Source organism: Citrobacter sp. CK188, assembly GCF_030333525.1.
GTDB lineage: Bacteria > Pseudomonadota > Gammaproteobacteria > Enterobacterales > Enterobacteriaceae > Citrobacter_B > Citrobacter_B koseri.
Map to the genome: position 1 here is coordinate 408,742 of NZ_JAOWFU010000036.1, position 52,824 is coordinate 461,565.

Consider the following 52,824-nt stretch of genomic DNA (forward strand, 5'->3'; position numbering starts at 1 on the left):
AAGCGGGAATAGCTCAGTTGGTAGAGCACGACCTTGCCAAGGTCGGGGTCGCGAGTTCGAGTCTCGTTTCCCGCTCCAAATTCTTATCTCCATAAAATTATCCACAGCGTATTTTCACGTTGGGGGCCTTTTATTTTGCCTCTGAAACACTCTTGTAAACAGACTTATCCACAGGCCCAGGCATTATTCCTGGAATACAAAAAACTTCGCCTGGTGAATAGTAACTTTGTAACTTATTGAAATTGATAGATTAATTATCATTTCGAAATGTTAATGCGATCACTTGACGATTTTTTCCCTCTTGAATCGCAATGTCTTTTTATTTTTATACACAAGCTGTGGATGACTCAGGCGTCGCGCGGCAGTCCCTTTTCAATGACCCTGACCAGGCGTTGTTTCTTCGGTAATTGCACCTCCACCACGCAGGCATTTCGCTTCTCAATTTGCTGCGCAATCGCCCACTCTATGTGTTCATCGAGAAGTGGGTGCTCACCCCGGCGACTTTCCAGGGCGGTAATCACGGCGTTATCCCAGGGCGCATTGCCTAACGCGACGGCAATATTTCGCAGCCAGCGTAAGTGACCAATGCGGCGAATCGCCGATCCTTCCGTAACTTTTAAAAACCAGGCTTCGCTCCAGCCAAACAGTTCAATCAGCTCTGGCGCGTGAAGATGCTTGCGGGGACTGAAATCTTCTTCATCGGTCAGTTGCGAGTAGCGGTTCCACGGGCAGATAAGCTGACAATCGTCGCAGCCGTAAATCCGGTTGCCCATTAATGGCCGAAGCGCTTCTGGTATCGCCCCCTCCAGCTCAATCGTGAGATAGGAGATGCAGCGGCGCGCATCCACCGTGTAGGGCTCGACGATTGCGCCAGTCGGGCAGATGGTCAGACAGGCAACGCATTTCCCGCAGCCTTCTTCAACTGGCGTATCAATGGGGAGAGGCAAATCAATTAACAACTCCCCCAGAAAAAAGAACGAACCGGCTTCGCGGTTAAGGATTAGTGAGTGCTTACCTGTCCAGCCAAGCCCGGCTTTTTCAGCCAGCGGACGTTCCAGAATGGGCGCAGAATCGACAAACGGTCTAAAATTCAGCGAAACGCAGTGCTGCTGAATCCTCTCGCCGAGTTTTTTGAGACGGTTACGTAACAGCTTATGGTAGTCACGGCCCAGCGCATAACGGCTGACGTAGCCCAGAGAGGGATTTTTTAGGGTACTGGCGAAAGCGGCATTGGCAGGCAGATAATTCATGCGCACACTGATGACGCGTAGCGTGCCGGGCAATAATTCGTGAGGGCGGGCGCGCATCATTCCGTGGCGAGCCATCCAGTCCATTTCGCCGTGGTATTGTTTATCCAGCCATGCCTGTAATTTGGGTTCGCTGGCGCTGAGATCGGTATCGGTAATACCGACCTGCTGAAAGCCCAGTTCCAGCCCCCACTGTTTAATATTTTGCGCTAACTGATTGAGATCGAGGGGCTCTGACATGACGGACCATACAATGAAGAAAAACCCCGCAAGTATACCACACTCCATCTGGCCCGCCGATGAGATCAAACGGGCGGAACGCGAGGCGGCGGACAGCTTAGGGCTGACGCTGTATGAGCTGATGCTGCGGGCGGGGGAAGCCGCATTTCAGGTTGCACGCGGCGCGTACCCCGATTCCCGGCGCTGGCTGGTGCTTTGCGGTCACGGTAATAATGGCGGCGACGGCTACGTGGTGGCGAGGCTGGCGAAAGCCGCAGGTATTGAGGTGACGCTACTGGCGCAGGAGAGCGATAAGCCGCTTCCTGAAGAGGCAGCGCAGGCGCGCGAGGCGTGGCTCAATGCCGGGGGCGTCATTCATGCGTCGGATATCATCTGGCCGGATCATATTGATGTGATTATTGACGCCCTGCTGGGGACCGGCCTGACGCAGGCTCCGCGCACCTCCCTCTCTACGCTTATTGAACGAGCGAACAGCCATCCAGCGCCGGTGGTGGCTATTGATATCCCTTCCGGTTTGCTGGCGCAAACGGGCGCCACGCCTGGAGCGGTGATGAATGCCGCGCATACCGTTACCTTCGTTGCGCTGAAACCCGGTTTACTGACGGGCAAGGCGCGGGATGTGGTGGGAGCGCTGCACTTTGACGCGCTGGGGCTGGAAAGCTGGCTGGCAGGACAAGAGGTACGTATCCAGCGCTTTGCGGCTTCGCAACTTTCCCACTGGCTGACACCACGCCGCCCGACGTCGCATAAAGGCGATCATGGTCGGCTGGTCATTATTGGCGGCGACCACGGGACGGCGGGAGCGATACGTATGACCGGCGAAGCGGCGCTGCGTGCCGGAGCGGGATTAGTGCGGGTGCTGACGCGCAGCGAAAATATCGCGCCGTTGCTGACCGCCCGTCCCGAACTGATGGTGCATGAACTGACGCCTCAATCTCTCGATGACAGCCTGCAATGGGCGGACGTGGTGGTGATAGGCCCCGGGCTCGGACAGCAGGAATGGGGTAAAAAAGCGCTACAGAAAGCTGAGAATTTTCGCAAACCGATGCTCTGGGATGCGGATGCGCTGAACCTGCTGGCAATCAATCCCGATAAACGTCACAATCGCGTGATCACGCCGCATCCGGGGGAAGCCGCGCGGCTACTGGGTTGTTCTGTCGCAGAAATTGAAAGTGATCGCTTACTTTCAGCACGTCGTCTGGTAAAACGGTATGGCGGCGTGGCGGTGCTGAAAGGTGCGGGAACGGTCGTCGCCGCCCAATCGCATGCGTTGGGCATTATTGATGCCGGTAACGCCGGGATGGCCAGCGGTGGAATGGGCGATGTGCTTTCCGGCATTATTGGCGCATTGCTTGGACAGAAGTTTTCCCCGTATGATGCAGCGTGTGCGGGATGTGTTGCCCACGGTGCGGCGGCGGATGTTTTAGCTGCGAGTTATGGCACCCGCGGCATGCTGGCAACCGATCTCTTTTCTACGCTACAGCGTATTGTTAACCCTGATGTGATTGACGTAAACCATGATGAATCGAGTAATTCCGCTACCTGACGAGCAGGCGACTTTAGACCTGGGACTACGCGTAGCGAAAGCCTGTGACGGTGCAACCGTCATCTATTTGTACGGCGACCTGGGGGCGGGAAAAACCACCTTCAGCCGGGGATTTCTACAGGCGTTGGGCCACAAAGGTAATGTGAAAAGCCCGACCTACACGCTGGTTGAACCCTATACGCTCGATAACTTAATGGTGTATCACTTCGATTTATACCGACTTGCGGATCCTGAGGAGCTGGAATTTATGGGGATCCGTGATTATTTTGCCAACGATGCCATTTGCCTGGTGGAATGGCCGCAACAAGGTAAAGGTGTACTGCCTGACCCGGATGTCGAAATACACATAGATTACCAGGCGCAAGGTCGTGAGGCGCGCATTAGTGCTGTCTCCTCATCAGGTGATTTGTTGCTGGCGCGTTTGGCCGGTTAACCTTAAGGGTGGCGGGATGATTTATCGCATCAGAAATTGGGTGGTGGCAACTCTGGTCCTGCTGTGCGCGCAGGCGGGGGCCGCCAGCCTCTCCGATATTCAGGTATCTAACGGCGATCGGCAGGCGCGGATTACGTTCAGTTTTATCGGCGATCCTGATTACGCGTTTTCGCAAGAAGGTAAACGTACCGTCGCGCTGGATATCAAACAGACCGGCGTGATTCAGGGACTGCCGTTGCAGTTTAGCGGCAACAACCTGGTAAAAGCGATTCGCTCCGGTACGGCGAAAGACGCGCAGTCGCTGCGGTTGGTTGTCGATCTGACGGAGAACGGTAAAACCGAGGCCGTGAAACGACAGAACGGCGGTAACTATACCGTGGTCTTTACCATCAACGCCGATACGCCGCCACCTCCACCGCCTGTCGTCGCAAAACGCGTTGAGACGCCGGTGGTCGCTCCGCGTCCGACTGAACCTGCGCGAAATCCGTTTAAAACAAACCAGGATCGCGCTACCGCTGTCACCAGCAGCAATACGGTAACGCGCCCGGCAGCGCGGGCGACATCCAGTAACGGCGACAAAGTGGTGATTGCCATTGATGCCGGTCACGGCGGACAAGACCCCGGCGCTATTGGCCCCGGCGGGACGCGGGAGAAAAACGTGACGATTGCTATCGCCCGTAAGCTGCGCACGCTGTTGAATAACGATCCGATGTTCAAAGGCGTATTGACCCGCGACGGGGATTATTTCATCTCCGTGATGGGGCGCTCCGACGTGGCGCGTAAGCAGAACGCCAATTTCCTCGTCTCCATTCATGCGGATGCCGCGCCAAACCGCAACGCGACGGGCGCCTCGGTATGGGTGCTGTCAAACCGGCGCGCCAACAGCGAAATGGCGAACTGGCTGGAAGAACATGAGAAGCAGTCTGAGCTGCTGGGCGGCGCGGGCGATGTGCTGGCGAACAGTCAGGCTGACCCCTACTTAAGCCAGGCGGTGCTGGATTTGCAATTCGGTCATTCCCAGCGCGTAGGGTATGATGTGGCGACAAACATGTTAGGTCAGTTGCAGCGCATTGGTTCGCTGCATAAGCGTCGCCCTGAACACGCCAGCCTCGGCGTGTTGCGTTCCCCGGATATCCCCTCGGTGCTGGTTGAAACGGGCTTTATCAGCAACAGCGGCGAAGAACGTTTGCTGGCAAGCGATGCTTATCAGCAGCAGCTGGCAGAGGCAATTTACCAAGGGTTGCGTAACTACTTCCAGGCGCATCCGGTGCAATCCGGGCCGCAGAGCGCTCCGGCGCAAACGGCCAGCGCGGTATCGCCGGGCGAGTCGTTGATTAACTAAGGATTTTACATGCCGATTCAGGTTCTACCGCCGCAACTGGCGAACCAAATTGCCGCAGGTGAGGTGGTAGAGCGACCTGCGTCGGTAGTGAAAGAGCTGGTGGAAAACAGCCTTGATGCAGGGGCGACGCGGATCGATATTGATATCGAACGCGGCGGCGCAAAGCTTATTCGTATTCGCGATAATGGCTGCGGAATTAAAAAAGACGAGCTGGCGCTGGCGCTGGCCCGCCATGCCACCAGTAAAATCGCCTCGCTTGACGATCTCGAAGCGATTATCAGCCTCGGATTTCGCGGCGAAGCGCTGGCAAGTATCAGCTCGGTTTCGCGTTTAACCCTCACGTCACGTACCGCGGAACAGGCGGAAGCCTGGCAGGCCTATGCCGAAGGGCGTGATATGGACGTGACGGTAAAACCGGCGGCGCATCCGGTCGGCACCACGCTGGAGGTGCTGGACTTGTTCTACAACACGCCGGCACGGCGCAAGTTTATGCGCACCGAGAAAACCGAGTTCAATCACATTGACGAAATTATCCGCCGCATTGCGCTGGCGCGCTTCGACGTCACCCTTAATTTGTCGCACAACGGTAAAATGGTGCGCCAGTACCGTGCGGTTGCGCAGGACGGGCAGAAGGAACGTCGATTAGGCGCGATTTGCGGCGCACCGTTTCTGGAACAGGCGCTGGCGATTGAATGGCAGCACGGCGATCTGACGCTGCGCGGCTGGGTGGCCGACCCTCACCACACCACGGCGGCGCTGGCGGAAATCCAGTACTGCTACGTGAACGGCCGCATGATGCGCGACCGGTTAATCAATCATGCGATTCGTCAGGCCTGTGAAGACAAACTGGGTGGCGATCGGCAACCGGCATTTGTGCTGTATCTGGAGATTGACCCGCATCAGGTGGATGTGAACGTGCATCCGGCGAAACATGAGGTGCGTTTCCACCAGTCGCGGCTGGTGCATGATTTCATCTATCAGGGCGTATTGAGCGTGCTACAGCAGCAGCTTGATGCGCCGCTGCCGCTGGCGGAAGAAGAGCCTGCGCCGCGTCACATCCCGGAAAACCGCGTGGCGGCCGGGCGTAATCATTTCGCTGAACCGGCCTCTGCGCGGGAACCCGCCGCGCCGCGCTATTCCACGTCGTCAGAGGCAATCGGCGGACGTCAGCCTGCTGCCAGTTGGCCGCATGCCCAGCCGGGCTACCAGAAACAGCAGGGCGAAGTGTACCGCCAGCTGTTACAGACGCCCGCTCCGCGACAACCGGCGCTTGCACCGGAAGCAGAAACGGCAGCGCCGTCGCTGGCAGGGCATAGCCAGAGTTTCGGTCGCGTGCTGACCATTGTCGGCGCGGATTGCGCATTGCTTGAGCGTGACGGCAATATTCACCTGCTGGCGCTGCCCGTGGCGGAACGCTGGCTGCGTCAGGCCCAACTGACGCCGGGGCAGACGCCGGTCTGCGCCCAGCCGTTGTTGATTCCGCTGCGCTTAAAAGTGTCGGCGGAGGAGAAATCCGCGCTGGAAAAAGCGCAAACACCACTGACGGATCTGGGGATTGAATTCCAGTCAGATGCGCAGCATGTGACCATTCGTGCAGTGCCTTTACCCTTACGCCAACAAAATTTACAAATCTTGATTCCTGAACTGATAGGCTACCTCGCGCAGCAGTCAGCGTTTGACGCGGGCAATATTGCACAGTGGATTGCGCGGAATTTGATGAGTGAACATCCGCAGTGGACGATGGCGCAGGCCATTACGCTGTTGGCTGATGTAGAGCGGTTATGTCCGCAGCTCGTGAAGGCGCCGCCGGGTGGTCTGTTACAACCTGTTGATTTACATTCGGTGATGAACGCCCTGAAACATGAGTGATGTAAGTAAGGCGAGCCTGCCAAAGGCGATTTTTTTGATGGGGCCGACGGCCTCCGGCAAGACAGCGTTAGCAATTGAATTGCGTAAAGTTTTGCCAGTAGAGTTGATAAGCGTTGATTCCGCCCTTATTTATCGGGGGATGGACATCGGTACGGCGAAGCCGACGGCTTCAGAGTTAAAGGCCGCTCCGCACCGATTGCTGGATATTCTCGATCCGGCGCAAGCGTACTCAGCAGCGGATTTTCGCCGCGATGCGTTAGCGGAGATGGCGGAGATTACTGCGGCGGGGCGTATTCCGCTGTTAGTGGGCGGCACCATGTTGTATTTCAAGGCGTTGCTGGAGGGACTTTCGCCCTTACCGTCGGCGGAACCTGAGATCAGAGCCCGAATTGAGCAACAGGCGGCAGAGCAGGGATGGGATGCGTTGCACCGACAGCTTCAGGATATTGATCCGGTCGCTGCCGCACGGATTCATCCAAATGATCCGCAAAGACTTTCCCGGGCACTGGAAGTTTTTTTCATTTCGGGTAAAACTTTAACGGAACTGACGCAAACGTCAGGAGACGCTCTACCGTATCAGGTGCATCAGTTCGCCATCGCCCCGGCGAGCCGTGAACTGCTCCATCAGCGAATTGAGCAGCGTTTTCATCAGATGTTGGCTTCAGGTTTTGAAGCAGAAGTTCGGGCGCTTTTTGCCCGTGGAGATTTGCATACGGACTTGCCTTCCATTCGTTGTGTGGGATACCGCCAGATGTGGTCATACATTGAAGGCGAAATTTCATATGATGAAATGGTTTATAGAGGTGTTTGCGCCACGAGGCAGTTGGCGAAGCGTCAGGTAACCTGGTTGCGTGGTTGGGAAGGAGTACGCTGGCTTGACAGTGAAAAGCCTGACCAGGCGCGAAACGAAGTATTGCAGGTTGTTGGTGCTATCGCGAACTGAATGTGTACAATTGAGACGTATCGTGCGCAATTTTTCAGAATCGAAAGGTTCAAAGTACAAATAAGCATATAAGGAAAAGAGAGAATGGCTAAGGGGCAATCTTTACAAGATCCGTTCCTGAACGCACTGCGTCGGGAACGTGTTCCAGTTTCTATTTATTTGGTGAATGGTATTAAGCTGCAAGGTCAAATCGAGTCTTTTGATCAATTCGTGATCCTGTTGAAAAACACGGTCAGCCAGATGGTTTACAAGCACGCGATTTCTACTGTTGTCCCGTCTCGCCCGGTTTCTCATCACAGTAACAATGCCGGTGGCGGCACCAGCAGTAACTACCATCACGGTAGCAGCGCGCAGGGTACTTCTGCGCAACAGGACAGCGAAGAAACCGAATAAGGTTTTGGCTGTTTTACACACGGGGAGCCAGGGAACCTGCGTTCCCCGCTGATATATATCGAGGGGTTGACGCTTGTTTGACCGTTATGATGCCGGTGAGCAGGCGGTACTGGTACACATCTATTTTTCGCAAGACAAAGATATGGAAGACCTCCAGGAGTTTGAATCTCTGGTCTCTTCCGCCGGTGTCGAAGCAATGCAGGTGATTACCGGTAGCCGTAAAGCACCGCACCCGAAGTACTTTGTAGGTGAAGGTAAGGCAGTTGAAATTGCGGAAGCCGTGAAAGCGTCTAACGCTGCGGTTGTGCTTTTCGATCATGCTTTGAGCCCGGCCCAGGAGCGTAACCTGGAACGTTTGTGTGAATGTCGCGTGATCGACAGAACCGGTCTTATTTTAGATATTTTTGCTCAGCGTGCACGTACCCACGAAGGTAAGTTGCAGGTTGAACTGGCGCAGTTGCGTCATCTGGCCACGCGTCTGGTTCGTGGCTGGACCCACCTTGAAAGGCAGAAAGGCGGGATTGGTTTGCGCGGTCCGGGTGAAACCCAGCTCGAAACCGACCGTCGTTTGCTGCGTAATCGTATTGTACAAATACAGTCGCGCCTGGAGAAAGTTGAGAAGCAACGTGAGCAGGGGCGGCAGTCGCGTATAAAAGCGGATGTCCCGACGGTCTCGCTGGTGGGATATACCAACGCCGGTAAATCCACCCTTTTCAATCAGATTACTGAAGCCAGGGTGTATGCCGCAGACCAACTGTTTGCGACCCTGGACCCGACGTTGCGCCGTATCGATGTCGCAGATGTGGGGGAAACCGTACTGGCGGATACCGTAGGGTTTATCCGTCATTTACCGCACGATCTGGTGGCGGCGTTTAAAGCGACCTTGCAGGAAACCCGGCAGGCCACGCTCTTGTTACACGTTGTTGATGCCGCTGATGTGCGCGTACAGGAAAACATCGACGCAGTGGATACGGTTCTCGAAGAGATCGACGCTCACGAGATCCCAACCCTGATGGTGATGAATAAGATCGATATGCTGGACGATTTTGAACCGCGTATCGACAGGGATGAAGAGAACAAACCAATCCGTGTCTGGCTTTCTGCGCAAACAGGGGTTGGGATACCACAGCTTTTTCAGGCTTTGACGGAGCGGCTTTCCGGCGAGGTGGCGCAGCATACGTTGCGTTTGCCGCCGCAGGAAGGGCGTCTGAGAAGCCGGTTTTACCAACTTCAGGCAATAGAAAAAGAGTGGATGGAGGAGGACGGCAGCGTAAGTTTGCAGGTTCGCATGCCGATTGTCGACTGGCGTCGCCTCTGTAAACAAGAACCGGCGTTGATCGACTATGTGATCTAATGGCGGCTCGTCTGGAGCATGGAGTAATTTCGCCTTATCCCTCTCGTCGAAAGACAACGGGGATCACCGCATAACAAATATGGAGCACAAACATGGCGTGGAATCAGCCCGGTAATAACGGACAAGACCGCGACCCGTGGGGAAGCAGCAAACCTGGCGGCAACTCTGAGGGAAATGGAAACAAAGGTGGTCGCGATCAGGGGCCACCTGATCTTGATGATATCTTCCGCAAACTGAGTAAAAAGCTCGGTGGTCTGGGTGGCGGTAAAGGTACAGGCTCTGGCGGTGGTAGTTCATCGCAGGGGCCGCGCCCGCATATCGGAGGTCGTGTCGTTACCATCGCAGCGGCAGCGATCGTCATTATCTGGGCTGCCAGCGGTTTCTACACCATCAAAGAAGCGGAACGCGGCGTGGTGACACGCTTCGGTAAATTCAGCCACCTGGTTGAGCCGGGTCTGAACTGGAAGCCGACGTTTATCGATGAAGTTACCCCGGTGAACGTGGAAGCGGTTCGCGAACTGGCGGCGTCCGGTGTGATGCTGACTTCTGATGAAAACGTTGTGCGCGTTGAGATGAACGTGCAGTACCGTGTGACCGATCCGCAGCGTTATCTGTTCAGCGTGACCAGCGCGGATGACAGTCTGCGTCAGGCGACCGACAGCGCCCTGCGTGGGGTTATCGGTAAATACACGATGGACCGCATTCTGACGGAAGGTCGTACCGTTATTCGTAGCGATACCCAGCGTGAACTGGAAGAGACCATTCGTCCGTACAACATGGGTATTACCCTGCTGGACGTCAACTTCCAGGCAGCGCGTCCGCCGGAAGAGGTAAAAGCGGCGTTTGACGATGCTATCGCGGCGCGTGAGAACGAACAGCAATACATCCGTGAAGCGGAAGCGTACACCAACGAAGTTCAGCCGCGTGCGAACGGTCAGGCGCAGCGTATTCTTGAAGAAGCGCGTGCATACAGAACCCAAACCATCCTGGAAGCGCAGGGTGAAGTGGCTCGCTTCGCTAAAATTCTGCCGGAATATAAAGCCGCACCAGAGATTACTCGCGAGCGTCTGTATATCGAGACGATGGAAAAAGTGTTGAGCCATACGCGTAAAGTTCTGGTCAACGACAAAGGCGGCAATCTGATGGTTCTGCCATTGGATCAGATGCTGAAAGGCGCTAACGCGCCTGCGGCAAAAGACAGCACGGCTAACAATCTGCTGCGTCTGCCGCCGGCTTCATCGTCCAGCACGAGCGGAGCAAGCAATACCTCGTCCACCAGTCAGGGCGATATTATGGACCAACGCCGCGCTAACGCGCAGCGTAACGACTACCAGCGTCAGGGGGAATAACGATGCGTAAGTCAGTTATTGCGATTATCATCATCGTGCTGGTAGTGCTGTACATGTCTGTCTTTGTTGTCAAAGAAGGCGAGCGCGGAATTACGCTGCGTTTCGGTAAAGTTCTGCGTGACGATGAAAACAAACCGCTGGTTTATGAGCCGGGCCTGCACTTTAAGATCCCGTTCATTGAGTCGGTGAAAACGCTTGATGCGCGTATCCAGACGATGGACAACCAGGCCGATCGCTTTGTAACCAAAGAGAAAAAAGACCTGATCGTTGACTCCTACATCAAATGGCGCATCAGCGATTTCAGCCGTTACTACCTGGCGACAGGCGGCGGCGATGTTTCTCAGGCCGAAGTGCTGCTGAAACGTAAGTTCTCTGACCGTTTGCGCTCTGAGATTGGTCGTCTGGATGTGAAAGACATCGTGACCGATTCCCGTGGTCGTTTAACGCTGGAAGTGCGTGACGCGCTGAACTCCGGTTCTGCGGGAACGGAAGATGAAGTGGCGACTCCGGCGGCGGATAGCGCGATTGCCGAAGCGGCTGAACGCGTTGCGGCAGAAACCAATGGCAAAGTGCCGGTGATCAACCCGAACAGTATGGCGGCGTTAGGTATCGAAGTGGTGGATGTGCGTATCAAGCAGATCAACCTGCCGACCGAAGTATCCGAGGCGATTTACAACCGTATGCGCGCCGAGCGTGAAGCGGTAGCCCGTCGTCACCGTTCACAGGGTCAGGAAGAAGCGGAGAAACTGCGCGCGACCGCCGACTATGAAGTGACCAGAACGCTGGCGGAAGCCGAGCGTCAGGGCCGCATTTCGCGTGGTGAAGGTGATGCCGAAGCCGCGAAACTGTTTGCCGATGCCTTCAGTCAGGACCCGGACTTCTACGCCTTCATCCGTAGCCTGCGTGCTTACGAGAAGAGCTTCGAAGGCAATCAGGACGTGATGATCATGAGCCCGGACAGCGATTTCTTCCGTTACATGAAGACACCGAATACGGCAACACGTTAAAATCGTATCAACGGTTTTAGATGAACAAAACCACCGGCATCCTCAGGGAGGCGGTGGTTTTCTTTTTATATAAGGACGATGGATGAATTCAACTATCTGGCTGGCGCTTGCCCTCGTTTTGGTACTGGAAGGTTTAGGCCCGATGCTGTATCCCCGCGCCTGGAAGAAAATGATCTCTGCCATGACGCAACTGCCGGAAAATGTTTTACGTCGTTTTGGCGGCGGTCTTGTGGTTGCTGGAGTTGTTGTCTACTACATGTTGAGGAAAACGATTGGCTGATCAAAAAGTAGTCGTATTTGCCGATCTTAGCATGCAAAAAGTGCTGTATATCTGAAAAAGCGATGGTAGAATCCATTTTTAAGCAAACGGTGATTTTGAAAAATGGGTAACAACGTCGTCGTACTGGGCACCCAATGGGGTGACGAAGGTAAAGGAAAGATCGTCGATCTTCTGACTGAACGGGCTAAATATGTTGTACGCTACCAGGGCGGTCACAACGCAGGCCATACTCTCGTAATCAACGGTGAAAAAACCGTCCTCCATCTTATTCCATCAGGTATTCTTCGTGAGAATGTTACCAGCATCATCGGTAACGGCGTTGTGCTGTCTCCGGCTGCGCTGATGAAAGAGATGAAAGGACTGGAAGACCGTGGTATCCCTGTCCGTGAGCGCCTGCTGCTGTCTGAAGCCTGTCCGCTGATCCTTGATTATCACGTTGCGCTGGATAACGCGCGTGAGAAAGCGCGTGGCGCGAAAGCGATCGGCACCACCGGTCGTGGTATCGGCCCGGCTTATGAAGACAAAGTGGCTCGTCGCGGTCTGCGCGTTGGCGATCTGTTCGATAAAGCTACCTTCGCTGTAAAACTGAAAGAAGTGATGGAATATCACAACTTCCAGCTGGTGAACTTCTACAAAGTGGAAGCTGTTGACTACCAGAAAGTGCTGGATGATGTGATGGCAATTGCCGACATCCTGACCTCTATGGTTGTTGATGTTTCCGATCTGCTGGACCAGGCGCGTAAGCGTGGCGATTTCGTCATGTTCGAAGGCGCGCAGGGTACGCTGCTGGATATCGACCACGGTACTTATCCGTACGTTACCTCCTCTAACACCACTGCGGGTGGTGTAGCGACCGGTTCTGGCCTGGGGCCGCGTTATGTGGACTACGTTCTGGGTATCATCAAAGCTTACTCCACTCGCGTGGGTGCGGGTCCGTTCCCGACTGAGCTGTTTGATGACACCGGCGAGTTCCTGTGCAAGCAGGGTAACGAATACGGCGCCACCACCGGTCGTCGTCGTCGTACCGGCTGGCTGGACTCCGTTGCTGTGCGCCGTGCGGTGCAGATCAACTCCCTGTCTGGCTTCTGCCTGACCAAACTGGACGTGCTGGACGGCCTGGAAGAGGTGAAAATCTGCGTGGCTTACCGTATGCCGGATGGCCGTGAAGTAACCACCACACCGCTGGCAGCGGATGACTGGGAAGGCATCGAGCCGATCTACGAAACCATGCCGGGTTGGTCTGAGTCCACCTTTGGCGTGAAGGATCGCAGCGGCCTGCCGCAGGCGGCGCTGAACTACATCAAACGTATCGAAGAACTGACCGGCGTGCCGATTGATATTATTTCTACCGGCCCGGACCGTACTGAAACGATGATTCTGCGTGACCCGTTTGACGCATAATTTGGGGTCATGGCGCAGTGCCTGATGGTGCTGCGCTTATCAGACCTGTTCACACTGTAGGCCGGATAAGGCGCTTTTCACCGCCATCCGGCTTAATACAGCGTAAGATCCTCGCTTTTTTCCTTCCCGAACTGAAATAAATTAGCGACCTGGCTGGTGGCTGGTTTATCATCAATGTAATTAATACAACCTGGTTTATCCCGTTTTCCCCTTTTCCTGAGGTTGATGTGCAGTTAACGAGTTTCACCGATTACGGATTACGTGCGCTAATCTATATGGCGTCGCTACCCGAAGGACGTATGACCAGTATTTCTGAGGTGACAGAAGTCTACGGCGTGTCCCGTAATCATATGGTCAAAATAATCAATCAACTTAGCCGGGCGGGCTTCGTTACTGCTATTCGAGGAAAAAATGGCGGTATCCGCCTGGGTAAACCGGCTAATGTTATTGTTATCGGTGATGTGGTTCGTGAGCTGGAACCTTTATCTCTGGTAAATTGCAGCAGCGAATTTTGCCACATTACTCCTGCCTGCCGACTCAAGCAGGCACTTTCGAAGGCCGTGCAAAGTTTTCTCAAGGAACTGGATAACTACACGCTTGCCGATTTGGTTGAAGAGAATCAACCGCTTTATAAATTATTGCTGGTGGAGTGACGAAAATCTTCATCAGAGCTGACAACGGAGGAACCGCCATGTCACAAGATCCTTTCCTGGAACGTGAAGCTGAAAAATACGCTAACCCTATCCCGAGCCGGGAATTTATCCTCGAACATTTAACAAAACGTGAAAAACCAGCCAACCGTGATGAGTTGGCTGCGGAACTGAACATTGAAGGTGAAGAGCAGCAGGAAGCCCTGCGCCGCCGTCTGCGCGCGATGGAACGCGACGGACAGCTGGTCTTTACCCGCCGCCAGTGCTATGCGCTGCCGGAACGCCTCGACCTGCTGAAAGGTACCGTTATCGGCCACCGTGATGGCTACGGCTTTTTGCGTGTCGAAGGACGTAAAGATGACCTGTATCTCTCCAGTGAGCAGATGAAAACCTGCATTCATGGCGATCAGGTACTGGCGCAGCCGCTGGGGGCCGATCGTAAAGGCCGCCGTGAAGCGCGTATCGTGCGCGTTCTGGTGCCGAAAACCAGCCAGATTGTCGGTCGTTACTTTACCGATGCGGGCGTGGGCTTTGTGGTGCCGGACGATAGCCGTCTGAGCTTCGACATCCTGATCCCGCCTGAAGAGGTGATGGGCGCGCGCATGGGCTTTGTGGTGGTGGTGGAACTCACCCAGCGCCCGACCCGCCGCACTAAAGCGGTTGGTAAAATCGTTGAGGTTCTCGGCGATAACATGGGCACTGGCATGGCTGTCGATATGGCGCTGCGCACCCATGAAATTCCTTATATCTGGCCGCAGGCGGTAGAACAGCAGATTGCCGGCCTGAAAGAAGAAGTGCCGGAAGAGGCGAAAGCAGGCCGTGTGGATCTGCGCGACTTACCCCTGGTGACGATTGATGGCGAAGACGCCCGTGACTTTGACGATGCGGTTTACTGCGAGAAGAAACGCGGTGGCGGCTGGCGCCTGTGGGTGGCTATCGCTGACGTAAGTTATTACGTGCGTCCGCCAACGCCGCTGGATCGCGAAGCGCGCAACCGTGGGACGTCGGTCTATTTCCCGTCGCAGGTTGTGCCGATGCTGCCGGAAGTGCTCTCCAATGGCCTGTGCTCGCTGAACCCGCAGGTTGACCGCCTGTGTATGGTCTGCGAAATGACCGTATCATCAAAAGGGCGTTTAACCGGCTATAAATTCTACGAAGCAGTGATGAGTTCCCATGCGCGCCTGACGTATACCAAAGTCTGGCATATGCTACAGGGCGACCAGGACCTGCGCGAGCAGTATGCGCCGCTGGTCAGGCACATCGAAGAGCTGCATAACCTCTACAAAGTGCTGGATAACGCCCGCGAAGAGCGTGGCGGCATCTCATTTGAAAGCGAAGAAGCGAAGTTTATCTTCAATGCTGAACGTCGCATTGAACGTATCGAGCAGACGCAGCGTAATGACGCGCACAAGCTGATCGAAGAATGCATGATTCTGGCGAATATCTCGGCGGCGCGATTCGTTGAGAAAGCCAAAGAGCCTGCGCTGTTCCGTATCCACGACAAGCCGAGCACCGAGGCGATAACCTCCTTCCGTTCCGTTCTGGCGGAGCTGGGGCTGGAATTGCCGGGCGGCAATAAGCCGGAACCGCGTGATTATGCGGAGCTGCTGGAGTCGATTGCCGACAGGCCTGACGCGGAAATGCTGCAAACCATGCTGCTGCGCTCAATGAAACAGGCAATTTACGATCCAGAAAACCGTGGCCACTTTGGTCTGGCATTGCAGTCTTACGCGCACTTTACCTCACCGATCCGCCGTTATCCTGACCTGTCGCTGCACCGCGCCATTAAGTATCTGCTGGCGCATGAGCAAGGGCATAAGGGCAACACGACGGAAACGGGCGGCTACCACTATTCGATGGAAGAGATGCTGCAACTGGGCCAGCACTGTTCTATGACCGAGCGCCGTGCTGACGAAGCCACGCGCGACGTCTCTGACTGGCTGAAGTGTGACTTCATGCTGGATCAGGTGGGGAACGTCTTTAAAGGGGTGATTTCCAGCGTAACCGGGTTCGGCTTCTTTGTTCGTCTGGATGAGCTGTTTATTGATGGTCTGGTACACGTCTCTTCGCTGGACAACGATTACTACCGTTTCGATCAGGTAGGGCAGCGTCTGATGGGGGAATCCAGCGGCCAGACCTACCGTCTGGGCGACCGCGTGGAAGTCCGCGTCGAAGCGGTCAATATGGATGAGCGTAAAATTGACTTTAGCCTGATCTCCAGCGAACGCGCCCCGCGCAACGTCGGTAAAACCGCGCGTGAGAAAGCGAAAAGAGGCGAAACGGCTAAAAATGCCGGTAAGCGTCGTCAGGTGGGCAAAAAGGTGAATTTCGAACCGGATAGCGCCTTCCGCGGCGAGAAAGCGAAAGGTAAGGCGAAGAAAGAGAAGAAAGCCAAAAATCCATCGGCAAAGACGCAGAAAATCGCTGCCGCGACAAAAGCGAAGCGCGCGGCGAAGAAAAAGTCAGCTGAGTAATTTCCCCCTCTCCCCCTGCGTGGAGAGGGCGTTTGTACTGTAGACCGGGCAGGCATCGCGCCGCCCGGCAAAATTGATCAATGAGAACCATCAATGAGTGAAATGATTTACGGCATCCACGCGGTGCAGGCTCTGCTGGAACGTGCGCCAGAGCGCTTTCAGGACGTCTTTATTCTGAAAGGGCGGGAAGATAAACGCCTGCTGCCGCTGATCCATGCGCTGGAAGCGCAGGGCGTGGTGATCCAACTGGCGAACCGCCAGTATCTTGATGAAAAAAGCGAGGGTGCGGTACATCAGGGGATCATTGCGCGCGTGAAGCCGGGACGCCAGTATCAGGAAAACGATCTTCCTGATCTGATCGCGAAGTTCGACAATCCCTTCCTGCTGATCCTCGACGGCGTGACCGATCCGCATAACCTCGGCGCCTGTCTGCGTAGCGCAGACGCCGCTGGCGTACATGCGGTCATTGTGCCGAAAGATCGTTCTGCACAGCTTAATGCAACGGCGAAAAAGGTGGCCTGCGGCGCAGCCGAAAGCGTGCCGCTGATCCGTGTGACCAACCTGGCGCGTACCATGCGTCTGTTGCAGGAAGAGAATATCTGGATTGTCGGTACGGCGGGCGAAGCTGACCATACGCTGTTCCAGAGCAAAATGACCGGCCGGATGGCGCTGGTGATGGGCGCTGAAGGCGAAGGGATGCGTCGTCTGACCCGCGAGCACTGTGATGAGCTGATCAGCATTCCGATGGCGGGCAGCGTGTCGTCGCTGAACGTCTCCGTCGCGACCGGGATCTGCCTGTTTGAAGCGGTGCGACAGCGCAGCTAAGCGCTTTTGACTGATGAAGCCATCCCTCGGGATGGCTTTTTTGTGACCGTTATCCCAGGCGTGTCCCCCGCAGGCTGACCATACTTAATGCGACTGCCATTGACGGAGGGAAACACAATGCACTGGCAAACGCATACCGTTTTTAACCAACCGGCACCGCTCAACAACAGCAATTTATTCCTGTCTGATGGCGCGCTTTGCGAGGCGGTCGCCCGTGAAGGCGCGGGCTGGGACAGCGATCTTCTTGCCAGCATCGGTCAACAACTGGGCACTGCGGAGTCGCTGGAGCTGGGGCGGCTGGCGAACGCCTTTCCACCTGAACTGCTACGTTACGATCCACAAGGGCAGCGGCTGGACGATGTCCGTTTTCATCCCGCCTGGCATCTGCTGATGCAGGGCCTGTGCGCTAACCGCGTGCATAACCTGGCCTGGGAAGAGAACGCCAGGCAGGGGGCGTTTGTCGCGCGGGCTGCGCGTTTCATGCTGCATGCGCAGGTGGAAGCAGGCACGTTGTGTCCAGTCACGATGACTTTTGCCGCTACGCCGCTGCTGCTACAGATGCTGCCGCCTCCCTTTCACGACTGGTTAACGCCGCTACGCAGCGATCGCTATGATTCACACCTCCTGCCCGGAGGGCAAAAACGCGGCCTGCTGATTGGCATGGGCATGACGGAAAAGCAGGGCGGCTCCGATGTGCTGAGTAACACCACCCGGGCAGAGCGACTGGACGACGGTGCCTGGCGCCTGGTGGGGCATAAATGGTTTTTCTCCGTGCCGCAAAGCGACGCGCACCTGGTGCTGGCGCAGACGAAAGGCGGGTTATCCTGCTTTTTTGTCCCGCGTTTTTTGCCTGACGGGCAGCGAAACGGCGTTCGCCTTGAGCGACTGAAAGACAAACTGGGCAACCGCTCTAATGCCAGTTGTGAGGTTGAGTTTCAGGATGCGGTGGGCTGGCTACTGGGTGAGGAAGGCGAGGGGATTCGTCACATACTGAAGATGGGAGGGATGACCCGCTTTGATTGCGCGCTGGGCAGTCATAGTATGATGCGCCGGGCGTTTTCGGTGGCGATTTACCATGCGCATCAGCGGCAGGTGTTCGGCAAATCTTTGATTGATCAGCCCATGATGCGGCAGGTTTTAAGTCGTATGGCGCTCCAGCTTGAAGGCCAGACGGCGCTGCTGTTTCGTCTGGCTCGCGCGTGGGATCGTCGTGGCGACCCGAAAGAAGCGCTCCGGGCGCGTTTGTTCACGCCAGCCGCGAAGTTTGCTATTTGCAAAAGCGGCATCCCCTTTGTTGCCGAGGCGATGGAAGTGCTCGGTGGCGTTGGCTATTGCGAGGAGAGCGAGCTGCCGCGCCTGTATCGTGAGATGCCGGTCAACAGCATCTGGGAAGGGTCGGGAAACGTCATGTGTCTGGACGTGCTGCGGGTGCTGAGTAAACAGACCGGCGTCTATGAGCTGCTCAACGAGGCTTTTGCGGAGGTCAAAGGGCAGGATCGGCATTATGATCGGGCGGTACGTCAGCTGCAACAGCGCTTGCGCAAACCCGATGAAGCGCAGGGGCGGGAGATAACGCAGCAGCTGTTCCTGCTCGGCTGCGGGGCGCAAATGCTGCGCTATGCTTCTCCGCCGTTGGCACAGGCCTGGTGCCAAATGATGCTGGACACGCGCGGCGTGTTACGCCTGTCTGAACAGGTGCAAAATGATCTGTTGCTGCGGGCAACGGGGGGATTGCGATAACGATTTGCCTGATGGCGGCGCGGGCGCGTCTTATCATGCCTGCGATCGATGCAGGCCAGATAAGTTTACGTCATCAGGCAATCTGTTACGCATAAAGTATGGCTTGTACGCGCCAGTTATCGGGCTGCTGTTCTTCGTACATCTGGATAATCCGATACCACGAAGCGCCCTGCTCATCGGCTTTTAACGCAATGATACGTTCCACATCCTGCTGATTTCCCGAAATATTACTCACGGATATCAGACCAATTTCATTCAGGCCCGTTACGCAGTCCGCGCTGGCAAATTCGGCAGACTGCGCCGTCGTACTCACCAGACCGGCAGAAAGCAGCAGTGAGGATAAGGCAAGAGATCGTTTCATCGTCAGCTCCTTTTACGTGACCCCGCATTCAACAGGGCATTCCATTGCGGTCATCCCATGATTTCATTGTGCACAGGTAAACGCATAGAGGCGCAAAGCAATGTAAAGCTGACTAAATTTCAACCTTCCGCTATTTACGATACAGGATGGCTTGCGAATACCATTGGCCTGTTACGATGGTTTCATCAACCAACAAAATAACGTAATAATCTGCTTTAGCGGCGGCGGCTTTCGCTCTGATCTCTGCCACAGCATCGTCAGGAGAACCCCGAACCATTGAGCTTACCGTTCCCAGGCGCTGCAACCCTTGTATCTGGTCACGGCGAATTTCCTGAGGATGGTCAGCGACTGGCGGTGCTGGTTGCGGCGTCCCTTGCAATACGCTACAGGCGCTTAAAAACAGTACCAGCATCAATGGGGCGAACCGTCGCATAACTCTATCTCGTTTACTGATAGCCATAGTGTAGTGCCTTATTAATTTCCTTTAGGGGGAATGTTCCCAAATTGTTATCTCTCACGCGATTTTCGAATGAAAATAGAGTGAAAGCGTAATCCACTTCTCAACATTATGAATCATTGCCGTACTCATTAACTTGAGTTATGTATTTCTCCGTGGCATATCAGAGAAAGGGGGATATATGATAAAAATAGAAACACGGTACCTGGCAGGACATTCCATACTCCACGCGTTTCCTGACGGTAAACGTGACACGCCCCTTCCATGTATTATTTTTTACCACGGTTTTACCTCTTCCAGCCTGGTCTATAGCTACTTTGCGGTTGCCCTGGCGCAGGCCGGGTTCCGGGTTATCATGCCGGATGCGCCCGAGCATGGCGCGCGGTTTAGCGGTGATGCGCAGGGGCGAATGACCCAATTCTGGCAGATTCTGCGGCAAAACATGCAGGAATTCGCTGCGTTACGTGCGGCAGTTCAACAGGAAAACTGGGTGCTGGAAGAACGTCTGGCCGTGGGGGGCACATCAATGGGCGGTATGACAGCGCTGGGGGTCATGGCCCGCCACCCGGAGGTAAAATGCGTCGCCAGCCTGATGGGGTCGGGTTATTTCACCCGACTGGCGCATACGCTTTTTCCGCCATTAATTCCTGAGACGCCGGAGCAACAGCGAGAATTTGACGACATCATTGCTCCCCTGACTGAGTGGGAGGTGGCGCATCAGTTGCCAAAACTGGCCGACCGGCCGCTGCTGCTATGGCATGGACAGGAAGATGACGTCGTCCCTGCGGTGGAAACGTTCCGCTTACAACAGGCGCTGATTCAGGCGAACAGGGATCAGAACCTGACCTGTCTGTGGGAGGCAGGCGTACGCCACCGTATTACGCCAGAGGCGCTGGCGGCAACGGTGTCGTTTTTCCGCCAGCATCTTTAAACGCGCAGAATGCTAACGCCTTGCGCTTCAAGCTGTTGCAGAATGTCAGGGTTAGCATTTTTGCCCGTAATCAGCGTGTCGATTTGATCGGCGCGGCTGAACAACATGCCTGCGCGCTCGCCGATCTTGCTGCTATCCACCAGCACCACCAGCTTCCCGACCACGCTGAGCATTTTCTGCTCGGCCATAGCGGTGAGCATATCGGTTTTATACAGACCGTCTGCGGTCAGGCCTTTGCCGCTGGTAAACATCCAGTGCCCGGCATACAGGCTGTTTTCGCTGCCCTGGGGGCTAAGCGTGATGGACTGGCTCTTGTTGTACTGACCTCCCATGATGATCACGCTTTCATGTTCCTGATCGATCAGATAGTTCGCCAGCGGGAGATAGTTGGTGATGATCTGCACCGGCTTACCGCATATTTCTCTGCCCAGCAGAAAGGCGGTCGATCCACAGTTGATCACCACGCTTTCCCCGGGATTTACCAGTTGCGCTGCCGCTTTAGCAATGCGCACTTTTTCATCGTGGTTCTGCGCCTGATGCAGATTCATCGGCGTCCAGCGTGGACGTTGCTGAGCGATCGCTTCGGCGCCATTACGCACTTTTTTGAGCTTTCCGCTCTCATCGAGCTTGTTGATATCCCGACGCGCCGTGGCCGGGGAGATCCCCAGACGTTCGATCACATTCTCGACGGTAACAAAGCCCAATTGCGCCAGCATATCCAGCAATATTTGATGTCTTTGTGCTTCAGTCATGAGCTATTCCGATACGAATTGATTTTAAAAGATGATATTTGAAATAGCCTGAAAATACTAAAGTAAATATAGAAAAATGCCGGGAAAACCCGGCATCGGAGAACAATTACAGGAAGGATTTGAACGGTAAATCCGGTTCCATCGTGAAGCAGTCATCAAAACCACGCGGGTAGTGATATTCAAAGTTGTCTTTATCCAGTGGCCAGGTGAACTTACCGCCAACCTGCCAGATAAACGGCTTGAAGCCATACTTCAGGCGATCTTTTTTCATTTCCCACAGAACGCGGATTTCCTGTGGATCGGCCTGGAAGTTCGACCAGATATCATGGTGGAACGGAATCACGACTTTCGTGTTCAGCGCTTCCGCCATACGCAGCATGTCGGCGCTGGTCATCTTGTCGGTGATGCCACGCGGGTTCTCGCCATAGGAGCCGAGCGCCACGTCGATCTGATGCTCATTGCCGTGCTTCGCATAGTAGTTGGAGTAGTGGGAGTCGCCGCTGTGATACAGCGTACCGCCCGGCGTTTTGAACAGGTAGTTCACCGCGCGCGCATCCATGCCGTCCGGCAGTACGCCCGCCGCCTTTTGATCGGCCGGAAGCGTGATGAGCGCAGTACGATCAAACGCATCAAGCGCATGAATTTCGATGTCTTTCACTTTTACAACATCGCCTGGTTTGACCACGATGCAGCGCTCTTTCGGCACGCCCCAGCCAATCCACAGGTCAACGCAGGTTTGCGGCCCGATGAAAGGCACATCGTCAGCGCAGTTTTGCATCACCGCTGCGGCGACGTTGACGTCGATATGATCGTTATGATCGTGAGTGGCCAGCACGGCATCGATCTGGCGAATCGCGAAAGGATCGAGAACAAACGGCGTGGTGCGCAGGTTCGGCTGCAATTTCTTCACCCCTGCCATGCGCTGCATCTGATGGCCCGTTTTCATCAACGGATTGCCGTGGCTTTGTTTGCCGGTGCCGCACCAGAAATCAACGCATACGTTGGTGCCGCCTTCTGATTTCAGCCAGATGCCGGTGCAACCGAGCCACCACATAGCAAATGTGCCGGGCGCGACCTGTTCCTGTTCGATCTCTTCATTCAGCCAGCTTCCCCACTCAGGAAAGGTGCTCAGGATCCATGATTCACGCGTGATACTTTTCACTTTACTCATCGCATTTACCTTCATGTTTGTTCAAATTGAATCAGTGTGTGATTGGTTTTGATTAATCCTGACATTATTTTTTCAAGATGGCAACGGCATATTTTTGCTTGTGAAGGGCGGTCTGGAAGTAAAGGAGAACGTAATGAAGGGCGTATAACTATTGAAATTAAATATATCTATTTGATTAAAATGAGTTTTATTGATGACTGGTTAATGTCGAGTTAATCCTTTTCTGAAGTGTGGGAATTATTTGCGTGGTGCGTCACAATTAATCAAATTCAATCTTGTTGTGATTACTTTTGAAAATTAGAGTGGTGACACAACAACCTGAGCGTACGCAGAGCTCAGCAACTTCGTCTACTGGAGATCGTTATGGAGATCCTCTACAACATCTTTACCGTTTTCTTTAACCAGGTTATGACCAATGCTCCGCTGCTACTGGGTATTGTCACCTGTCTGGGCTATATCCTCCTACGCAAAAGTGTCAGCGTTATTATCAAAGGTACGATAAAAACCATTATTGGTTTCATGTTATTACAGGCAGGGTCCGGCATCCTGACCAGTACCTTTAAGCCCGTCGTGGCGAAGATGTCTGAGGTGTATGGCATCAATGGCGCGATTTCTGATACTTACGCCTCCATGATGGCGACGATCGAACGCATGGGCGACGCCTACAGTTGGGTCGGGTATGCCGTGCTGTTAGCGCTGGCATTGAATATCGGCTACGTGCTGCTGCGCCGGATTACCGGGATTCGCACCATCATGCTTACCGGGCATATCATGTTCCAGCAGGCGGGGCTGATCGCGGTGTTCTTCTACATCTTCGGTTATCCGATGTGGACCACCATTATCTGCACGGCGGTTCTGGTGTCCCTGTATTGGGGGATCACCTCCAATATGATGTATAAGCCGACGCAGGAAGTCACAGACGGCTGTGGTTTCTCCATTGGTCACCAGCAACAGTTTGCCGCATGGCTGGCGTATAAAGTCGCGCCATATCTCGGTAAAAAAGAAGAGAGCGTTGAAGATCTCAAACTGCCCGGCTGGCTGAATATCTTCCACGACAATATCGTCTCCACGGCAATTGTCATGACCATCTTCTTCGGCGCGATCCTGCTCTCTTTTGGCCTGGATGTGGTTCAGGCGATGGCGGGTAAAACGCACTGGTCTATCTATATCCTGCAAACCGGCTTCCAGTTCGCCGTCGCTATTTTCATCATCACGCAGGGCGTGCGCATGTTTGTCGCCGAACTGTCCGAAGCATTTAACGGTATCTCTCAGCGTCTGATCCCCGGTGCTGTGCTGGCGATTGACTGTGCGGCGATTTATAGCTTCGCGCCGAACGCGGTGGTCTGGGGCTTTATGTGGGGCACGATTGGTCAGCTGATCGCCGTTGGTATCCTGGTAGGTTGCGGTTCCTCCATTCTGATCATCCCTGGCTTTATCCCAATGTTCTTCTCTAACGCCACGATTGGCGTGTTCGCTAACCACTTTGGCGGCTGGCGCGCGGCGCTCAAGATTTGCCTGGTTATGGGCATGATCGAAATCTTTGGCTGCGTCTGGGCGGTGAAACTGACCGGTATGAGCGCCTGGATGGGAATGGCGGACTGGTCGATTCTGGCGCCTCCGATGATGCAAGGCTTCGTCAGCATCGGGCTGATGTTTATGAGCGTCATGATACTGATTTCACTGGCTTATATGTTCTTCGCAGGGCGCACATTGCGCGCTGAAGAAGATGCAGAAAAACAACTGGCAGAACACTCTGCTTAATAAGGAGTTCCGATTATGACCGTACGTATTCTGGCTGTTTGTGGTTGTGGGCAAGGCAGTTCAATGATCATGAAAATGAAAGTTGACCAGTTTCTGACGCAGCAGGGCGTTGCGCACACGGTAAATAGCTGCGCGGTGGGTGAGTACAAAAGTGAGCTGAACGGCGCGGACATCATTATTGCCTCGACGCACGTCGCCAGCGAAATCACCGTTTCCGGTAATAAATATGTGGTGGGCGTGCGCAATATGCTTTCCGCCGCTGATTTTGGTCCGAAACTGATGGAAGTGATCAAAGAGCACTTTCCGAACGACCTGAAATAAGGACGCAGCATGAAATTACGTGATTCGCTGGCGGAGAATAAGTCCATTCGCCTGAATGCAGAAGCGAGCACCTGGCAGGAGGCGGTGAAAATCGGCGTAGACCTGCTGGTGGAAGCAGATGTTGTGGAGCCGCGTTACTACCAGGCCATTCTTGATGGCGTAGAGCGTTTTGGTCCGTATTTTGTGATTGCGCCAGGCCTGGCGATGCCGCATGGCCGCCCGGAAGAGGGTGTCAAAAAAACCGGCTTCGCGCTGGTGACGCTGAAAACGCCGATGGTCTTCAATCACGAAGATAATGACCCGGTCGATATCCTCATCACGCTGGCGGCAGTGGATGCCCGCGCGCATCAGGAAGACGGCATCATGCAAATCGTCAACCTGTTTGAAGATGAAGCCAACTTTGACCGTTTACGCGCCTGCCGTACCGAGCAGGATGTGCTGGATTTAATTGATAACGCCACTGCGGCGGCAGTTTAAGTAAGGAATAGAAATGTCATTACCTATGTTGCAAGTTGCGCTGGATAACCAGACGCTGTCCCACGCTTACGAAACGACCCGCCTGATCGCGGAAGAAGTCGATATTATCGAAGTTGGCACCATCCTGTGCGTGGGTGAAGGCGTACGTGCGGTACGCGATCTGAAAGCGCTTTATCCGCATAAGATCGTGCTGGCTGACGCCAAAATTGCGGACGCGGGGAAAATTCTCTCTCGTATGTGCTTTGAAGCCAACGCGGATTGGGTGACGGTTATCTGCTGCGCGGATATCAACACCGCCAAAGGCGCGCTGGAAGTGGCGCAAGAGTTTAACGGCGATGTGCAGATTGAACTGACCGGCTACTGGACCTGGGAGCAGGCGCAGGAGTGGCGCGATGCGGGGATCCAGCAGGTGGTTTATCACCGTAGCCGTGATGCACAGGCCGCTGGCGTGGCCTGGGGCGAAGCGGATATCAGCGCGATCAAACGTCTCTCTGATATGGGCTTTAAAGTGACCGTGACTGGCGGCCTGGCGCTGGAAGATCTGCCGCTGTTTAAGGGCATTCCAATCCATGTCTTTATTGCTGGTCGCAGCATTCGCGACGCCGCCTCTCCGGTTGGAGCCGCGCGTCAGTTCAAACGTTCTATCGCCCAGTTGTGGGGATAAGGAGCGGATATGCTGTCTAAACAGACTCCGCTTGGCATCTACGAAAAAGCGCTCCCCGCCGGGGAGTGCTGGTTGGATCGCCTGCGGCTGGCGAAAGAACTGGGCTTCGATTTCGTTGAAATGTCTGTCGATGAAACCGATGCCCGCCTGGCGCGCCTCGACTGGAACCGTGAGCAGCGCCTGGCGCTGGTGAGTGCTATCGCTGAGACCGGCGTGCGGGTGCCGTCCATGTGCCTGAGCGCGCATCGTCGCTTTCCGTTGGGCAGCGAAGATGATGCTGTACGTGCGCAAGGGCTGGAGATCATGCGTAAAGCCATTCAGTTTGCGCAGGATATCGGTATTCGCGTCATCCAGCTTGCGGGTTACGACGTGTACTATCAGGAAGCCAACAATGAAACGCGCCGTCGTTTTCGTGATGGGCTGAAAGAGAGCGTCGAGATGGCAAGCCGTGCCCAGGTCACGCTGGCGATGGAGATCATGGATTATCCTCTGATGAACTCCATCAGCAAAGCGTTGGGTTATGCGCACTATCTTAATAACCCGTGGTTCCAGCTTTATCCTGATATCGGCAACCTGTCAGCCTGGGATAACGATGTGCAGATGGAGTTGCAGGCTGGAATGGGGCATATCGTCGCGGTTCATGTCAAAGATACGAAGCCAGGCGTGTTCAAGAATGTGCCGTTTGGTGAAGGTGTCGTTGATTTTGAACGCTGTTTCGCCACGCTCAAGCAGAGTGGGTATTGCGGGCCATACCTGATTGAGATGTGGAGTGAAACGTCGGACGATCCGGCGCGTGAGGTGGCGAAAGCGCGTGATTGGGTGAAAGCGCGTATGGCCAGCGCCGGTCTGGTGGAGACAGCATAATGCAAAAACTCAGGCAGCACGTTTTTGAAGCCAATATGGATTTGCCGCGTTATGGCCTGGTGACTTTTACCTGGGGCAACGTCAGCGCGATCGACAGGGAGCGCGGGCTGGTGGTCATTAAGCCTAGCGGGGTGGCTTATGAAACCATGAAAGCGGACGATATGGTGGTGGTGGATCTCCAGGGCAATGTGGTGGAAGGGCAGTGGCGGCCTTCTTCCGATACCGCCACGCATCTGGCGCTGTACCGTCGTTACCCTTCGCTGGGCGGCATCGTGCACACGCACTCTACGCATGCCACGGCGTGGGCGCAGGCAGGGCTGGCGATCCCGGCGCTGGGCACGACCCATGCGGACTACTTCTTTGGCGATATCCCCTGTACCAGGGCGTTAACCGAAGAAGAAGTGCAGGGTGAATATGAGCTGAACACCGGTCATGTGATTATCGAAACGCTGGGTGACGGTCAGCCGCTGCATACGCCTGGCGTCGTGGTGTATCAGCATGGGCCGTTCGCCTGGGGCAAAGATGCGCATGACGCCGTGCATAATGCGGTGGTGATGGAAGAGGTCGCGCGGATGGCATGGATTGCTCGCGGTATCAATCCGGCGCTCAGCCCGATCGACGATTATTTAATGAATAAACATTTTATGCGTAAGCATGGGCCTGACGCCTATTACGGACAAAAGTAAGACACGTGCCCTGGAATCATTACTTCCTTCGGGATGTTACCGGCCTGATTCCGGGGCCGCTTTTGCCATAAAAAAGCCCCCGGTGAAGGGGGCAAGTCAAACTATGGCAATGTTCTCGTTGGTTTTTCCTGGTGCTAGCGATAAATATCCGCGCTGGCGCGCATGTTGCCGTTACTTCCCGGTTCCCGGGTCAGGATGGCGTGGTAGTACGTTGCGCCTCGCGCATCTGTCTCTTCATTCAATGCCTGATCTGCTTCACTTTCAGTGGCGAAGTTATGGTTTATATAAATCACGCCTAAGCTCTGCACATCATCCATATTTCGTGCCTGGTGATTATCGATTTTGATGGCTGCCATCGCGTTTGCACTGAGCAAAAGCGCAGCCAGAAGGGTCATAACACGCGCTCGCATACTGTACCTCCTCGACTGCTGTGTCTGGTTAGCAATATCTCCTGTAAGTGAATTGCTTCTGATTTAATTTTAATCGCTACCAGCGAAGTCGATAGCGACCATTTCTGATGCAGTTGTTCAAAAAATTGGCGCGATGCCATGTGATTAATTTTAAATCACATGGTTAACCTGTCTTTGCGCTTCGTGTGAATTTTTGCGCAATCAACTTGTGTTTCCTCATGGGCGCAAGTATTATGACGCGTCATTTTTCAGCCGACCTTTAACACGTTCCTTGCCTCCCCGGGATTCGGCTGACCCAGACAGGAGGCTGAATAATCCGTAAGGAGCAATTCGATGCGTCATTACGAAATCGTTTTTATGGTCCATCCTGACCAGAGCGAACAGGTTCCGGGCATGATCGAGCGCTACACTGGTGCAATCACTGGTGCAGAAGGCAAGATCCACCGTCTGGAAGACTGGGGCCGCCGTCAGCTGGCTTACCCGATCAACAAACTGCACAAAGCTCACTACGTTCTGCTGAACGTTGAGGCGCCGCAGGAAGTGATCGATGAGCTGGAAACTAACTTCCGCTTCAACGATGCCGTTATCCGTAGCATGGTAATGCGTACTAAGCACGCTGTTACCGAAGCATCTCCGATGGTTAAAGCGAAAGACGAGCGCCGTGAGCGTCGCGATGATTTCGCAAACGAAACCGCAGATGATGCAGATGCTGGGGATTCTGAAGAGTAATTTCTGATGACCAACCGTCTGGCGTTGTCCGGCACCGTGTGCAGGATGCCCCTTCGAAAGGTCAGTCCATCAGGAATTCCGCACTGCCAGTTCGTGCTTGAGCATCGTTCTGTGCAGGAGGAAGCCGGGTTTCACCGGCAGGCGTGGTGTCAAATGCCCGTTATTGTTAGCGGACACGAAAACCAGGCCATTACTCACAGTATAACGGTCGGCAGCCGCATAACCGTTCAGGGGTTCATCTCTTGCCACAAGGCAAAGAACGGTCTGAGCAAAATGGTTCTGCATGCCGAGCAGATTGAATTGATAGATTCTGGAGACTAGCCATATGGCACGTTATTTCCGTCGTCGCAAGTTCTGCCGTTTCACCGCGGAAGGCGTTCAAGAGATCGACTATAAAGATATCGCTACGCTGAAAAACTACATCACCGAAAGCGGTAAGATTGTCCCAAGCCGTATCACCGGTACCCGTGCAAAATACCAGCGTCAGCTGGCTCGCGCTATCAAACGCGCTCGCTACCTGTCCCTGCTGCCGTACACTGATCGTCATCAGTAATCGGCCACGGTCCATTAATACGACTTTGAGAGGATAAGGTAATGCAAGTTATTCTGCTTGATAAAGTAGCAAACCTGGGTAGCCTGGGTGATCAGGTTAACGTTAAAGCGGGCTACGCTCGTAACTTCCTGGTACCACAGGGTAAAGCTGTTCCTGCTACCAAGAAAAACGTTGAGTTCTTCGAAGCACGTCGCGCTGAACTGGAAGCTAAACTGGCTGACGTTCTGGCTGCTGCAAATGCACGCGCAGAGAAAATCAACGCCCTGGAAACCGTAACCATCGCGTCCAAAGCTGGCGACGAAGGTAAACTGTTCGGTTCCATCGGTACTCGCGACATCGCTGACGCTGTAACAGCAGCTGGCGTTGAAGTGGCTAAGAGCGAAGTTCGTCTGCCGAACGGCGTTCTGCGTACCACTGGTGAGCACGAAGTGAACTTCCAGGTTCACAGCGAAGTATTCGCTAAACTGACTGTAAACGTAGTAGCTGAATAAGTTTTATTCTTCTATCGCGTAAAAACGCCGGCCTTGTGCTGGCGTTTTGCTTTTCTGCCCCCCTGTTTTTCGCACTGGCTATTCTTTACCCTTTTCGGGATAATAAAAAATAAAACATTATTTCAAAGTGGTGATGGAATGGAGATAACCCACCAGCAACCCCTGTTCGCGCGTAAAAACGTTGTCTATCTGGGGGCGGCATTTTGTTGTCTGTTATGGGGAAGCGCCTACCCGGCGATAAAAAGCGGGTATGAGATCTTTCAGATTGCGACAGATGATATCCCGTCAAAAATTGTCTTTGCCGGATACCGTTTCTTGTTCGCGGGGTTATTGCTGCTGTTGCTGGCGATGGCGCAGCGTAAACCGATCGGCCGCTTAAGCCCGCGCCAGTTTGGTCAACTGACCCTGCTGGGGCTGACGCAAACCTCGCTGCAATATATCTTTTTCTATATCGGTCTGGCGTTCACCACGGGCGTGAAAGGATCGATCATGAATGCCACAGGCACTTTTTTTAGCGTGCTGCTGGCGCACTTCATCTACCAGAACGACAAACTGAGCTACAACAAAACCCTCGGCTGTATTCTTGGCTTTGCCGGAGTGATGGTGGTGAACTTCAACAGCGGGCTGATGGATTTCAGCTTTAGCCTGTTGGGTGATGGCTCCGTGGTGCTGGCTGCTTTTATTCTTTCTGCCGCGACCCTTTACGGTAAACGTATTTCGCAGACGGTTGACCCAACGGTGATGACGGGCTATCAGCTTGGCATCGGCGGCCTGGCGCTGGTGATTGGCGGCTATGCCTTCGGCGGCTCGCTCTCCGTGCACGGCCTCTCTTCTGTGGCGATTCTGGGCTATCTGACGCTGCTCTCGTCTGTTGCTTTTGCGCTGTGGAGCATTTTGCTCAAGTACAACCGCGTCGGGATGATTGCGCCGTTTAACTTCCTGATTCCGGTTTCCGGTGCGGTGCTGTCGGCGATTTTCCTCGGCGAAAATATTTTTGAATTGAAATATGCGGTTGCGTTGGTGCTGGTGTGTTCGGGGATCTGGTGGGTGAACAAGGTGAAGCGGTAACGCCTGATGGCGCTACCGCTTATCAGGCCTGCAATCGCGGGTGCCGTAGGCCGGATAGGGCGACGCCGCCATCCGGCAATTTGCGCGCTTAACGGGCGCGAATAAAGCTGCCGTTTGGCTGACGGGTAAACAGAACCTGTTGGTCATTACCGGTATCGATGGTCAATCCTGTCACCACGCCATTCGCATTCTGGCGGATCTGCACCATCTGGCCATCTTTCAGATTGCTCAGGGGCTTGCCTGCGCCTTCAACCTGCGCCATCGCGTAAACGTCCGTTGGCGGCAGGCCGTGGTCACGGAACAACTGCGCCAGCGTTTTACCTGACTCCACGCGATAGGAACGCCACTGCTGGTCAATTCCCCCGTTCTGCTGGAAAGGCTGTGTTTGCGGCTGGGATTGCTGCGTCTGCGGCGGTTCTTCCGGTTGGCCTTCCTGGATGGGTTCCGGCGCCACGGGGGCGACCTGTCCCGGATCGTTTTGCGGGGCGACCAGTTGCGCCTGAAGTTCGGCTTCCGTCGGCGGTTGCGACTGTGACTGGATATCTGTCTGGACATTACGCGTGACGACGGGCGTATCGCGGGTATCATTCGAGGGAAGCAGAAAACCGACCACCAGCATGATAGCGGCAATAATAATGCCACGGCGATGCATAGGCGGCAGCGGGTCCATGATGCGAAAATTGTCCGGTGCATGCCAGATTTTCGCCAGGGTTGGTTTTAGTTCAAAGCGCCCGGGCATGGCTTTCCTCCTGCTCCGCGTCTCGTTCCTCAATCATAGAGTATAGATGCCTAACGCTATGATGTTCGTAGTTATACCCGCTTTCGTGACATCAGCATGGGTTATTCTTATTGTTTCTTTTTCCCCGCGATTTGTCATCTCTTCCCGAGACAAAGTTTTACCGGAAGAGACGTGGCTGTTATGCTGCCCGCTACTTTACCTCCGATGAAAGGAAATATGATGGCAACCCCGACTTTTGACACTATCGAAGCGCAAGCAAGCTACGGCATTGGTTTACAGGTAGGGCAGCAGCTGAGCGAATCCGGTCTGGAAGGTCTGTTGCCTGAAGCGCTGGTGGCAGGTATCGCTGATGCGCTGGAAGGCAAACACCCGGCAGTGCCTGTTGATGTGGTGCATCGCGCGCTGCGTGAAATTCACGAACGTGCGGATGCAGTACGTCGCGAACGTTTCCAGGCAATGGCGGCAGATGGCGTCAAATATCTGGAAGAAAACCGTGAGAAAGAGGGGGTGAACAGCACCGAATCCGGTCTGCAATTCCGCGTGATCACCCAGGGTGAAGGCGCGATTCCGGCGCGTACTGACCGTGTACGCGTACACTACACCGGCAAACTGATCGACGGCACCGTCTTTGACAGCTCCGTTGCGCGCGGTGAACCGGCTGAATTCCCGGTGAACGGCGTGATCCCTGGCTGGATTGAAGCGCTGACCCTGATGCCGGTTGGTTCCAAATGGGAACTGACTATCCCTCAGGAACTGGCCTACGGCGAGCGTGGCGCGGGCGCGTCCATTCCTCCGTTCAGCACTCTGGTGTTTGACGTAGAACTGCTGGAAATCCTGTAAGCAGTGACTTCTGTTCCCCTCTTTGTTGGGGGGAACAGAAAATATGCAAGAAAACCGTAAGTTAGCCAGATGTCGATATTTTATCTTGCAAATGTAGCTATTGCGTGTATTTTTGTGAGCTAATTCGCGTTGCCAGAGTGATATGACACTCACTTTAAACATATAATTAACATTATATCTAAATCTTAGTATTCATCCCGCCGATTCTTACCTAATATCGATGAGTCCTGATAACAGGATCGTCGTATCATATGACGCACTAAAGGCCGCAGAGCCTGCACAACACAGACAGGTACAGGAAGAAAAAACATGGTAGATCAGGTAAAAGTCGTTGCCGACGAACAGGCACCGGCTGAACAGTCGCTACGGCGCAATCTCACAAACCGTCATATTCAGCTTATTGCGATTGGCGGCGCCATCGGCACCGGCTTATTTATGGGTTCCGGTAAAACGATCAGCCTCGCCGGGCCGTCGATCATTTTCGTTTATATGATCATCGGTTTTATGCTCTTTTTCGTCATGCGGGCAATGGGTGAATTGCTGCTCTCGAATCTGGAATATAAATCCTTCAGTGATTTCGCTTCCGACCTGCTCGGGCCGTGGGCGGGATATTTCACCGGCTGGACTTACTGGTTCTGCTGGGTGGTCACCGGGATGGCGGACGTCGTTGCGATTACCGCCTATGCGCAGTTTTGGTTCCCCGGCCTTTCCGACTGGGTCGCCTCGCTGGCGGTCGTTGTTCTGCTGCTGAGCCTTAACCTTGCGACCGTGAAAATGTTCGGCGAGATGGAGTTCTGGTTCGCGATGATCAAGATTGTCGCTATCGTGGCGCTGATCGTCGTCGGTCTGGTGATGGTTATGATGCACTTCAAATCACCGACCGGGGTTGAAGCGTCGTTTACTCATCTGTGGAATGATGGCGGCTGGTTCCCGAAAGGGATCAGCGGCTTCTTTGCGGGCTTCCAGATAGCGGTATTCGCGTTCGTGGGGATTGAGCTGGTGGGCACCACCGCCGCAGAGACCAAAGACCCGGAGAAATCCCTGCCGCGCGCGATTAACTCAATCCCGATTCGTATCATCATGTTCTACGTTTTTGCGCTGATCATCATTATGTCGGTCACGCCGTGGAGCTCGGTAGTACCAACCAAAAGCCCGTTTGTTGAGCTGTTTGTACTGGTAGGACTGCCGGCCGCCGCCAGCCTGATTAACTTCGTGGTGCTGACGTCTGCGGCCTCTTCCGCCAACAGCGGCGTGTTCTCTACCAGCCGTATGCTGTTTGGTCTGGCGCAAGAGGGTGTGGCGCCGAAAGCGTTCGCTAAATTGTCTAAGCGCGCGGTACCGGCGAAAGGGCTGACCTTCTCCTGTATCTGTCTGCTGGGCGGCGTGGTGATGCTGTACATCAATCCGAGCGTGATTGGCGCGTTCACCATGATCACGACGGTGTCGGCTATTCTGTTCATGTTTGTCTGGACCATCATTCTCTGCTCGTACCTGGTGTACCGTAAGCAGCGTCCGCACCTGCATGAGAAGTCCATCTATAAGATGCCGCTTGGTAAGCTGATGTGCTGGGTGTGTATGGCGTTCTTCGTCTTTGTGCTGGTACTGCTGACGCTGGAAGATGATACCCGTCAGGCGCTGATCGTCACGCCGCTGTGGTTTATTGCGCTGGGGCTGGGCTGGCTGTTTATCGGTAAGAAACGTATGGCAGGAGTGCGTTAATCTTGATGCCCGGTGGCGCAAAGCTTACCGGGCCTACGGATTGTAGGCCGGATAAGCGTTAGCGCCATCCGGCAACACATCATTCCCCGGCCAGTGCGCGCGGGAACAAGACGTTGTTTTCCAGACTGATGTGCTCCATCAGATCGTCAATCATTTCATTAATGCCGTTGTACATCGCTTTCCAGGTGGTGCAGGCTTCTGGCGGCGGCGTGACGTTGTTGGTGGTGTGTTTGATCACTTCCAGCAATTCGCCAGCGTCATCGTGTTCGCTTTCCATGACGCTAATCGGGCCCATTGCCTGGCTTCCCATGCCTTGTTTGATCATCGGGAACAGGATCTGCTCCTCTTTCATCATGTGGCTGGAAAGTTCCTGATGCAGCATAGTCAGGTATTTCGCCAGACCTTTCGGTACGCTGGGTTTGTCTGCGTGAACGCGTTCCACTTTGGTGGCTTGCAGGATCAGCTCCGGCAGTTGCTCGCGGTGTCTGTCGTGGTAGCGCACGATAATGTGGTCGATAATTTCGGCCAACGGCGCGGTACGCCAGTCCTTCTCAATCGGTTGTTCAGCCAACTGTGCCAGTTCTGCTTCAATGGCTTCTACATCCAGCTCTTTACGTGCAGCAGCGCGCGCGAGCGTCTGCTTACCACCGCAGCAGTAATCCATATCGTACTTACGAAACAGCGCCGAGGCGCGAGGAATAGAGAGCGCCAGTTCACCTAAAGGTTGATCGCGAAAAGACATAGCCGTTACCTCATTCTCAATAATATAAGATGTATTTTAAATACATCTTTAAGCCGAAGATATAACCCTTTTGGGTCAGAATAAAATGTGATGACCATCACAAAAAAATGTTTGTGCCTTAACGTGCTGAATCTTATTGAAAAGGGCAGGAATACGCGCGGCAAACCGCCGGACAAAATTAAATATGCCGGCGGCACTGCCGATAGTTAGACCTCTGACAATACCTGCATAGTAAAAGGCAACAAATGTTCAAACGAATCAAAGTTATAACCTTACTGATTATCGTGTTACTCGCCCTCGGCGCGATGCAGCTTATTTCGGCGGGCGTTTTTATCAGCGCGCTTAATAACGATAAGCAAAATTTTACCGTATCGCAGCGTTCCAGCCAGAACGTCGCGGAGTTTACCGATGCCTGGATCAGCCTGAACCAGGCGCGCGTCACGCTTAACCGCGGCATGTTGCGCCTGCAAAGCAGCATGGCCAATGAGATCAACGGCGGTCAGCTAAATGAACTGGTGAAGACGGCGAATACCCTGCTGGCTGATGCGCAGCGTCATTACGATAAATATTACGCGCTGCCAGAAACGCCGGGGCTGGATGAACACCTGGCCGACCGTCTGGAAGAGCAGTATGGCATCTACTCCGCGACGCTGGCGAAAATGAATACCTTCCTTGCCGCAGGACAACTGGAAGAGATGTTCAAACAGAATGCGGAACAAAAACAGACGGCGATGCAGGACGTGTACCTGGAATGGCGTGCTGCCCAGGCCGAACTGACGAACGCGGGCATTCAACAAAATGAACAGGACTACCAGCGCATTCTGTGGATTCTGGCGGCCGTTATGCTGGCGGTTGTCGCGGTGATCGTGATTAGCTGGCTGGCAATGCAGCGTGTCTTACTTAAACCGTTACATGATGTTATGGAACATATCCGCCATATTGCGGCAGGCGACCTGACGCGCAATATCCATACCGAAGGCAGTAATGAAATGGCGCTGCTGGCGCATAACGTACATGAGATGCAGCAGGCGCTGGCGAACACGGTCAGCGTGGTACGTGAAGGCGCTGACACGATCTATACCGGTGCGGGTGAAATTGCGACAGGCAGTAGCGATCTCTCTTCGCGTACTGAACAGCAGGCCGCATCGCTGGAAGAGACTGCCGCCAGTATGGAACAACTCACCGCAACCGTGAGACAGAACGCCGACAACGCGCGCCAGGCGTCCAGCCTGGCGAAAAATGCCTCTGAGACGGCGCAAAAGGGCGGCAACGTAGTGGACGGCGTTGTGCGCACGATGGATGAAATTGCCACCAGCTCCAGCAAAATCGCGCAGATCACCAGCGTTATCGACGGTATCGCATTCCAGACCAATATCCTGGCGCTGAACGCGGCGGTGGAAGCCGCTCGCGCGGGCGAACAGGGCCGTGGCTTCGCGGTGGTCGCTGGCGAGGTGCGCACGCTGGCGCAGCGTAGCGCGCAGGCGGCGAAAGAGATCAAAACGCTGATTGATGACTCCGGTAATCGGGTCAGCGCGGGTTCCGCGCTGGTGCATGAAGCGGGGGAAACGATGGTGGAAATTGTCAGTGCGGTAACGCGTGTGACCGACATCATGGGGGAGATTGCCTCTGCATCTGATGAACAAAGTCGCGGCATTGACCAGGTTGGCCTGGCGGTGGCGGAGATGGATCGCGTGACGCAGCAGAACGCCGCGCTGGTGGAAGAGTCGGCGACTGCCGCCGTAGCGCTTGAAGAGCAGGCGGCACGTCTGACCCAGACGGTAGCGGTGTTTAAAGTTTAACCTCTGCTCCGGCCTACAGGATAATATCTTGTCGGCCGGATTAGCGCAGCGCCATCCGGCACATTATGATTGTGAAACCACGACGACGCCGGGTTTCTGCGGCCTGGCTCTGACGGCTATCACCACCCCAACAATCAGCAGCGCAATGCCGCTTACCGTCAGCAGCGGTGGAAATTCCTGGCGCAGTATAAAGGTGTACAACAGGCCAGCCAGCGTTTCGAACACGATCAAGGGCCCCAGAATCACCGTCGGCAGCTTTTGACTGGCGACGTTCCAGCATAGCGCCCCCACCCATGAACAGAGCACGGCAATGGCGACCATCAGGGCGACAAAGACATCCGGCCGGGGGCCAAAGGGGAGAGGAAAGCCGGGCATCTGCTTACCCAACCAGATGCAGGCCGCGACATAACCCAGCAGCGAAACGGGAAGCGTCACTAGCGCCTGTGCTGTTGCCCACATCATCGGATGTTTATCCGGGTTTTCCCGCAGCCAGCGGGCATTACGCAACGCGTACCATGCCCAGCACACAACGGAAACCAGCGCCAGCGCGATACCTGAACCGTAGCGCCAGCCGCTAAACTCCGGCAGCCCCTGATTCAGCTCCGCAATATTGACGCACAGCAGGCCAACGCCGATGAGCGCCAGCGCAGGCGCCAGACGCCGCCAGGATAACTTACCATCTCGCTGGCTGTAGAGCAGGTTGGCAAACACCGGGATCACCACCGGCAACGTGCCGATGATCATGGTGGAAACAGGGGCTCCCGTGCGCTGGATAGCGCTCGCCAGGCAGGCGTAATAGATCAGATTGCCCATCATCGTCAGCGCGAGTGCGGTTATCCAGTCTTTGCGCGTCAACTGGCGCAGGCGCGCACGCCCCAGCCACGCCAGGGGCACAGCAATTAACCCCAGCGCCAGATAGCGCCCCATCGACTGCAATACCGCCGGATACTCCGGTACGATCAACGGTCCGACAAAAATCAGTCCCCACATTAACCCTGCCATCAGGGCATACAACACGCCGCTAATCATCGTTGATATCCACATCGTTTCACATTGCGAAAAGTGTAGGCAGGAGAAATGCGCCAGTATTGTATGAGATTGCGCATTAGCGCGGATAAACCTGTTTTTGATAGCGCACTGGCGTAATGCCGTAGCGATGGGTAAAGGCGCGCGTGAGATGAGATTGATCGGTTAGCCCGGTGGCGGCCGCCACATCCGCTGCGGGCATCCCGAGCGTGAGAAACGCCTTTGCCCGCCACAGACGGATCGCCATCAGCATTTGGTGCGGCGTAACGTGGAAATGAGCCTTGAACTGACGCTGAAAATGCCAGGGGCTTAATGAGGCGACCCGCGCCAGTTCGTCAAGCGTGACCGGATGCATGTAGTTGTCGTGCAGATAGTCCCGCACGCGCTCAAAGCGATGCCCGCCTTCCCGCACTTCCGGCGCATGGCGCGCCAGCGGCTGGAAGGTGTCGATCAGATCGAGCAGCAGCCCTTTTTGCGCCAGCGGATCGTCGGTATGCCACAGGCCGTGGATCAGCGTGCAGATCTGGCGTGAGCGTAGCGGATCGTGGCGCGTGACCTCATGAAACCACCAGTGACGAACCCCGGTCACTTCTTCCAGCAGATCGGGATCGAGATAAATCATCCGATAGCGCCAGCCGTCGGCGGTTTCCGCTTCGCCGGTATGCAGCTCATCGGGATTCATGGTGACAACGGAGTGAACGGGGGCAACGTACTGCGTGCCGCGATAGCGGAAGCGTTCGGCGCCGGCTTCAATTGCGCCGATACCGAAGGCTTCGTGGGTGTGAGGTTCGAAAGCGTAACGCGAGATATGCGCATGATACAGCTCAACCCCCGGCACCTGCGCCAGATGGCGAAAGCGGGCGCTGTCTTTCTCATCGCTAAACTGTTCGGGTACGCCTTGCACGTTGTCTCTCCCTGAAAGCCATCTGTTCATTATCAGAGATGGCCAGCAGGGATGCCACAACAATTAACCTGTTTTTAACACTTACAGGATGCTTTTGACGCTTTCCGCCAGCGAGGTTGTCGGGCGACCGATCAGTGCGCTCAGAGTATGGCTGTCGTCAAACAGGCCGCCTTTTGCGGCGCCCGCGTCAGAATCAGCCAGCATATCCGCCAGACCCGCTGGCAGGCCCACGCCTTTCAGCGCGGCGGCGAAATCGGCTTCATTCAGGTTCTGATAGACGACCTTTTTCCCGCTCTGTTTTGCCAGTTCGGCGGCTAACTGGCTCAGCGTCCAGCCTTCGTCGCCTGCCAGTTCATACACTTTACCGGCATGGCCTTCTTCGCTGATGACGCGAGCGGCTGCGGCAGCGTAATCGGCACGGGTTGCGGAGGCGATTTTGCCTTCTCCGGCCGCGCCGATAAAGACGCCGTGCTCCAGGGCCGCTGGCGCGCTCGCCAGGTAATTTTCGGTGTACCAGCCGTTGCGCAGCAGGGCGTAAGGAATGCCTGAATCCGCCAGCATTTTTTCGGTTTCCACATGTTCAACATGCAGGCCCAGCGGGGAACGGTCTGCGTGCAGCAGGCTGGTATAGGCAATGAATTTCACGTTTGCGGCTATTGCCGCGTTAACCACGTTGCGGTGCTGAGCGGCACGTTGCCCGACTTCGCTTGATGAGATCAGCAGCAATCTGTCGATGCCCTGCAACGCTGCCGTGAACGCGGCTTCGTCGCTGTAGTCTGCCTGGCGTACGGTAACGCCCAGTCGGGTTAGCGCGTCAGCTTTCGCGGGGTTACGGACAATCGCCGCAATCTGGCTGGCAGGAACGGTTTTCAGTAAGGTATCGATAACGTGTTGGCCCAGTTGGCCGGTCGCGCCGGTAATTGCAATCATGGGGGATCTCCCTGTGTTCGTCTTGTGTTTCATTAAGCTAGCACTTAAACTTACTTTTAGTAAGTACGTACAAAAAGGTAAGTGTAAAGATGACGAACCCGACGCTTTCTCAGCAGCTTCGCGATGGCAATTTGTTTGCCGAGCAGTGTCCTTCTCGCGAGGTGTTAAAGCATGTCACCAGCCGCTGGGGCGTATTAATTCTCGTGGCACTGCGTGATGGAACGCACCGCTTCAGCGATTTACGCCGCAAGATGGGCGGCGTGAGTGAAAAAATGCTGGCGCAGTCATTGCAGGCGCTGGAGCAGGATGGATTTATTCATCGGGTGTCGTACCCGGTGGTACCGCCGCATGTGGAGTACAGTCTGACGACGCTGGGTGAACAGGTGAGTGAGAAGGTCGCCGTGCTGGCAGACTGGATCGAACTCAATTTGCCGCAGGTGCTGGCACAGCGGAAAGAGCGAGCGGCATAACGGCTTGCCGGATGGCGCTGCGCTTATCCGGCCTACGGCATGTCGATCGCGTAGGCCGGGTAAGGCGAAGCCGCCACCCGGCGTGGTTTTACTTACTCAAATCCAGCTGATAAATCGCAAAGCCGATGTCATCGGTAGCGACTTTATTCATCGGATATTGTCCCTTCTCTTTGATAAACGCGGCAGCCTTGTCGGACGGCGAGGTTTCGAAGCGGATATCCAGTTTCGTGTCGCTGTGAACTGGCGCCAGACGCCAGTTGTTGTCCGCCGCCGGGTGGATTTCCCCCGCACGCTTCGACTCCGCGCCAATCCACGCCGCCAGCACGGAGCGGTTCTCATCCGGTGATGCAAAGGCGATGTGGCTGTCGCCCGTACCGGCAAATTTGCCGCCGTAGGCGCGATAGTTATTGGTCGCGACCAGGAACATGGCGTTCGGATCGACAGGCTTGCCGTTGAAGGTCAGATTTTTAATACGTTCCGCTTGCGGATTCACCGTCTGGCATTCGCCGTCGTAGCGCGCAGGCTGCGACACATCAATCTGATACTCCACGCCGTCAATCACATCAAAGTTATAGGTGCGAAAACCGTCCCAGTTGATCAATGACTGCGGTTTACTGCTGTGGACATCAATCTGATTGAACTGCCCGGCGGAACATTCCAGCCACTCTTTTACCTCTTTGCCGCTGGCTTTTACGACGACCAGCGTATTCGGATAGAGGTAAAGATCGGCGGCGTTGCGGAAGGTAAGCTGACCTTTTTCCACTTCAACAAAGCTGGCAGGATCGTTTTTACGTCCACCGACTTTAAACGGCGCAGCGGCAGAGAGCACCGGCAGTTTCGCCAGATCCGGGTCGCCCTGAATAAAGTGTTCGACATACGCTTTCTGCGCGTTGTTCACCACCTGCACGGTAGGATCGTCCTGCACCAGCGCCAGGTAGCTGTACATGTTATCGGCGGACTTACCGATCGGTTTGCTAACGAACTCGCGGGTGGCATCGTGGTCGGCTTTCAGGATTCCCACCAGTTTTTTATCTTCTGCGGCCAGCGATTTTTTCGCGGCGGCATCGTAAATGGGCCGCGCTTCGGCTTTCGCATCGGTCACCTGCCATTTGCCGCTGTCGTTGTTGAGCACTAGATCCACCACGCCCAGATGATCGCCCCACATACCCGGCATGACCGCCGGTACTCCGTTAAGCGTACCTTTTGCAATATCCGCGCCGTTGATATCGGCAAAATCTTTGGAAGGGAAGACCGCGTGCGCATGGCCGAACATGATGGCGTCAACGCCGGGGACTTCGCTCAGGTAATACACGGAGTTTTCCGCCATCGTCTGGTACGGATCGGCAGAAAGCCCGGAGTGGGCAATCACCACCACAACGTCGGCGCCGTTGGCCCGCATCTCCGGCACATACTGACGAGCGGTTTCGGTAATGTCGTTGACGGTGACTTTGCCGCTCAGGTTGGCTTTATCCCAGGTCATAATCTGCGGAGGGACAAAACCGATATAGCCAATTTTCAGCGTCTGCGTGTTGCCCTCTTTATCGACCACGTTAGTCTCTTTGATCAGATAAGGCGTAAATAGCGGCTTTTTGGTCTTAACGTCGATGATATTGGCATTCACGTAAGGGAACTTCGCGCCCGCCAGCGCCTTATGCAGATAGTCCAGACCGTAGTTAAATTCATGGTTACCGAGGTTGCCGACCGCATAATCCAGCGTATTCAACGCCTTGTAGACAGGGTGAATATCACCGGCTTTCAGCCCCTTTGCTGCCATGTAATCGCCCAGCGGACTCCCCTGAATAAGATCGCCGTTATCGACCAGCACGCTATTTTTGACTTCATTTCTGGCGGCGTTAATTAAACTTGCTGTGCGTACCAGTCCGAATTTTTCGGTCGCTGTATCTTTGTAATAATCGAAATCCATCATGTTGCTATGCAAATCAGTGGTTTCCATAATCCGAAGATCGACGGTCGCCGCATTCACGCTGGCGGCGATCAGCGTGGCCAGGAGCGTTGCGCTAAACTTAATCATCAGGGGCATCCTTTTTTAGATCTGAAACACAAAAGAAAATGTATATAAGTCTTGTTGCTTACAGAACTGTGAATCATGACATGAATTCAGCCATTAAAACCGCAATCGCTATCACAGATGGCGGATTCATTTACGATGGGGTATAAGTAAAACAAAGAGTTAAACGCCACTGCCATAAACGAGGTGGAGAATGCTAGAACATGTATGCCAGCTTGCACGGAATGCGGGCGATGCCATTATGCAGGTCTACGATGGAATCAAACCGATTGAAATCACCAACAAGCAGGATGATTCTCCGGTTACTGCGGCGGATATTGCCGCCCACGCGGTGATACTGGAAGGGTTACAGGCGCTGACGCCGGATATCCCGGTTTTGTCGGAAGAAGATCCGCCCTCCTGGGATGTGCGCCAGCACTGGCAGCGCTACTGGCTGGTTGACCCGTTAGACGGCACCAAAGAGTTCATCAAACGTAACGGCGAGTTTACCGTCAATATTGCGCTGATTGATAAAGGTAAACCGATTCTGGGCGTGGTCTACGCGCCCGTCATGAAAGTGATGTACAGCGCTGCGGAAGGAAAAGCCTGGAAAGAAGAGTGCGGCGTGCGTAAACAGATTCAGGTGCGCGACGCGCGACCGCCGCTGGTGGTGATTAGCCGCTCCCATGCCGACAACGAGCTGCAAGAGTACCTGCAACAGCTGGGCGAACATCAGACGACCTCCATCGGCTCATCGCTGAAGTTTTGTCTGGTGGCGGAAGGGCAGGCGCAGCTGTATCCGCGCTTTGGGCCGACCTGCGTCTGGGACACTGCCGCAGGCCATGCCGTTGCCGCTGCGGCCGGGGCGCACGTTCACAACTGGCAGGGGAAACCCCTGGACTATACCCCGCGTGAATCGTTCCTTAACCCCGGCTTCCGGGTCTCTATCTACTAATTATTCAGCAACTTATGCAGCAGGGCGATCACCTGCTGCACCTCTGCCGGGCTTAACCCGCCGTCTTTGGCATACTGAATACGCCCGTCTTTATTGAGCACCACAATGGCGGAGCTCTCTTCTTCAAGCTGCCATGCCTTACGCGCCACGCCATTGCTGTCGACAATAAATTGTGACCACGGATAGAGTTTTTTATTGCTCTCGATGCTGCTGCGCACAAACATGCTGGTGCCCGGAATCGCGTCGTCGGTGTTGACGATAGTGGTCGTCTGGTAGCGGTCATGCGGGAGATTCGCGGATTTAATCGCTTCTATCAGCGCGGCATTTTTCTCTTTCGCTGACGTTCGCCCGGCGATGTGCTGCAACACTCGAACTTTCCCGGGGAGCTGCGCGCTATTCCAGCTTTTGTAGCTAAACTTGTTGTTATCAAGAATCAGTTCGCCGCGATCGGCGATCCCAATCGGTGATACGCGCTGATGGGTTTCAAAGTTATGCGCGGAGGCCATCATCGGCAGTAACAGGCACGACAGCGCCAGCAGTTTACGTAAGGTCATGGGGTTTCCTTCTTTATTTTTTGCAGGTGATCCGACCACTTGGGTCTGAGGTTTAATCATATGTGCGAATGATGCTTTTTCCCGCAAGCGTGATGCCAGTTTGCGGACGGGCGCACAAATCCTGCGAAAAATGAAGACTTATACTGAAGACAGCGAATCGGTGAATAGATAATTCTGAATAACTGTAATGAAAAGGTAAATAAACTTATACACACTGGAAACATCGTAGAGATAGTCTATAGTCATATGGCATTAAAATTTGCGCCTTAGAACAGCTGGGCCGAATGTGGCACCGCAAAGGCGTAACGCTCAGCAGGAGATAACAATGAAAATTTTCCAACGGTACAACCCGCTACAGGTGGCGAAGTACGTGAAGATCCTGTTCCGTGGACGGTTATATATCAAGGACGTTGGCGCTTTTGAGTTTGATAAGGGCAAGATTCTTATCCCAAAAGTGAAGGATAAGCAGCATTTGTCTGTGATGTCCGAAGTTAACCGTCAGGTTCTGCGTCTGCAAACTGAGATGGCTTAACCAAAGTGCTATGCAGTAGTTTAAAGTAGTATAAAAAAACGGCTCCCAATGGGAGCCGTTGATGTTTCCAGGGCCGGGCCTTTATGCCGGGCCTTCTTCTTTCTCTTTGCTATCCGGCAGTTTAGGGACCAGGATGCTGGTTTTAGTGTCGAGGCGCGTTACCAGTAGCTGATCGATACGGTAGTTGTCGATATCCACTACCTCAAATTTATAGCCCGAGAACTTCACCGAGTCGGTGCGTTTCGGGATTTTACGCAGCATAAACATCATAAAGCCGCCGATGGTCTCGTAGTTGCCGGACTGCGGGAACTCGTCGATATCCAGCACGCGCATGACGTCGTCAATCGGCGTTCCGCCGTCGATCAGCCAGGAGTTTTCATCGCGCGCCACGATTTGTTCTTCCAGACCCTGGCCGACCAGGTCGCCCATCAGCGTGGTCATCACGTCGTTCAGCGTGATAATCCCGACCACCAGCGCGTATTCGTTCATGATCACCGCGAAGTCTTCCCCCGCCGTCTTAAAGCTTTCCAGCGCTTCAGAGAGGGTCAGGGTGTCCGGCACGATTAATGTGTTGCGGATCTGCACGCCGCTGTTAAGCGCCATACTCTGGTTTGCCAGAACGCGGTTGAGCAGATCTTTAGAATCAACGTAGCCGATGATGTGGTCGATATCTTCATTACACACCAGGAATTTTGAGTGCGGATGTTCCGCGACTTTATTTTTCAGGCTTTGCTCATCTTCGTGCAGATCGAACCAGATGATGTTTTCACGCGACGTCATGGAGGACGGCACGGTACGCGATTCCAGCTCAAACACGTTTTCAATCAGCTCGTGTTCCTGCTTACGCAGCACGCCAGCAAGCGCCCCGGCTTCCACGACGGCGTAAATATCGTCCGAGGTGATATCGTCTTTACGTACCATCGGGATTTTAAACAGGCGGAAAATGCTGTTTGCCAGGCCGTTGAAGAACCACACTAAGGGGCGGAAAACGAACAGGCAGAAGCGCATCGGGTTGATGATACGCAAAGCCACGGCTTCTGGCGCAATCATACCGATGCGTTTCGGGGTTAAATCGGCGAACAGGATGAACATACCGGTAACTAACGAGAAGGAGAGCACGAAGCTTAACTGCTCGGAGAGTTCTGGCGACATATAGTTCGAGAACAACGAATGAAAGGCCGGAGAGAATGCGGCATCGCCGACGATACCGCCCAGAATGGCGACAGCGTTAAGGCCAATTTGCACCACGGTAAAAAACGTCCCGGGGTTTTCCTGCATTTTCAGGATGCGTTGCGCATTGATGTTGCCTTCATCAGCCAGCAACTTGAGTTTTATCTTTCGTGAAGCGGCAAGTGAGATCTCGGATATCGAGAAGAACGCACTCACAGCGATCAGGCAGAGTATAATTAAAATACTGTTTAACATATCTTATCCGACCGTTCAAGTCAGATCCTCGGAAGGGGAAGTTGATAAATCCGTGTGATATACACATTGAAAACCGGCCCGAAGGATGTGGGCCGGTAATTTCAGTCGCTAGTATAGCGTAAGGAACTGTAAAGCCGCCAGAGGCGCTGAATTAACCTTGCGGCGGTAAGCACACGCCGATCCCGCCAATGCCGCAATAGCCATACGGATTCTTGTGCAGATACTGCTGGTGATCGTCCTCGGCATAGTAAAACGGGGTGGCGGTGTTGATCTCGGTGGTGATGTGGCGATCGTCGTTTGCCGCAGTCATCGCGCTCTGGAAACGCGCCAGGCTGGCATGTGCGGCGGCGTTCTGCTCTGGCGTTAACGGATAAATCGCCGAGCGGTACTGCGTTCCGTGATCGTTGCCCTGCTGCATACCTTGCGCCGGATCGTGATTTTCCCAGAAGACCTGCAACAATTGTTCATAGCTGATAACCTGCGGATCGTAGACGACGCGTACCGCTTCGGCGTGGCCGGTTTGCCCGGAGCAGACTTCCCGGTAGGTTGGGTTTGGCGTATAGCCGCCGGTGTATCCCGCTGCGGTGCTGTAAACGCCGGGTAATTGCCAGAACAAACGCTCGACGCCCCAGAAGCAACCCATGGCGAAGAGGGCAATTTCCATCCCTTCGGGCACGTTTGTCATTGAGTGTCCGTTTACCGCATGTAAAGTTGCCACTGGCATCGGGGTATTGCGTCCAGGTAGGGCATCTGCTTGTGAAACAAGATGCTTTTTATCAAATAAACTCATGGGCCATTCTCCCGAAATCAGTAATTGGGGTTAAGGTTGTAACGAGACGCGTCTTTGCACACAATAGTTACAGTGAATGCGTCTAGAGTAAACATAAGAAATATTTGGGTTGTCGTCTGTTTTTCAATCCCGGTTGTTGGGTTTTTGTTAAGCCGTGGAGCGGCATTGTGATTTCCTTCCAGGGGTGGGAATAAGGGATATTCAGGAGAAAACGTGCCATATATCCGTCAGTTATGCTGGGTTAGCTTACTGTGCTTAAGCGGTTCTGCCGTAGCCGCAAACGTCCGTTTACAGGTCGAGGGGTTATCGGGCGAGCTGGAAAAAAACGTTCGTGCGCAGTTGTCTACGATTCAAAGTGATGAAGTGACGCCGGACCGGCGTTTTCGCGCGCGCGTTGATGATGCCATCCGCGAAGGGTTAAAAGCGCTGGGCTACTACGAGCCGACCATTGATTTTGAGCTGCGCCCGCCGCCGGAGAAGGGGCGTCAGGTCTTGCTCGCCAAAGTGACGCCAGGCGAACCGGTTCGCATCGGCGGAACAGAAGTGATTTTACGCGGCGGCGCGCGTACCGACAGGGATTATCTGGATTTGCTGAAAACGCGTCCGGCCATCGGAACCGTGCTGAATCATGGCGACTATGACGGCTTCAAAAAGTCATTAACCAGCGTGGCGCTACGTAAAGGCTATTTCGACAGTGAATTTAATAAAAGCCAGTTAGGCGTGTCGCTCGATCGTCACCAGGCGTTCTGGGACATCGATTACAACAGCGGCGAGCGCTATCGCTTTGGTCAGGTCACTTTCGAAGGTTCGCAGATTCGCGACGAGTATCTGCAAAACCTGATCCCGTTCAAAGAGGGAGATTACTACCAGTCGAAAGACCTGGCGGAACTGAACCGCCGTCTGTCGGCCACCGGCTGGTTTAACTCGGTCGTCGTCGCGCCTGAATTTGATAAAGCGCGCGAAACCAAAGTATTACCGTTGCACGGCGTCATGTCGCCACGTACTGAAAACACCATTGAAACGGGCGTCGGCTACTCTACCGACGTCGGGCCGCGTGTGAAGGCGACGTGGAAAAAACCGTGGATGAACTCCTACGGCCACAGCCTGACCACCAGCGCCAGTATCTCCGCCCCGGAGCAGCAGGTCGATTTCAGCTATAAAATGCCGCTCTTAAAGAACCCGCTGGAACAATACTATCTGGTTCAGGGGGGGATTAAGCGCACCGATCTCAACGACACCGAAGCGGACTCCTCCACGCTTGCCGTTTCCCGCTACTGGGACCTTTCCAGCGGCTGGCAGCGCGCCATCAATCTGCGCTGGAGCCTCGATCACTTTACGCAGGGTAACGTCACCAACACCACCATGCTGCTCTATCCGGGCGTGATGATCAGCCGTACCCGATCGCGCGGCGGCCTGATGCCGACGTGGGGGGATTCCCAGCGTTACTCCATCGATTACTCAAACACCGCCTGGGGTTCGGACGTGGATTTCTCGGTATTTCAGGCGCAAAACGTCTGGATTCGCTCGCTGTACGATCGCCATCGCTTCGTGATGCGCGGTAACCTGGGCTGGATTGAGACCGGCGATTTCGACAAAGTGCCGCCGGATTTGCGTTTCTTCGCTGGTGGCGATCGCAGTATTCGCGGTTATAAATACAAATCTATCTCGCCGGAAGACAGCGACGGCAACCTGAAAGGGGCGTCGAAGCTGGTGACGGGCTCGCTGGAATACCAGTATAACGTGACCGGAAAATGGTGGGGGGCGATGTTCGTCGACAGCGGCGAAGCCGTCAGCGATATCCGTAAGAGCGACTTTAAAACCGGCGCCGGGGTGGGCGTGCGTTGGCAGTCTCCGGTCGGGCCGATCAAGCTCGATTTTGCCGTGCCGGTTGGTGACAAAGACGAACACGGTTTACAGTTTTACATCGGTCTGGGGCCTGAATTATGAGTTTATGGAAGAAAATAAGCCTCGGCGTACTGATTTTTATTCTGCTGCTGCTGGGAACTGTGGCGTTCCTGGTGGGTACCACGACGGGGCTGCATCTGGTCTTTAACGCGGCGAACCGTTGGGTGCCGGGGCTGGAGATCGGTCAGGTAACTGGCGGCTGGCGTGACCTGTCGCTGAAAAATATTCGTTACGATCAGCCCGGCGTGGCGGTGAATGCCGGTGAAATCCACCTGGCGGTGAAACTCGGCTGTCTGTGGGACAGCAGCCTGTGTGTTAACGATCTGTCGTTGAAGGACATCAACGTCGCCATCGACAGCAAAAAAATGCCGCCTTCCGAACCAGTGGAGGAAGAAGAGGACAGCGGGCCGCTGAATCTTTCCACGCCGTATCCCATCACGCTTTCGCGCGTGGCGCTCAGCAATATCAATCTCAAAATTGATGATACGACCGTCTCGGTGATGGATTTCACCTCCGGCCTTAACTGGCAGGAGAAAACCCTGACTCTGAAGCCAACTTCGCTACAGGGACTGCTAATCGCGTTGCCAAAAGTGGCGGAAGTGGCGCAGGAAGAGGTGGTTGAACCGAAGATTGACCATCCCCAACCGGATGAAAAGCCGCTTGGCGAGACGCTGAAAGATCTGTTCTCAAAGCCCGTGTTGCCGGAGATGGCCGATGTGCATCTGCCGCTCAACCTTAATATTGAGGAGTTTAAGGGCGAACAGCTGCGCGTGACGGGCGATACTGACCTGACGGTGCGCAACATGCTGCTGAAAGTCAGCAGCATCGACGGCAATATGAAACTGGATGCGCTGGATATCGACGCCAACCAGGGCACCGTCAATGCGACCGGAACGGCGCAGTTGACCAACTCGTGGCCGGTGGATATCACCCTCAACAGCACGCTGAATATCGATCCGCTGAAAGGCGAAAAGGTGAAGCTGAAGGTAGGCGGCGCGCTGCGTGAACAACTGGAGATCGGCGTTAACCTCTCCGGGCCGGTGGATATGGGTCTGCGCGCCCAGACGCGCCTCGCCGAGGCTGGGTTGCCGCTGAACGTCGAAGTGGCAAGCCGCCAGGTTTACTGGCCGTTTACCGGCGACAAGCAGTTCCAGGCCGACGATATCAAACTCAAACTTACCGGCAAGATGACCGACTACACGTTGTCGATGCGCACGGCGGTGAAGGGGCAGGACATTCCGCCCGCCACCATTACCCTGGATGCGAAAGGCAACGAACAGCAGATCAATCTCGATAAGCTCACCGTGGCGGCGCTGGAAGGGAAAACCGAGCTGAAAGCGCTGGTCGACTGGCAGCAGGCGATCAGCTGGCGCGGCGAACTGACGCTGGACGGCATCAACACGGCGAAAGAGATCCCGGACTGGCCTTCTACGCTTAATGGCCTGATCAAAACCCGGGGAAGCCTCTATGGCGGCAGCTGGCAGATGGATGTGCCTGAGCTGAAACTGACCGGTAACGTGAAGCAGAACAAGGTCAATGTTAACGGCTCTCTGAAGGGTAACAGCTACATGCAGTGGGTCATTCCGGGTCTGCATCTGGAGCTGGGACGCAATAGCGCCGATGTGAAAGGCGAACTGGGCATTAAGGATCTCAATCTCGACGCCACGATTGATGCGCCGAATCTGGATAACGCGCTGCCGGGGTTGGGCGGTACCGCCAAAGGGCTGGTGAAAGTCCGTGGTACGGTCGATGCGCCGCAGCTGCTGGCGGATATCAACGCGCGCGGATTACGCTGGCAGGAGCTGTCGGTGGCGCAGGTGCGTGTGGAAGGGGACATCAAATCCACCGACCAGATCGCCGGGAATCTTGACGTTCGCGTTGAGCGGATTACGCAGCCGGACGTCAATATCAACCTCGTCACCCTGAATGCCAAAGGCAGCGAAAAGCAGCATGAACTGCAACTGCGGATTCAGGGCGAGCCGGTCTCCGGGCAGCTTGCGCTTGCGGGCAGTTTTGACCGTAAAGAAGCGCGCTGGAAAGGCACGCTCAGCAATACGCGCTTCCAGACGCCGGTGGGGCCGTGGTCGCTGACGCGCGCCATTGCGCTGGATTATCGTAACCAGGAACAGAAAATCAGCATCGGGCCGCACTGCTGGACGAACCCGAATGCGGAGCTGTGCGTACCGCAAACGATCGATGCCGGGGCAGAAGGACGGGCGGTAGTGAATCTCAACCGTTTCGATCTGGCGATGCTGAAGCCGTTTATGCCGGATGCCACGCAGGCCAGCGGCGTCTTTAGCGGAAAAGCGGATGTCGCGTGGGACACCACCAAAGAGGGGCTGCCGCAAGGGCAGGTCACGCTGTCTGGTCGTAACGTGAAGGTAACGCAACGGGTCAATGACGCGCCGTTACCGGTGGCTTTCGACACGCTGAACCTGAATGCCGATCTGCACAATAACCGGGCGCAGTTAGGCTGGATGATCCGTCTGACCAATAACGGTCAGTTCGACGGGCAGGTACAGATAACCGATCCGCAAGGGCGGCGTAATATTGGCGGTAACGTCAATATCCGCAACTTCAACCTGGCGATGGTCAACCCTGTCTTCTCGCGCGGCGAAAAAGCGGCGGGCATGTTGAACGCAAACCTGCGTCTGGGGGGCGACGTACAAAGCCCACAGATGTTTGGTCAGCTACAGCTGAGCGGCCTGGATGTGGATGGCAACTTTATGCCGTTTGATATGCAGCCAAGCCAACTGGCGATGAATTTCAACGGTACGCGCTCAACTCTGCAAGGCGTGGTGCGCACACAGCAGGGGCAAATTAATCTGAGCGGCGACGCCGACTGGAGCCAGATAGATAACTGGCGCGCCCGCGTGGCGGCGAAAGGCAGCCGCGTGCGTATCACCGTGCCGCCGATGGTGCGGCTGGATGTTTCCCCGGATGTGGTCTTTGAGGCGACGCCGAGCCTGTTCACGCTGGATGGACGCGTGGATGTGCCGTGGGCGCGTATCGTGGTGCATGAACTGCCGGAAAGCGCGGTAGGCGTCTCCAGTGATGAAGTCATGCTCAATAACGATCTACAGCCTGAAAATCCGCAGAGCGCGTCGATTCCGATCAACAGCAATCTGATTGTCCACGTAGGGAACAACGTCCGCATGGATGCGTTTGGCCTGAAAGCGCGTCTGACCGGCGACCTGAAAGTTGCGCAGGATAAACAGGGACTGGGGCTTAACGGGCAGATCAATATTCCTGACGGGCGCTTCCATGCGTATGGTCAGGATCTGATCGTGCGTAAGGGGGAACTGCTGTTCTCTGGCCCGCCGGATCAGCCATTGCTCAACATCGAGGCGATTCGTAATCCTGAATCGACGGAGAACGACGTCATTGCCGGGGTGCGCGTGACCGGCACTGCGGATGAGCCGAAAGCGGAAATCTTCTCCGATCCGGCGATGTCCCAGCAGGAGGCGCTGTCTTACCTGCTGCGCGGCCAGGGGCTGGAGAGCGATCAGAGCGACAGTGCGGCGATGACCTCAATGCTTGTTGGTCTGGGGGTTGCACAAAGTGGTCAGGTTGTGGGTAAAATCGGGGAGACATTTGGCGTAAGCAATCTGGCGCTGGACACGCAAGGGGTGGGCGACTCATCCCAGGTTGTGGTCAGCGGATATGTGCTGCCAGGTCTGCAAGTGAAATATGGTGTGGGTATATTTGACTCTTTGGCGACGCTCACGTTACGTTATCGCCTGATGCCTAAGCTATATCTGGAAGCAGTGTCTGGCGTAGATCAGGCACTTGATTTGCTCTATCAGTTCGAGTTTTAGCAATGCGAATATTTGTTTACGGCAGTTTACGACGCAAACAGGGCAACAGCCACTGGATGACCAACGCCCAGTTGCTGGGCGATTACAGTATCGATAACTACCAGTTGTATAGCCTGGGCCACTATCCAGGCGCAGTTCCGGGAAACGGATCGGTACACGGTGAAGTTTATCGTATTGATAACGCCACGCTGGCCGAACTTGATGCCTTGCGCACCAGGGGCGGCGAATATGCACGCCAGTTAATCCAGACACCGTACGGAAGCGCATGGATGTATGTGTACCAACGTCCGGTCGAAGGGTTAACGCTGATTGAAAGCGGTAACTGGTTAGACAGAGACCAGTGCTGATCAAAAAACACGCCACCTTCGGGTGGCGTTGTTTTATGTGGTGCCAGCCGTCGTCCTGGATTATCAGGACGTACTTATCTTTTTGTTCATTACGCAAAATGCTTATTAAATGAAACACTAATTAGTGTGAATTATTATTCTTCTTAAAATATTATCTTGTATTATTATAAAGTAATATGATCCCGCTAGCGGAAATAATTTTATTTCAGTCGCATTCTCGTTCTACCAAATAATTATCCAGGTAAGGATAGTAATGGATGAGTGATATTGTTTATCTTAAACTCATTGGTGAGCAACAAGGTGATATTTCTGATGGATGTGGCACAACTGATTCAGTCGGTAATCGTTGGCAACGAAACCATGTGAATGAAATATTTGTGTTTTCTTTGAGTTCGGGGGTAACGAATACAGGTAAAGGTGCGAATCTACAGAGCTTAACATTCAGCAAGCAAATAGATAAAAGTTCACCGCTGTTAGCTAATGCGATTAATAACAATGAAAACCTGTTTCTGGCGTTTTGGTTTTACCGCAT

General features: G+C 54.6%; 52 protein-coding genes and 1 tRNA gene. 38 read left to right on the plus strand and 15 right to left on the minus strand.

The window, feature by feature from the left end; translation table 11 throughout:
- Positions 1-2: 2 nt before the first annotated feature.
- Positions 3-78 (plus strand) — tRNA-Gly (locus tag OGV67_RS19435).
- 269 nt (positions 79-347) lie between these two features.
- Here the strand turns inward: OGV67_RS19435 and queG are convergent.
- The gene (queG, locus tag OGV67_RS19440) at positions 348-1,487 is read right to left on the minus strand and encodes a tRNA epoxyqueuosine(34) reductase QueG (RefSeq protein WP_049009166.1); all 1,140 of its coding nucleotides are present in this window, start codon (positions 1,485-1,487) and stop codon (positions 348-350) included.
- On the opposite strand from queG, the gene nnr reads away from it, so the two are divergent.
- The 15 genes from nnr to OGV67_RS19515 all read left to right on the plus strand — a co-directional run bounded on the left by nnr (position 1,486) and on the right by OGV67_RS19515 (position 19,093).
- On the plus strand, positions 1,486-3,033 hold the full coding sequence (nnr, locus tag OGV67_RS19445; RefSeq protein WP_115615217.1) for a bifunctional ADP-dependent NAD(P)H-hydrate dehydratase/NAD(P)H-hydrate epimerase: 1,548 nt from the start codon (positions 1,486-1,488) through the stop codon (positions 3,031-3,033). The two genes, queG and nnr, sit on opposite strands and share 2 nt — an antisense overlap.
- Positions 3,005-3,466, plus strand: coding sequence for a tRNA (adenosine(37)-N6)-threonylcarbamoyltransferase complex ATPase subunit type 1 TsaE (gene tsaE, locus OGV67_RS19450; protein WP_012134443.1), 462 nt, complete (start codon positions 3,005-3,007; stop codon positions 3,464-3,466). Before nnr ends, tsaE begins: the two co-directional genes overlap by 29 nt.
- A 16-nt stretch (positions 3,467-3,482) precedes the next feature.
- Positions 3,483-4,808, plus strand: coding sequence for an N-acetylmuramoyl-L-alanine amidase AmiB (gene amiB / locus OGV67_RS19455; protein WP_115615216.1), 1,326 nt, complete (start codon positions 3,483-3,485; stop codon positions 4,806-4,808).
- A gap of 9 nt (positions 4,809-4,817) precedes the next feature.
- On the plus strand, positions 4,818-6,677 hold the full coding sequence (mutL, locus tag OGV67_RS19460) for a DNA mismatch repair endonuclease MutL (RefSeq protein WP_115615215.1): 1,860 nt from the start codon (positions 4,818-4,820) through the stop codon (positions 6,675-6,677).
- Complete coding sequence (gene miaA / locus OGV67_RS19465) at positions 6,670-7,620, plus strand: tRNA (adenosine(37)-N6)-dimethylallyltransferase MiaA (protein ID WP_047459461.1); 951 nt, start codon at positions 6,670-6,672, stop codon at positions 7,618-7,620. Before mutL ends, miaA begins: the two co-directional genes overlap by 8 nt.
- Positions 7,621-7,704: 84 nt before the next feature.
- The gene (gene hfq, locus OGV67_RS19470; RefSeq protein ID WP_012134439.1) at positions 7,705-8,013 is read left to right on the plus strand and encodes an RNA chaperone Hfq; all 309 of its coding nucleotides are present in this window, start codon (positions 7,705-7,707) and stop codon (positions 8,011-8,013) included.
- Between the two features lie 73 nt (positions 8,014-8,086).
- A complete protein-coding gene (gene hflX / locus OGV67_RS19475; RefSeq protein ID WP_047459460.1) occupies positions 8,087-9,367 on the plus strand; it encodes a ribosome rescue GTPase HflX in 1,281 nt (426 codons plus the stop codon).
- 92 nt (positions 9,368-9,459) lie between these two features.
- Positions 9,460-10,716, plus strand: a complete 1,257-nt coding sequence (gene hflK, locus OGV67_RS19480) for an FtsH protease activity modulator HflK (RefSeq protein WP_047459458.1) — start codon at positions 9,460-9,462, stop codon at positions 10,714-10,716.
- Between the two features lie 2 nt (positions 10,717-10,718).
- Positions 10,719-11,723, plus strand: a complete 1,005-nt coding sequence (hflC, locus tag OGV67_RS19485; protein ID WP_012134436.1) for a protease modulator HflC — start codon at positions 10,719-10,721, stop codon at positions 11,721-11,723.
- 82 nt (positions 11,724-11,805) lie between these two features.
- Positions 11,806-12,003, plus strand: coding sequence for a DUF2065 domain-containing protein (locus OGV67_RS19490; RefSeq protein WP_024130795.1), 198 nt, complete (start codon positions 11,806-11,808; stop codon positions 12,001-12,003).
- Positions 12,004-12,105: 102 nt separating this feature from the next.
- A complete protein-coding gene (gene purA, locus OGV67_RS19495; protein ID WP_012134433.1) occupies positions 12,106-13,404 on the plus strand; it encodes an adenylosuccinate synthase in 1,299 nt (432 codons plus the stop codon).
- Positions 13,405-13,631: 227 nt separating this feature from the next.
- A complete protein-coding gene (gene nsrR / locus OGV67_RS19500) occupies positions 13,632-14,057 on the plus strand; it encodes a nitric oxide-sensing transcriptional repressor NsrR (protein ID WP_024130794.1) in 426 nt (141 codons plus the stop codon).
- A gap of 38 nt (positions 14,058-14,095) precedes the next feature.
- Positions 14,096-16,528 (plus strand): ribonuclease R, encoded by a 2,433-nt coding sequence (gene rnr, locus OGV67_RS19505; protein WP_024130793.1) that lies wholly within the window; start codon positions 14,096-14,098, stop codon positions 16,526-16,528.
- A gap of 93 nt (positions 16,529-16,621) precedes the next feature.
- Entirely contained in the window at positions 16,622-17,353 is a 732-nt protein-coding gene (gene rlmB, locus OGV67_RS19510; RefSeq protein ID WP_012134428.1) for a 23S rRNA (guanosine(2251)-2'-O)-methyltransferase RlmB, read from the plus strand.
- A gap of 117 nt (positions 17,354-17,470) precedes the next feature.
- Entirely contained in the window at positions 17,471-19,093 is a 1,623-nt protein-coding gene (locus OGV67_RS19515) for an isovaleryl-CoA dehydrogenase (RefSeq protein ID WP_115615213.1), read from the plus strand.
- 85 nt (positions 19,094-19,178) lie between these two features.
- Here OGV67_RS19515 and yjfN read toward each other — a convergent pair whose 3' ends face one another.
- Both yjfN and bsmA read right to left on the minus strand, forming a co-directional pair.
- Positions 19,179-19,454 carry a DUF1471 family protease activator YjfN gene (gene yjfN, locus OGV67_RS19520; RefSeq protein ID WP_012134425.1) on the minus strand — a complete coding sequence of 92 codons (276 nt, stop codon included), beginning with the start codon at positions 19,452-19,454 and terminating at the stop codon, positions 19,179-19,181.
- Positions 19,455-19,584: 130 nt separating this feature from the next.
- On the minus strand, positions 19,585-19,914 hold the full coding sequence (gene bsmA, locus OGV67_RS19525) for a biofilm peroxide resistance protein BsmA (protein ID WP_115615212.1): 330 nt from the start codon (positions 19,912-19,914) through the stop codon (positions 19,585-19,587).
- Between the two features lie 178 nt (positions 19,915-20,092).
- On the opposite strand from bsmA, the gene yjfP reads away from it, so the two are divergent.
- Complete coding sequence (gene yjfP, locus OGV67_RS19530; protein ID WP_115615211.1) at positions 20,093-20,842, plus strand: esterase; 750 nt, start codon at positions 20,093-20,095, stop codon at positions 20,840-20,842.
- Here the strand turns inward: yjfP and ulaR are convergent.
- Both ulaR and ulaG read right to left on the minus strand, forming a co-directional pair.
- Entirely contained in the window at positions 20,839-21,594 is a 756-nt protein-coding gene (gene ulaR / locus OGV67_RS19535) for an HTH-type transcriptional regulator UlaR (protein ID WP_012134422.1), read from the minus strand. The two genes, yjfP and ulaR, sit on opposite strands and share 4 nt — an antisense overlap.
- Positions 21,595-21,700: 106 nt before the next feature.
- Positions 21,701-22,765: an L-ascorbate 6-phosphate lactonase gene (gene ulaG / locus OGV67_RS19540; RefSeq protein ID WP_024130791.1), complete on the minus strand. Its 1,065-nt coding sequence runs from the start codon at positions 22,763-22,765 to the stop codon at positions 21,701-21,703.
- A 363-nt stretch (positions 22,766-23,128) separates the two neighbouring features.
- Here ulaG and ulaA point away from each other — a divergent pair, with 363 nt between their 5' ends.
- The 6 genes from ulaA to OGV67_RS19570 are packed head-to-tail and all read left to right on the plus strand — an operon-like array spanning position 23,129 to position 27,538.
- Complete coding sequence (gene ulaA, locus OGV67_RS19545; protein ID WP_012134419.1) at positions 23,129-24,526, plus strand: PTS ascorbate transporter subunit IIC; 1,398 nt, start codon at positions 23,129-23,131, stop codon at positions 24,524-24,526.
- A 15-nt stretch (positions 24,527-24,541) separates the two neighbouring features.
- Positions 24,542-24,847, plus strand: a complete 306-nt coding sequence (gene ulaB / locus OGV67_RS19550) for a PTS ascorbate transporter subunit IIB (RefSeq protein WP_024130790.1) — start codon at positions 24,542-24,544, stop codon at positions 24,845-24,847.
- Between the two features lie 9 nt (positions 24,848-24,856).
- Positions 24,857-25,324 carry a PTS ascorbate transporter subunit IIA gene (gene ulaC / locus OGV67_RS19555; RefSeq protein WP_012134416.1) on the plus strand — a complete coding sequence of 156 codons (468 nt, stop codon included), beginning with the start codon at positions 24,857-24,859 and terminating at the stop codon, positions 25,322-25,324.
- A 13-nt stretch (positions 25,325-25,337) separates the two neighbouring features.
- The gene (gene ulaD / locus OGV67_RS19560) at positions 25,338-25,988 is read left to right on the plus strand and encodes a 3-keto-L-gulonate-6-phosphate decarboxylase UlaD (RefSeq protein ID WP_115615210.1); all 651 of its coding nucleotides are present in this window, start codon (positions 25,338-25,340) and stop codon (positions 25,986-25,988) included.
- A gap of 9 nt (positions 25,989-25,997) precedes the next feature.
- Positions 25,998-26,852: an L-ribulose-5-phosphate 3-epimerase gene (locus OGV67_RS19565; RefSeq protein WP_012134413.1), complete on the plus strand. Its 855-nt coding sequence runs from the start codon at positions 25,998-26,000 to the stop codon at positions 26,850-26,852.
- Positions 26,852-27,538: an L-ribulose-5-phosphate 4-epimerase gene (locus OGV67_RS19570; protein ID WP_012134412.1), complete on the plus strand. Its 687-nt coding sequence runs from the start codon at positions 26,852-26,854 to the stop codon at positions 27,536-27,538. The genes OGV67_RS19565 and OGV67_RS19570 overlap by 1 nt, the downstream gene beginning before the upstream one ends.
- A gap of 134 nt (positions 27,539-27,672) precedes the next feature.
- Here the strand turns inward: OGV67_RS19570 and yjfY are convergent, their stop codons facing one another.
- The gene (yjfY, locus tag OGV67_RS19575) at positions 27,673-27,948 is read right to left on the minus strand and encodes a DUF1471 family protein YjfY (protein WP_024130788.1); all 276 of its coding nucleotides are present in this window, start codon (positions 27,946-27,948) and stop codon (positions 27,673-27,675) included.
- A gap of 333 nt (positions 27,949-28,281) precedes the next feature.
- Here yjfY and rpsF point away from each other — a divergent pair, with 333 nt between their 5' ends.
- From rpsF to OGV67_RS19600, 5 genes are all read left to right on the plus strand, one after another.
- Entirely contained in the window at positions 28,282-28,677 is a 396-nt protein-coding gene (gene rpsF, locus OGV67_RS19580; RefSeq protein WP_012134408.1) for a 30S ribosomal protein S6, read from the plus strand.
- 6 nt (positions 28,678-28,683) lie between these two features.
- Positions 28,684-28,998: a primosomal replication protein N gene (gene priB / locus OGV67_RS19585; protein ID WP_012134407.1), complete on the plus strand. Its 315-nt coding sequence runs from the start codon at positions 28,684-28,686 to the stop codon at positions 28,996-28,998.
- Positions 28,999-29,002: 4 nt separating this feature from the next.
- On the plus strand, positions 29,003-29,230 hold the full coding sequence (rpsR, locus tag OGV67_RS19590) for a 30S ribosomal protein S18 (RefSeq protein ID WP_000135199.1): 228 nt from the start codon (positions 29,003-29,005) through the stop codon (positions 29,228-29,230).
- A 41-nt stretch (positions 29,231-29,271) separates the two neighbouring features.
- Positions 29,272-29,721, plus strand: a complete 450-nt coding sequence (gene rplI, locus OGV67_RS19595; protein WP_012134405.1) for a 50S ribosomal protein L9 — start codon at positions 29,272-29,274, stop codon at positions 29,719-29,721.
- A 138-nt stretch (positions 29,722-29,859) separates the two neighbouring features.
- Entirely contained in the window at positions 29,860-30,789 is a 930-nt protein-coding gene (locus OGV67_RS19600) for a DMT family transporter (RefSeq protein ID WP_012134404.1), read from the plus strand.
- An 88-nt stretch (positions 30,790-30,877) separates the two neighbouring features.
- Here OGV67_RS19600 and OGV67_RS19605 read toward each other — a convergent pair whose 3' ends face one another.
- Positions 30,878-31,528: an OapA family protein gene (locus OGV67_RS19605; RefSeq protein WP_115615209.1), complete on the minus strand. Its 651-nt coding sequence runs from the start codon at positions 31,526-31,528 to the stop codon at positions 30,878-30,880.
- A 219-nt stretch (positions 31,529-31,747) separates the two neighbouring features.
- On the opposite strand from OGV67_RS19605, the gene bamJ reads away from it, so the two are divergent.
- Positions 31,748-32,368 (plus strand): BamJ family beta-barrel-assembly machinery protein, encoded by a 621-nt coding sequence (gene bamJ / locus OGV67_RS19610; RefSeq protein WP_024130787.1) that lies wholly within the window; start codon positions 31,748-31,750, stop codon positions 32,366-32,368.
- Positions 32,369-32,677: 309 nt separating this feature from the next.
- Positions 32,678-34,087 (plus strand): D-serine/D-alanine/glycine transporter, encoded by a 1,410-nt coding sequence (gene cycA / locus OGV67_RS19615; protein WP_012134401.1) that lies wholly within the window; start codon positions 32,678-32,680, stop codon positions 34,085-34,087.
- A gap of 79 nt (positions 34,088-34,166) precedes the next feature.
- On the opposite strand, the gene ytfE is transcribed toward cycA, so the two are convergent.
- The gene (ytfE, locus tag OGV67_RS19620; protein WP_012134400.1) at positions 34,167-34,829 is read right to left on the minus strand and encodes an iron-sulfur cluster repair protein YtfE; all 663 of its coding nucleotides are present in this window, start codon (positions 34,827-34,829) and stop codon (positions 34,167-34,169) included.
- A 245-nt stretch (positions 34,830-35,074) separates the two neighbouring features.
- Between ytfE and OGV67_RS19625 the strand changes: the two genes are divergently transcribed.
- Positions 35,075-36,628: a methyl-accepting chemotaxis protein gene (locus OGV67_RS19625; RefSeq protein WP_115615208.1), complete on the plus strand. Its 1,554-nt coding sequence runs from the start codon at positions 35,075-35,077 to the stop codon at positions 36,626-36,628.
- 63 nt (positions 36,629-36,691) lie between these two features.
- On the opposite strand, the gene OGV67_RS19630 is transcribed toward OGV67_RS19625, so the two are convergent.
- From OGV67_RS19630 to OGV67_RS19640, 3 genes are all read right to left on the minus strand, one after another.
- Positions 36,692-37,657, minus strand: a complete 966-nt coding sequence (locus tag OGV67_RS19630; RefSeq protein WP_115615207.1) for a DMT family transporter — start codon at positions 37,655-37,657, stop codon at positions 36,692-36,694.
- Between the two features lie 76 nt (positions 37,658-37,733).
- Positions 37,734-38,558, minus strand: a complete 825-nt coding sequence (locus tag OGV67_RS19635; RefSeq protein WP_047459432.1) for an AraC family transcriptional regulator — start codon at positions 38,556-38,558, stop codon at positions 37,734-37,736.
- A gap of 81 nt (positions 38,559-38,639) precedes the next feature.
- Positions 38,640-39,488 (minus strand): SDR family oxidoreductase, encoded by an 849-nt coding sequence (locus OGV67_RS19640; RefSeq protein ID WP_115615206.1) that lies wholly within the window; start codon positions 39,486-39,488, stop codon positions 38,640-38,642.
- A gap of 89 nt (positions 39,489-39,577) precedes the next feature.
- Between OGV67_RS19640 and OGV67_RS19645 the strand changes: the two genes are divergently transcribed.
- Positions 39,578-39,958: a winged helix-turn-helix transcriptional regulator gene (locus OGV67_RS19645; protein ID WP_115615205.1), complete on the plus strand. Its 381-nt coding sequence runs from the start codon at positions 39,578-39,580 to the stop codon at positions 39,956-39,958.
- A gap of 88 nt (positions 39,959-40,046) precedes the next feature.
- Here the strand turns inward: OGV67_RS19645 and OGV67_RS19650 are convergent, their stop codons facing one another.
- Positions 40,047-41,990, minus strand: coding sequence for a bifunctional 2',3'-cyclic-nucleotide 2'-phosphodiesterase/3'-nucleotidase (locus tag OGV67_RS19650; protein ID WP_115615204.1), 1,944 nt, complete (start codon positions 41,988-41,990; stop codon positions 40,047-40,049).
- 190 nt (positions 41,991-42,180) lie between these two features.
- Here OGV67_RS19650 and cysQ point away from each other — a divergent pair, with 190 nt between their 5' ends.
- A complete protein-coding gene (cysQ, locus tag OGV67_RS19655) occupies positions 42,181-42,921 on the plus strand; it encodes a 3'(2'),5'-bisphosphate nucleotidase CysQ (protein WP_012134392.1) in 741 nt (246 codons plus the stop codon).
- On the opposite strand, the gene OGV67_RS19660 is transcribed toward cysQ, so the two are convergent.
- On the minus strand, positions 42,918-43,475 hold the full coding sequence (locus tag OGV67_RS19660; RefSeq protein WP_115615203.1) for a YtfJ family protein: 558 nt from the start codon (positions 43,473-43,475) through the stop codon (positions 42,918-42,920). The two genes, cysQ and OGV67_RS19660, sit on opposite strands and share 4 nt — an antisense overlap.
- A gap of 325 nt (positions 43,476-43,800) precedes the next feature.
- Between OGV67_RS19660 and OGV67_RS19665 the strand changes: the two genes are divergently transcribed.
- Positions 43,801-44,007, plus strand: a complete 207-nt coding sequence (locus tag OGV67_RS19665; protein WP_004857160.1) for a DUF1107 domain-containing protein — start codon at positions 43,801-43,803, stop codon at positions 44,005-44,007.
- Between the two features lie 81 nt (positions 44,008-44,088).
- On the opposite strand, the gene paeA is transcribed toward OGV67_RS19665, so the two are convergent.
- Complete coding sequence (gene paeA, locus OGV67_RS19670) at positions 44,089-45,432, minus strand: polyamine export protein PaeA (protein ID WP_012134390.1); 1,344 nt, start codon at positions 45,430-45,432, stop codon at positions 44,089-44,091.
- Between the two features lie 151 nt (positions 45,433-45,583).
- The gene (gene msrA, locus OGV67_RS19675; protein ID WP_024130782.1) at positions 45,584-46,222 is read right to left on the minus strand and encodes a peptide-methionine (S)-S-oxide reductase MsrA; all 639 of its coding nucleotides are present in this window, start codon (positions 46,220-46,222) and stop codon (positions 45,584-45,586) included.
- Between the two features lie 213 nt (positions 46,223-46,435).
- Here msrA and tamA point away from each other — a divergent pair, with 213 nt between their 5' ends.
- The 4 genes from tamA to tssD all read left to right on the plus strand — a co-directional run.
- A complete protein-coding gene (gene tamA / locus OGV67_RS19680; RefSeq protein ID WP_012134388.1) occupies positions 46,436-48,169 on the plus strand; it encodes an autotransporter assembly complex protein TamA in 1,734 nt (577 codons plus the stop codon).
- A complete protein-coding gene (tamB, locus tag OGV67_RS19685; protein WP_115615202.1) occupies positions 48,166-51,945 on the plus strand; it encodes an autotransporter assembly complex protein TamB in 3,780 nt (1,259 codons plus the stop codon). Before tamA ends, tamB begins: the two co-directional genes overlap by 4 nt.
- A 2-nt stretch (positions 51,946-51,947) precedes the next feature.
- Positions 51,948-52,292, plus strand: coding sequence for a gamma-glutamylcyclotransferase family protein (locus OGV67_RS19690; RefSeq protein WP_012134386.1), 345 nt, complete (start codon positions 51,948-51,950; stop codon positions 52,290-52,292).
- Between the two features lie 257 nt (positions 52,293-52,549).
- On the plus strand, positions 52,550-52,824 hold a 275-nt coding region (tssD, locus tag OGV67_RS19695), incomplete at its 3' end, for a type VI secretion system tube protein TssD (protein WP_200051227.1).

Bases quoted from the DNA above. Each gene is read 5' to 3' on its own strand.
- nnr (WP_115615217.1), top strand. From the start codon at position 1,486: ATGACGGACCATACAATGAAGAAAAACCCCGCAAGTATACCACACTCC.
- queG (WP_049009166.1), bottom strand. From the start codon at position 1,487: ATGTCAGAGCCCCTCGATCTCAATCAGTTAGCGCAAAATATTAAACAG.
- tsaE (WP_012134443.1), top strand. From the start codon at position 3,005: ATGATGAATCGAGTAATTCCGCTACCTGACGAGCAGGCGACTTTAGAC.
- amiB (WP_115615216.1), top strand. From the start codon at position 3,483: ATGATTTATCGCATCAGAAATTGGGTGGTGGCAACTCTGGTCCTGCTG.
- mutL (WP_115615215.1), top strand. From the start codon at position 4,818: ATGCCGATTCAGGTTCTACCGCCGCAACTGGCGAACCAAATTGCCGCA.
- miaA (WP_047459461.1), top strand. From the start codon at position 6,670: ATGAGTGATGTAAGTAAGGCGAGCCTGCCAAAGGCGATTTTTTTGATG.
- hfq (WP_012134439.1), top strand. From the start codon at position 7,705: ATGGCTAAGGGGCAATCTTTACAAGATCCGTTCCTGAACGCACTGCGT.
- hflK (WP_047459458.1), top strand. From the start codon at position 9,460: ATGGCGTGGAATCAGCCCGGTAATAACGGACAAGACCGCGACCCGTGG.
- hflC (WP_012134436.1), top strand. From the start codon at position 10,719: ATGCGTAAGTCAGTTATTGCGATTATCATCATCGTGCTGGTAGTGCTG.
- OGV67_RS19490 (WP_024130795.1), top strand. From the start codon at position 11,806: ATGAATTCAACTATCTGGCTGGCGCTTGCCCTCGTTTTGGTACTGGAA.
- purA (WP_012134433.1), top strand. From the start codon at position 12,106: ATGGGTAACAACGTCGTCGTACTGGGCACCCAATGGGGTGACGAAGGT.
- rnr (WP_024130793.1), top strand. From the start codon at position 14,096: ATGTCACAAGATCCTTTCCTGGAACGTGAAGCTGAAAAATACGCTAAC.
- rlmB (WP_012134428.1), top strand. From the start codon at position 16,622: ATGAGTGAAATGATTTACGGCATCCACGCGGTGCAGGCTCTGCTGGAA.
- OGV67_RS19515 (WP_115615213.1), top strand. From the start codon at position 17,471: ATGCACTGGCAAACGCATACCGTTTTTAACCAACCGGCACCGCTCAAC.
- yjfN (WP_012134425.1), bottom strand. From the start codon at position 19,454: ATGAAACGATCTCTTGCCTTATCCTCACTGCTGCTTTCTGCCGGTCTG.
- bsmA (WP_115615212.1), bottom strand. From the start codon at position 19,914: ATGGCTATCAGTAAACGAGATAGAGTTATGCGACGGTTCGCCCCATTG.
- yjfP (WP_115615211.1), top strand. From the start codon at position 20,093: ATGATAAAAATAGAAACACGGTACCTGGCAGGACATTCCATACTCCAC.
- ulaR (WP_012134422.1), bottom strand. From the start codon at position 21,594: ATGACTGAAGCACAAAGACATCAAATATTGCTGGATATGCTGGCGCAA.
- ulaG (WP_024130791.1), bottom strand. From the start codon at position 22,765: ATGAGTAAAGTGAAAAGTATCACGCGTGAATCATGGATCCTGAGCACC.
- ulaA (WP_012134419.1), top strand. From the start codon at position 23,129: ATGGAGATCCTCTACAACATCTTTACCGTTTTCTTTAACCAGGTTATG.
- ulaB (WP_024130790.1), top strand. From the start codon at position 24,542: ATGACCGTACGTATTCTGGCTGTTTGTGGTTGTGGGCAAGGCAGTTCA.
- ulaC (WP_012134416.1), top strand. From the start codon at position 24,857: ATGAAATTACGTGATTCGCTGGCGGAGAATAAGTCCATTCGCCTGAAT.
- ulaD (WP_115615210.1), top strand. From the start codon at position 25,338: ATGTCATTACCTATGTTGCAAGTTGCGCTGGATAACCAGACGCTGTCC.
- OGV67_RS19565 (WP_012134413.1), top strand. From the start codon at position 25,998: ATGCTGTCTAAACAGACTCCGCTTGGCATCTACGAAAAAGCGCTCCCC.
- OGV67_RS19570 (WP_012134412.1), top strand. From the start codon at position 26,852: ATGCAAAAACTCAGGCAGCACGTTTTTGAAGCCAATATGGATTTGCCG.
- yjfY (WP_024130788.1), bottom strand. From the start codon at position 27,948: ATGCGAGCGCGTGTTATGACCCTTCTGGCTGCGCTTTTGCTCAGTGCA.
- rpsF (WP_012134408.1), top strand. From the start codon at position 28,282: ATGCGTCATTACGAAATCGTTTTTATGGTCCATCCTGACCAGAGCGAA.
- priB (WP_012134407.1), top strand. From the start codon at position 28,684: ATGACCAACCGTCTGGCGTTGTCCGGCACCGTGTGCAGGATGCCCCTT.
- rpsR (WP_000135199.1), top strand. From the start codon at position 29,003: ATGGCACGTTATTTCCGTCGTCGCAAGTTCTGCCGTTTCACCGCGGAA.
- rplI (WP_012134405.1), top strand. From the start codon at position 29,272: ATGCAAGTTATTCTGCTTGATAAAGTAGCAAACCTGGGTAGCCTGGGT.
- OGV67_RS19600 (WP_012134404.1), top strand. From the start codon at position 29,860: ATGGAGATAACCCACCAGCAACCCCTGTTCGCGCGTAAAAACGTTGTC.
- OGV67_RS19605 (WP_115615209.1), bottom strand. From the start codon at position 31,528: ATGCCCGGGCGCTTTGAACTAAAACCAACCCTGGCGAAAATCTGGCAT.
- bamJ (WP_024130787.1), top strand. From the start codon at position 31,748: ATGGCAACCCCGACTTTTGACACTATCGAAGCGCAAGCAAGCTACGGC.
- cycA (WP_012134401.1), top strand. From the start codon at position 32,678: ATGGTAGATCAGGTAAAAGTCGTTGCCGACGAACAGGCACCGGCTGAA.
- ytfE (WP_012134400.1), bottom strand. From the start codon at position 34,829: ATGTCTTTTCGCGATCAACCTTTAGGTGAACTGGCGCTCTCTATTCCT.
- OGV67_RS19625 (WP_115615208.1), top strand. From the start codon at position 35,075: ATGTTCAAACGAATCAAAGTTATAACCTTACTGATTATCGTGTTACTC.
- OGV67_RS19630 (WP_115615207.1), bottom strand. From the start codon at position 37,657: ATGATTAGCGGCGTGTTGTATGCCCTGATGGCAGGGTTAATGTGGGGA.
- OGV67_RS19640 (WP_115615206.1), bottom strand. From the start codon at position 39,488: ATGATTGCAATTACCGGCGCGACCGGCCAACTGGGCCAACACGTTATC.
- OGV67_RS19645 (WP_115615205.1), top strand. From the start codon at position 39,578: ATGACGAACCCGACGCTTTCTCAGCAGCTTCGCGATGGCAATTTGTTT.
- OGV67_RS19650 (WP_115615204.1), bottom strand. From the start codon at position 41,990: ATGATTAAGTTTAGCGCAACGCTCCTGGCCACGCTGATCGCCGCCAGC.
- cysQ (WP_012134392.1), top strand. From the start codon at position 42,181: ATGCTAGAACATGTATGCCAGCTTGCACGGAATGCGGGCGATGCCATT.
- OGV67_RS19660 (WP_115615203.1), bottom strand. From the start codon at position 43,475: ATGACCTTACGTAAACTGCTGGCGCTGTCGTGCCTGTTACTGCCGATG.
- OGV67_RS19665 (WP_004857160.1), top strand. From the start codon at position 43,801: ATGAAAATTTTCCAACGGTACAACCCGCTACAGGTGGCGAAGTACGTG.
- paeA (WP_012134390.1), bottom strand. From the start codon at position 45,432: ATGTTAAACAGTATTTTAATTATACTCTGCCTGATCGCTGTGAGTGCG.
- msrA (WP_024130782.1), bottom strand. From the start codon at position 46,222: ATGAGTTTATTTGATAAAAAGCATCTTGTTTCACAAGCAGATGCCCTA.
- tamB (WP_115615202.1), top strand. From the start codon at position 48,166: ATGAGTTTATGGAAGAAAATAAGCCTCGGCGTACTGATTTTTATTCTG.
- OGV67_RS19690 (WP_012134386.1), top strand. From the start codon at position 51,948: ATGCGAATATTTGTTTACGGCAGTTTACGACGCAAACAGGGCAACAGC.